At 64.3% G+C, this 55,247-nt stretch carries 55 protein-coding genes (1 of these 55 only partly in view); 35 read left to right on the top strand and 20 right to left on the bottom strand.

Going from position 1 to position 55,247, the window contains the following annotated elements:
* The 3 genes in view from IVA78_RS16970 to IVA78_RS16960 are tightly spaced (at most 12 nt apart) and all read left to right on the top strand, a layout consistent with a single transcriptional unit that may run on beyond the window.
* Nucleotides 1–847, top strand: partial view of an AtzE family amidohydrolase gene (locus IVA78_RS16970; protein WP_247418701.1) — the 3' portion only. Its footprint begins 548 nt before the window's first position; 847 of the gene's 1,395 nt are visible here — the last part of the coding sequence; its start codon lies beyond the left edge, outside the window; its stop codon occupies nt 845–847.
* Between the two features lie 12 nt (nt 848–859).
* On the top strand, nt 860–1,255 hold the full coding sequence (gene hpxZ, locus IVA78_RS16965; RefSeq protein WP_247281880.1) for an oxalurate catabolism protein HpxZ: 396 nt from the start codon (nt 860–862) through the stop codon (nt 1,253–1,255).
* Nucleotides 1,252–1,974, top strand: coding sequence for a GntR family transcriptional regulator (locus IVA78_RS16960; protein WP_247281879.1), 723 nt, complete (start codon nt 1,252–1,254; stop codon nt 1,972–1,974). The genes hpxZ and IVA78_RS16960 overlap by 4 nt, the downstream gene beginning before the upstream one ends.
* A gap of 113 nt (nt 1,975–2,087) precedes the next feature.
* Here the strand turns inward: IVA78_RS16960 and atzF are convergent, their stop codons facing one another.
* Both atzF and IVA78_RS16950 read right to left on the bottom strand, forming a co-directional pair.
* Complete coding sequence (gene atzF / locus IVA78_RS16955; RefSeq protein ID WP_247466612.1) at nt 2,088–3,893, bottom strand: allophanate hydrolase; 1,806 nt, start codon at nt 3,891–3,893, stop codon at nt 2,088–2,090.
* Between the two features lie 181 nt (nt 3,894–4,074).
* Nucleotides 4,075–4,569 (bottom strand): MarR family winged helix-turn-helix transcriptional regulator, encoded by a 495-nt coding sequence (locus tag IVA78_RS16950; RefSeq protein WP_247281877.1) that lies wholly within the window; start codon nt 4,567–4,569, stop codon nt 4,075–4,077.
* Between the two features lie 150 nt (nt 4,570–4,719).
* Here IVA78_RS16950 and IVA78_RS16945 point away from each other — a divergent pair, with 150 nt between their 5' ends.
* Nucleotides 4,720–6,570 carry a feruloyl-CoA synthase gene (locus tag IVA78_RS16945; protein ID WP_247281876.1) on the top strand — a complete coding sequence of 617 codons (1,851 nt, stop codon included), beginning with the start codon at nt 4,720–4,722 and terminating at the stop codon, nt 6,568–6,570.
* Nucleotides 6,571–6,914: 344 nt separating this feature from the next.
* Here IVA78_RS16945 and IVA78_RS16940 read toward each other — a convergent pair whose 3' ends face one another.
* Complete coding sequence (locus IVA78_RS16940; protein WP_247281875.1) at nt 6,915–7,421, bottom strand: MarR family transcriptional regulator; 507 nt, start codon at nt 7,419–7,421, stop codon at nt 6,915–6,917.
* An 83-nt stretch (nt 7,422–7,504) separates the two neighbouring features.
* Here IVA78_RS16940 and IVA78_RS16935 point away from each other — a divergent pair, with 83 nt between their 5' ends.
* From IVA78_RS16935 to IVA78_RS16925, 3 genes are read left to right on the top strand one after another with little or no spacing between them, the layout of a single operon-like run.
* The gene (locus IVA78_RS16935; protein WP_247466610.1) at nt 7,505–8,725 is read left to right on the top strand and encodes a cytochrome P450; all 1,221 of its coding nucleotides are present in this window, start codon (nt 7,505–7,507) and stop codon (nt 8,723–8,725) included.
* Nucleotides 8,726–8,736: 11 nt separating this feature from the next.
* Nucleotides 8,737–9,060 carry a 2Fe-2S iron-sulfur cluster-binding protein gene (locus IVA78_RS16930; RefSeq protein ID WP_247466607.1) on the top strand — a complete coding sequence of 108 codons (324 nt, stop codon included), beginning with the start codon at nt 8,737–8,739 and terminating at the stop codon, nt 9,058–9,060.
* 58 nt (nt 9,061–9,118) lie between these two features.
* Nucleotides 9,119–10,330, top strand: coding sequence for an ABC transporter substrate-binding protein (locus tag IVA78_RS16925; RefSeq protein ID WP_247281872.1), 1,212 nt, complete (start codon nt 9,119–9,121; stop codon nt 10,328–10,330).
* Nucleotides 10,331–10,493: 163 nt separating this feature from the next.
* On the opposite strand, the gene IVA78_RS16920 is transcribed toward IVA78_RS16925, so the two are convergent.
* Nucleotides 10,494–11,756 (bottom strand): NAD(P)/FAD-dependent oxidoreductase, encoded by a 1,263-nt coding sequence (locus tag IVA78_RS16920; RefSeq protein WP_247281871.1) that lies wholly within the window; start codon nt 11,754–11,756, stop codon nt 10,494–10,496.
* Nucleotides 11,757–12,068: 312 nt separating this feature from the next.
* On the opposite strand from IVA78_RS16920, the gene IVA78_RS16915 reads away from it, so the two are divergent.
* The gene (locus IVA78_RS16915) at nt 12,069–13,241 is read left to right on the top strand and encodes an ABC transporter substrate-binding protein (protein ID WP_247281870.1); all 1,173 of its coding nucleotides are present in this window, start codon (nt 12,069–12,071) and stop codon (nt 13,239–13,241) included.
* 273 nt (nt 13,242–13,514) lie between these two features.
* Here the strand turns inward: IVA78_RS16915 and IVA78_RS16910 are convergent, their stop codons facing one another.
* The 9 genes from IVA78_RS16910 to IVA78_RS16870 form a co-directional block, all read right to left on the bottom strand.
* Nucleotides 13,515–15,386, bottom strand: a complete 1,872-nt coding sequence (locus IVA78_RS16910) for a sugar phosphate isomerase/epimerase and 4-hydroxyphenylpyruvate domain-containing protein (RefSeq protein ID WP_247281869.1) — start codon at nt 15,384–15,386, stop codon at nt 13,515–13,517.
* A complete protein-coding gene (locus tag IVA78_RS16905; RefSeq protein WP_247281868.1) occupies nt 15,383–16,120 on the bottom strand; it encodes an ABC transporter ATP-binding protein in 738 nt (245 codons plus the stop codon). The genes IVA78_RS16910 and IVA78_RS16905 overlap by 4 nt, the downstream gene beginning before the upstream one ends.
* 12 nt (nt 16,121–16,132) lie before the next feature.
* The gene (locus IVA78_RS16900; RefSeq protein WP_247281867.1) at nt 16,133–16,876 is read right to left on the bottom strand and encodes an ABC transporter ATP-binding protein; all 744 of its coding nucleotides are present in this window, start codon (nt 16,874–16,876) and stop codon (nt 16,133–16,135) included.
* Nucleotides 16,873–17,871: a branched-chain amino acid ABC transporter permease gene (locus IVA78_RS16895; RefSeq protein ID WP_247281866.1), complete on the bottom strand. Its 999-nt coding sequence runs from the start codon at nt 17,869–17,871 to the stop codon at nt 16,873–16,875. Before IVA78_RS16895 ends, IVA78_RS16900 begins: the two co-directional genes overlap by 4 nt.
* Nucleotides 17,868–18,743, bottom strand: coding sequence for a branched-chain amino acid ABC transporter permease (locus tag IVA78_RS16890; protein WP_247450611.1), 876 nt, complete (start codon nt 18,741–18,743; stop codon nt 17,868–17,870). The genes IVA78_RS16895 and IVA78_RS16890 overlap by 4 nt, the downstream gene beginning before the upstream one ends.
* A gap of 220 nt (nt 18,744–18,963) precedes the next feature.
* Nucleotides 18,964–20,094 (bottom strand): ABC transporter substrate-binding protein, encoded by a 1,131-nt coding sequence (locus IVA78_RS16885; protein ID WP_247466604.1) that lies wholly within the window; start codon nt 20,092–20,094, stop codon nt 18,964–18,966.
* A 56-nt stretch (nt 20,095–20,150) separates the two neighbouring features.
* Entirely contained in the window at nt 20,151–21,029 is an 879-nt protein-coding gene (locus tag IVA78_RS16880; protein ID WP_247281863.1) for a shikimate dehydrogenase, read from the bottom strand.
* 132 nt (nt 21,030–21,161) lie between these two features.
* Nucleotides 21,162–22,100 carry a LysR family transcriptional regulator gene (locus tag IVA78_RS16875; RefSeq protein ID WP_247307702.1) on the bottom strand — a complete coding sequence of 313 codons (939 nt, stop codon included), beginning with the start codon at nt 22,098–22,100 and terminating at the stop codon, nt 21,162–21,164.
* 217 nt (nt 22,101–22,317) lie between these two features.
* Nucleotides 22,318–22,494, bottom strand: coding sequence for a hypothetical protein (locus IVA78_RS16870; RefSeq protein ID WP_247281861.1), 177 nt, complete (start codon nt 22,492–22,494; stop codon nt 22,318–22,320).
* Nucleotides 22,495–22,660: 166 nt separating this feature from the next.
* On the opposite strand from IVA78_RS16870, the gene IVA78_RS16865 reads away from it, so the two are divergent.
* The 7 genes from IVA78_RS16865 (at nt 22,661) to IVA78_RS16835 (ending at nt 27,983) form a co-directional block, all read left to right on the top strand.
* On the top strand, nt 22,661–23,389 hold the full coding sequence (locus IVA78_RS16865) for a LuxR family transcriptional regulator (RefSeq protein WP_247281860.1): 729 nt from the start codon (nt 22,661–22,663) through the stop codon (nt 23,387–23,389).
* An 85-nt stretch (nt 23,390–23,474) separates the two neighbouring features.
* Entirely contained in the window at nt 23,475–24,134 is a 660-nt protein-coding gene (locus tag IVA78_RS16860) for an acyl-homoserine-lactone synthase (RefSeq protein WP_247418679.1), read from the top strand.
* A gap of 1 nt (nt 24,135) precedes the next feature.
* The gene (locus tag IVA78_RS16855) at nt 24,136–24,354 is read left to right on the top strand and encodes a hypothetical protein (RefSeq protein WP_247281858.1); all 219 of its coding nucleotides are present in this window, start codon (nt 24,136–24,138) and stop codon (nt 24,352–24,354) included.
* A 304-nt stretch (nt 24,355–24,658) separates the two neighbouring features.
* Nucleotides 24,659–25,576: a branched-chain amino acid ABC transporter permease gene (locus IVA78_RS16850; protein ID WP_247281857.1), complete on the top strand. Its 918-nt coding sequence runs from the start codon at nt 24,659–24,661 to the stop codon at nt 25,574–25,576.
* The gene (locus IVA78_RS16845; RefSeq protein ID WP_247466601.1) at nt 25,573–26,517 is read left to right on the top strand and encodes a branched-chain amino acid ABC transporter permease; all 945 of its coding nucleotides are present in this window, start codon (nt 25,573–25,575) and stop codon (nt 26,515–26,517) included. The genes IVA78_RS16850 and IVA78_RS16845 overlap by 4 nt, the downstream gene beginning before the upstream one ends.
* The gene (locus IVA78_RS16840) at nt 26,510–27,277 is read left to right on the top strand and encodes an ABC transporter ATP-binding protein (RefSeq protein ID WP_247281855.1); all 768 of its coding nucleotides are present in this window, start codon (nt 26,510–26,512) and stop codon (nt 27,275–27,277) included. Before IVA78_RS16845 ends, IVA78_RS16840 begins: the two co-directional genes overlap by 8 nt.
* A complete protein-coding gene (locus IVA78_RS16835; RefSeq protein ID WP_247281854.1) occupies nt 27,270–27,983 on the top strand; it encodes an ABC transporter ATP-binding protein in 714 nt (237 codons plus the stop codon). Before IVA78_RS16840 ends, IVA78_RS16835 begins: the two co-directional genes overlap by 8 nt.
* A gap of 127 nt (nt 27,984–28,110) precedes the next feature.
* Here IVA78_RS16835 and IVA78_RS16830 read toward each other — a convergent pair whose 3' ends face one another.
* From IVA78_RS16830 to IVA78_RS16820, 3 genes are all read right to left on the bottom strand, one after another.
* Complete coding sequence (locus IVA78_RS16830; RefSeq protein ID WP_247466598.1) at nt 28,111–28,452, bottom strand: hypothetical protein; 342 nt, start codon at nt 28,450–28,452, stop codon at nt 28,111–28,113.
* A 289-nt stretch (nt 28,453–28,741) separates the two neighbouring features.
* On the bottom strand, nt 28,742–30,187 hold the full coding sequence (locus IVA78_RS16825; RefSeq protein ID WP_247466595.1) for a glutamine synthetase family protein: 1,446 nt from the start codon (nt 30,185–30,187) through the stop codon (nt 28,742–28,744).
* Between the two features lie 149 nt (nt 30,188–30,336).
* Entirely contained in the window at nt 30,337–31,695 is a 1,359-nt protein-coding gene (locus IVA78_RS16820) for an aromatic ring-hydroxylating dioxygenase subunit alpha (protein WP_247466592.1), read from the bottom strand.
* Nucleotides 31,696–31,804: 109 nt separating this feature from the next.
* Between IVA78_RS16820 and IVA78_RS16815 the strand changes: the two genes are divergently transcribed.
* Together IVA78_RS16815 and IVA78_RS16810 are read left to right on the top strand one after the other, a co-directional pair.
* Nucleotides 31,805–32,590 carry an IclR family transcriptional regulator C-terminal domain-containing protein gene (locus IVA78_RS16815; protein ID WP_247466588.1) on the top strand — a complete coding sequence of 262 codons (786 nt, stop codon included), beginning with the start codon at nt 31,805–31,807 and terminating at the stop codon, nt 32,588–32,590.
* Between the two features lie 65 nt (nt 32,591–32,655).
* Nucleotides 32,656–32,988: a PRC-barrel domain-containing protein gene (locus tag IVA78_RS16810; protein ID WP_247307715.1), complete on the top strand. Its 333-nt coding sequence runs from the start codon at nt 32,656–32,658 to the stop codon at nt 32,986–32,988.
* Between the two features lie 51 nt (nt 32,989–33,039).
* Here the strand turns inward: IVA78_RS16810 and IVA78_RS16805 are convergent, their stop codons facing one another.
* A complete protein-coding gene (locus IVA78_RS16805) occupies nt 33,040–33,435 on the bottom strand; it encodes a group II truncated hemoglobin (protein WP_247466585.1) in 396 nt (131 codons plus the stop codon).
* Between the two features lie 69 nt (nt 33,436–33,504).
* On the bottom strand, nt 33,505–34,413 hold the full coding sequence (locus IVA78_RS16800; RefSeq protein WP_247418663.1) for a helix-turn-helix transcriptional regulator: 909 nt from the start codon (nt 34,411–34,413) through the stop codon (nt 33,505–33,507).
* A 120-nt stretch (nt 34,414–34,533) separates the two neighbouring features.
* On the opposite strand from IVA78_RS16800, the gene IVA78_RS16795 reads away from it, so the two are divergent.
* The 4 genes from IVA78_RS16795 (at nt 34,534) to boxB (ending at nt 40,633) form a co-directional block, all read left to right on the top strand.
* Nucleotides 34,534–36,075, top strand: coding sequence for a benzoate-CoA ligase family protein (locus IVA78_RS16795; RefSeq protein WP_247281846.1), 1,542 nt, complete (start codon nt 34,534–34,536; stop codon nt 36,073–36,075).
* A gap of 257 nt (nt 36,076–36,332) precedes the next feature.
* Complete coding sequence (locus tag IVA78_RS16790; RefSeq protein WP_247281845.1) at nt 36,333–37,151, top strand: alpha/beta hydrolase; 819 nt, start codon at nt 36,333–36,335, stop codon at nt 37,149–37,151.
* Between the two features lie 192 nt (nt 37,152–37,343).
* Nucleotides 37,344–39,032 carry a 2,3-epoxybenzoyl-CoA dihydrolase gene (boxC, locus tag IVA78_RS16785; protein WP_247466581.1) on the top strand — a complete coding sequence of 563 codons (1,689 nt, stop codon included), beginning with the start codon at nt 37,344–37,346 and terminating at the stop codon, nt 39,030–39,032.
* 149 nt (nt 39,033–39,181) lie between these two features.
* Nucleotides 39,182–40,633: a benzoyl-CoA 2,3-epoxidase subunit BoxB gene (gene boxB / locus IVA78_RS16780; protein ID WP_247281843.1), complete on the top strand. Its 1,452-nt coding sequence runs from the start codon at nt 39,182–39,184 to the stop codon at nt 40,631–40,633.
* Between the two features lie 174 nt (nt 40,634–40,807).
* On the opposite strand, the gene IVA78_RS16775 is transcribed toward boxB, so the two are convergent.
* Together IVA78_RS16775 and IVA78_RS16770 are read right to left on the bottom strand one after the other, a co-directional pair.
* Nucleotides 40,808–41,617 (bottom strand): SDR family oxidoreductase, encoded by an 810-nt coding sequence (locus IVA78_RS16775; RefSeq protein ID WP_247466578.1) that lies wholly within the window; start codon nt 41,615–41,617, stop codon nt 40,808–40,810.
* A 149-nt stretch (nt 41,618–41,766) separates the two neighbouring features.
* Nucleotides 41,767–42,825 (bottom strand): polysaccharide deacetylase family protein, encoded by a 1,059-nt coding sequence (locus tag IVA78_RS16770; RefSeq protein ID WP_247466575.1) that lies wholly within the window; start codon nt 42,823–42,825, stop codon nt 41,767–41,769.
* A gap of 164 nt (nt 42,826–42,989) precedes the next feature.
* Here IVA78_RS16770 and IVA78_RS16765 point away from each other — a divergent pair, with 164 nt between their 5' ends.
* The 14 genes from IVA78_RS16765 to phoB all read left to right on the top strand — a co-directional run bounded on the left by IVA78_RS16765 (nt 42,990) and on the right by phoB (nt 55,214).
* Nucleotides 42,990–44,384 carry an OmpA family protein gene (locus IVA78_RS16765; protein WP_247281840.1) on the top strand — a complete coding sequence of 465 codons (1,395 nt, stop codon included), beginning with the start codon at nt 42,990–42,992 and terminating at the stop codon, nt 44,382–44,384.
* A gap of 2 nt (nt 44,385–44,386) precedes the next feature.
* A complete protein-coding gene (locus tag IVA78_RS16760) occupies nt 44,387–44,686 on the top strand; it encodes a hypothetical protein (RefSeq protein WP_247282049.1) in 300 nt (99 codons plus the stop codon).
* Nucleotides 44,687–44,812: 126 nt separating this feature from the next.
* Nucleotides 44,813–45,403: a TetR/AcrR family transcriptional regulator gene (locus IVA78_RS16755; RefSeq protein WP_247281839.1), complete on the top strand. Its 591-nt coding sequence runs from the start codon at nt 44,813–44,815 to the stop codon at nt 45,401–45,403.
* Nucleotides 45,400–46,305 (top strand): haloalkane dehalogenase, encoded by a 906-nt coding sequence (locus IVA78_RS16750; RefSeq protein WP_247281838.1) that lies wholly within the window; start codon nt 45,400–45,402, stop codon nt 46,303–46,305. Before IVA78_RS16755 ends, IVA78_RS16750 begins: the two co-directional genes overlap by 4 nt.
* Nucleotides 46,306–46,316: 11 nt before the next feature.
* Nucleotides 46,317–46,535, top strand: coding sequence for an Rdx family protein (locus IVA78_RS16745; RefSeq protein ID WP_247281837.1), 219 nt, complete (start codon nt 46,317–46,319; stop codon nt 46,533–46,535).
* A 19-nt stretch (nt 46,536–46,554) separates the two neighbouring features.
* A complete protein-coding gene (locus tag IVA78_RS16740; RefSeq protein ID WP_247466572.1) occupies nt 46,555–46,986 on the top strand; it encodes a GNAT family N-acetyltransferase in 432 nt (143 codons plus the stop codon).
* A 414-nt stretch (nt 46,987–47,400) separates the two neighbouring features.
* Entirely contained in the window at nt 47,401–48,456 is a 1,056-nt protein-coding gene (locus tag IVA78_RS16735; protein WP_247281835.1) for a lysylphosphatidylglycerol synthase domain-containing protein, read from the top strand.
* Between the two features lie 33 nt (nt 48,457–48,489).
* Nucleotides 48,490–49,788, top strand: coding sequence for an ATP-binding protein (locus IVA78_RS16730; protein ID WP_247281834.1), 1,299 nt, complete (start codon nt 48,490–48,492; stop codon nt 49,786–49,788).
* Between the two features lie 145 nt (nt 49,789–49,933).
* Nucleotides 49,934–50,947 (top strand): phosphate ABC transporter substrate-binding protein PstS, encoded by a 1,014-nt coding sequence (pstS, locus tag IVA78_RS16725; RefSeq protein WP_247281833.1) that lies wholly within the window; start codon nt 49,934–49,936, stop codon nt 50,945–50,947.
* Nucleotides 50,948–51,106: 159 nt separating this feature from the next.
* The gene (pstC, locus tag IVA78_RS16720) at nt 51,107–52,096 is read left to right on the top strand and encodes a phosphate ABC transporter permease subunit PstC (protein ID WP_247282048.1); all 990 of its coding nucleotides are present in this window, start codon (nt 51,107–51,109) and stop codon (nt 52,094–52,096) included.
* Nucleotides 52,097–52,100: 4 nt separating this feature from the next.
* A complete protein-coding gene (gene pstA / locus IVA78_RS16715) occupies nt 52,101–52,946 on the top strand; it encodes a phosphate ABC transporter permease PstA (RefSeq protein ID WP_247281832.1) in 846 nt (281 codons plus the stop codon).
* Complete coding sequence (pstB, locus tag IVA78_RS16710; protein WP_247466570.1) at nt 52,943–53,764, top strand: phosphate ABC transporter ATP-binding protein PstB; 822 nt, start codon at nt 52,943–52,945, stop codon at nt 53,762–53,764. The genes pstA and pstB overlap by 4 nt, the downstream gene beginning before the upstream one ends.
* A gap of 11 nt (nt 53,765–53,775) precedes the next feature.
* Nucleotides 53,776–54,492, top strand: coding sequence for a phosphate signaling complex protein PhoU (gene phoU / locus IVA78_RS16705; RefSeq protein ID WP_091884957.1), 717 nt, complete (start codon nt 53,776–53,778; stop codon nt 54,490–54,492).
* A 14-nt stretch (nt 54,493–54,506) separates the two neighbouring features.
* Nucleotides 54,507–55,214 carry a phosphate regulon transcriptional regulator PhoB gene (gene phoB / locus IVA78_RS16700; RefSeq protein ID WP_008143479.1) on the top strand — a complete coding sequence of 236 codons (708 nt, stop codon included), beginning with the start codon at nt 54,507–54,509 and terminating at the stop codon, nt 55,212–55,214.
* The last annotated feature ends 33 nt before the right edge of the window (nt 55,215–55,247 follow it).

The following is a 55,247-nucleotide window of genomic DNA, read 5'->3' as shown; positions in this document are numbered from 1 at the left end:
GCCGTCCTCGTTCTGCGGCATCTTTGGTTTGAAGCCGACCTACGGCCGGCTGTCGCGGGCGCGCTCGTTCCCGTTTGTCGCGAGCCTCGATCATCTCGGCCCGCTGGCACGCTCCGTCGCCGACCTCGCGCTCGCCTATGACGTCATGCAGGGACCGGATGCCGACGATGGCGCCTGCACCACGCGTGGCGTCGAACAGGTGGCGCCGCTGCTCGGCCAGTCCATCTCGGGCTTGCGCATCGCGATCGCCGGCGGTCACTTTCAGAAGAACGTGTTTCCGGAAGCCGTCGAAGCCGTCAGCCGCGTTGCCAAGGCGCTTGGCGCGACTGAGATCGTCGACATTCCCGAAGCCTCGCGCGCCCGCGCGGCGGCTTACGTCATCACCACTACCGAAGGCGCTTCGCTGCATCTCGATCGCCTGCGCAAGCGCCCGAACGATTTTGATCCTGCCGTGCGCGACCGGCTGATTGCGGGCGCCATGGTACCGGCGCCGCTGGTCGACCGCGCACAAAAATTCCGACGCTGGTATCGCGGCCAGCTCGCCGAGATTTTTAAGTCTGTCGACGTGTTGCTTGCGCCGGCGACGCCGTGCACCGCGCCGAAGCTTGGCCAGATCAATTTCACGCTCGACGGCGTCGAGCTGCCGGTGCGCGCCAATATCGGCATCCACACCCAGCCGATCTCCTTTATCGGCCTGCCGGTCGTCGCCGTGCCGGTGCCGCTCGAGCCGCTGCCGATCGGCGTGCAGATCATCGCCGCGCCCTGGCGCGAGGACCTCGCCTTGCGCGTCGCGTACGCACTGGAGAAAATGGGCGTGGTATCGGCGCCGTCGCCAAGGGGACTTTAAGAGGATTTTGAGATGGAGATCGATCTTCCCGACGTGATCGCCGAAGTCAGAGCCGCGTTCGAGCGCTATGAGCAGGCCCTCGTCAGCAACGACGTCGCCGTGCTCGGTGAGCTCTTCCGCAACGACCCCCGCACGCTGCGCTACGGTATCGGCGAGAACCTCTACGGCTATGAGGCGATCTCCGGCTTTCGCGCCGGCCGCTCGCCGGTCGGCCTGAACCGGCGCACCGCGAAGACCGTGATTACGAGCTATGGCCGCGACACGGCCGTGGCCTCCACCTTGTTCTATCGCGACACCGCGCCCGGCAAGGTCGGCCGGCAGATGCAGACCTGGATTCGCTTTCCGGAGGGCTGGCGCGTCGTCGCCGCCCATGTCAGCATCATCGACGAGCCGAAAGAGACCGTATGAGGCTTGACGACTTTCCGCCGGGAGCGCTGCCAGCCGAGCCGGTGGTGCCGCGCGTCGACCGTCCCTCACCGTCGCTGCACAAGGTCACGCGCGCGGAAGAGCTGCGTCTTCAGCTCGCCGACGAGATCGTGCGTGGAACTTTGGCTCCCGGTGCGCCGCTCGACGAGACCGACATCGCGCGGCGCTTCAGCGTCTCGCGCACGCCGGTGCGCGAGGCGTTGCGCCAGCTCGTCGCGAGCGGTCTTGTCGAGGCGCGCGCCCATCGTGGGGCAGTGGTGGCGCAGCCCTCGATCGAGCGGCTGAAGAGCATGTTCGAGGCGATGGCGGAGCTCGAGGCATTGTGCGCCGGCCTTGCCGCCGAGCGCATGTCGGCCGCCGAGCGGCACGGCCTGGAGGCCGTCCACGAGGAGCTACGGGTGCTGAGCTATGCCGGCAATCCCGAGCGTTTCCACGAGGTCAACGAGCGCTTCCACAACGCGATCTATGCGGGATCGCAGAACGGCTACATCGCCGAGATCACGCTCGCCACCCGCGTCCGCGTGCAGCCGTTCCGCCGCGCCCAGTTCCGCAATCTCGGACGGCTCGCCAAGTCGCAAGCTGAGCACGACCGCGTCGTCGTCGCCATCATGCGCGGTGACAAGCAGGGCGCCGCGGCAGCCATGCGCGCGCATATCGAATTGGTCCGCGGGGAGTATGAGATCTATTCGGTGTCGGTGTAGGGCGACTCGCTCGGTGCGGTAGGGTGGGCAAAAGGTGCGAAGCACCGTGCCCACCATCCATCCGCAATGATGTTGGATGGTGGGCACGCTTCGCTTTACCCACCCTACCGCACCTACGTCGTCGCGGCTTCCGCCATATACTTCCGCCAGCCGCCATACGCCGTGATGTCGCGTGCATCGGGCAACGCCTCCGGCTCGACGAGAAACCCTTTCACACTGCGGCCGTCAGTAAGCCTTATCGTGCCGATCGCCATCGGCGAAGGAATCGCATTGACGAACTTGCCGAAGGCAGACGACGACAGGGACCAGATCTCCAGCTCGATTGCGGCGCCCTTGCCGGCTTCGACGCGCAGCATGCCCGGCTTGGGCGGCGTCGTCTTGAGTGCATAGAGCTTGTAGTCCGGCGCGGTCTTGGTCGCTTCGATCAGGCGTCCGTTCAGCGCCTTGAGCTCGCCATTCAGCGCCATGCCGGAGAGATGGGCGCCGACGACTGCGATCGGAATCTCCTCGCCGCTGCTTGCGGGCAGCGGCGCGAGCGGTGCTTGCGCCACGTTCTTTGCGCCGAGACCCAGCTGCGTATCCGCATGGAACACACGGCCGATGCTGGCGAGCAACGCATCGCACCCTGCGGGGGCGAGCAGCGTAATGCCGAACGGAATGCCGTCGGCGCGCATCGACGCCGGCACGGCAAGGCCGCAGAGGTCGAGCAGATTGACAAAGTTGGTGTAGGTACCGAGCCGGCTGTTGAGCTCGATTGGATTGGCTAGCACCTCCGCGGTCGTATAGGCGCTCGGCGCGGTCGGCAGCACCAGCGCGCCGATGTTCGCAAATGTGCGCTCGGCGATCTTGCGCAGGCCCTGCAGGCGATAGAGCGCGCAGAAGGTCTCGGCGGCCGTCAACCGCGCGCCGCCCGCCGTGATCTCGCGCGTCACGGGGTGGATCGCATCGGGTGCGGACGCGAGCAGATCCTTGATCACGAGGTAGCGCTCGGCGACCCACGGGCCCTCATAGAGCAGCCGCGCCGTCTCGTAGAATGGCTCGAGGTCGAACTCGACGAGATCCGCGCCAAGCGCGCTCCAGCGTTTCAGCGCATCGCCGTAGGCGGCTTCCGCCGTCTTGTCGCCGAAGAAGATCAACTGCCCGTTGCGTGGCACGCCGAGGCGCAAATTCGCCGGGAACGGCGTGAGCTGCTGAAGCGGCCGGTCGCGCGAGAACGGGTCGGCCTGATCCGGGCCGGCCATCATGGAGAGCGCCAGCGCGGCGTCATCGACTGTCAGTGCGAACACCGAGATGCAGTCCAACGTGCGGCAGGCGGGCACGAGACCTGCGGTCGAGATCATGCCGAGGCTCGGCTTCAGCCCGACGATGTTGTTGAGCATCGCCGGCACGCGGCCGCTGCCGGCAGTGTCGGTACCGAGTGAGAGCGGCACGAGCCCGGCGCCGACGGCGACTGCCGAGCCCGAACTCGATCCGCCGGGAATGAGATCCTCATGGATCGAATTTTTGGGAATGCCGTAGGGCGAGCGCACGCCGACCAGGCCGGTCGCGAACTGATCGAGATTGGTCTTGCCGATGATAATGGCGCCCGCAGCGCGCAGGCGCTCCACGGCGCTGGAGTCGCGCGTTGGCGTATAGGCGAAGGCCGGACAGGCCGCGGTGGTCGGAAATCCCAGCGCGTCGATATTGTCCTTCACCGCAACCGGCACGCCATAGAGCGGCAGGCTCGCGGCATCCTTCGTGGCAAGTCTCTCGGCCTCCGCGATCGCGTCCTTCTCGTCGCGCAGGCTGATGAAGACCTCAGGATCGTTGTGGTCGCGAATGCGCTGGTAGGTCCGTGCGACCGTCTGCGCCGGCGTCAGCGTGCCCGCGCGATGCGCGGCCACAATCGCGGCGATCGTTTCAGGCTGCTCAGCCCCCATGACGACAAAACTCCGGCAACTGGTTCACCCGGCTCGAAGCAAGCGATGTGCCATTGTGTACAGCATCGAGGTTGGGCAAATACCCAGGATAATATCGTGATATCAGGGCTTTGCAGCGAGCTGGGGGTCGAGCGCACGCGCTTGGTTAGGGGGCATCTGCTTAAATTATGAGCAGCCGGGGTCACGTGAAGTCGGCGAGAATCCGAAGCAGGTGTTGCCGGTTCTCCCTTCCGATCTTCGCCTCGACATGCCGCTCATGCTCCGCGGCAAGTCGTTTGAACTTGGCCAGTGCCGTCGCGCCCTGCGCCGTGAGGTGCAACGCGTGCGAGCGCCGGTCCGTCTTCGACTTGACCCGCTTCACATATCTGCGCCGTTCGAGGCTGTCGAGCAGATGCACCAGCCGCGCGCGCTCGATGCCGAGGCGCTTGGCTACCGCCATCTGCGACAGGCCCGGATTGGCACCGATCACCGTCAGCACCGAATATTGCGTCGGCCTGATGTCGACCTCACCGAGCGTCCTGATGAAGTCCTGAAAGATCCATATCTGGAGGCGCCGCACCGCGTAGCCGGCATGCCCGACTAACGCATCGAGGCCGACCTCGTCGGAGTCACTCCGCTGCACTGCGCCGTTGCCGGCGCGTTTGCGTGGGGACGTCTGGGCTGCGCTGCTTGTCACATCGTGTCTCCCTCGGCGCGACCTTAGCGCCTCGACGGGCGGCGCGAAAGATTGTTGTTGACGACAACAATTGTCCCGCCCAACATTGTGGCCAAGCAGCCCGGAACGAGGCGGCAGCCGATCCCGAATCCGGGCGGAGGAGGAAACCCCATGACGACCGCCCCACGCGGTGACGCTGCAAGCCTGTTCGCAACGCCAAGGACGGTCGCAGAGCATCGCGCCGACGGCAGCATCGTGCTGCGCTCGCCCGAGCCACTTGGCGCGAGCGCGCGCTGCACCGGCGACTGGCTGGAGCAATGGGCGCGGCAAACATCCGATACGATCTTCCTCGCCGAGCGCGGCAGTGCCGATGCGCCTTGGACTACCGTCACCTATGCGCAGGCGCTGCGGCAGGTGCGGGCGGCCGCGTCCTGGATCCTGGCGCAGGGCCTCAGTGCCGAGCGACCGCTCGCTATTCTCTCCGACAACAGCATCGATCACGCGCTGCTCGCGCTCGCCGCGCAGCATGTCGGCGTGCCCTCAGCGGCCGTTTCATCCGCCTATTCGCTGGTGTCGAAAGATTTCGACAAGCTCAGGAGCATGATCGCGCTGCTCGCGCCGGGCGCGATCTATGTCTCCGCAACCAAGCCATTTGCGGCGGCGCTGGCCGCGATCAGGCCGTTGCACACGGCGCAGATCATCAGCGGCCATGCCGACGACGCCGATGCGCTGTCGTTCCGCTCCATTGCGGAGACCGTAGAGACGCTCGACGTCGCCAGAGCCTTCGCCGCGGTGACGCCGGATACGATCGCGAAATTCCTGTTCACCTCGGGCTCGACCGGTACGCCCAAGGCGGTCATCAACACCCAGCGAATGCTGACCTCGAGCCAACAGGCCAAGGCGCAGACCTGGACGTTTCTCGAACCGGGCCGCGGCGATCTCGTGATCCTCGATTGGCTGCCCTGGAGCCACACCTTCGGCGCCAACCACAATTTCAACCTCGTGCTGCGCAACGGCGGCTCGCTCTATATCGACGGCGGCAAGCCCGCGCCGGGTCTGTTTGCGACGTCCCTCGCCAATCTACGAAGCGTGATGCCGACGGTCTATTTCAACGTGCCGCGCGGCTTCGACATGCTGACCGCGGCACTGCGCGGCGACGAGGAGCTGCGCCGCCGCTTCTTCGGCGAGGTGAAATTCGCTTTCTATGCCGGCGCGGCGCTGCCGCAGAATATCTGGGATGCACTCGAAGATCTCTCGATCAAGACCGTCGGCCATGCGTTGCCGATGGTCTCGGCCTGGGGCTCGACCGAGACGTCCCCGCTCGCGACCGATTGCCATTTCCTCGCAGAACGCTCGGGCAATATCGGCGTGCCGATTCCCGGCACCGAGCTCAAGCTCGTCGCCGCCGGCGACAAGCTGGAAGTTCGCGTGCGCGGCCCCAACGTCACGCCGGGCTATTGGAAGGCGCCGGAGCTGACGAAGCAGGCGTTCGACGACGAAGGCTTCTATCTCATCGGCGATGCCGTAAAGTTTGCCGATGCGAAGCGGCCTGAGCGCGGCTTGTTCTTCGATGGGCGCGTCGCGGAAGATTTCAAGCTCAATTCCGGAACTTGGGTCAGTGTCGGCACCTTGCGTGTCGCCGGCATCGCCGCATTGGCGCCGCTCGCGCAGGATATCGTCGTTACCGGCCATGGCGGCGACGAGGTGCGCTTCCTGGTGTTTCCGAATATTGCTGCCTGCCGCGCCCATGCCGGGCTGGGCGACACGGCGGCTGTGAACGACGTGCTGGCGCATGATAAGGTCAGGACCGCGATCGCGCAGGCTCTGACGCGGCTGAAACAGCAGAGCAGCAACTCCTCCGGCCATGCCACGCGCGCGCTGCTGCTCGCCGAGCCGGCCTCGGTCGACGGCGGCGAGATCACCGACAAGGGCTACATCAACCAGCGCGCCGTGCTGACGCGTCGTGCCGATGCGGTGGCGCGGCTGAATGATGATGCGTCGAGCGAGTGGGTTGGCTTGTAGCTATCTGCTGGTCGAGACGAAGTCAGGCACGCTCTTTCCACGTCGTCGTTGCTGTGCAGAGGGACCCTTGCGACGAAGCAAATCAGACTGTCCCCGTGGAAGGACTTCCGGCGAAATCCAACTAAACGGCTTGGCCAATAGGCCAGTCATTCTGTCGCAATATCTTGCCAATTCTTTTTGTTGCCCAAGCAACTAATTTATGCGAACCGTTTCCGGCAGGGAGGACGGCGGGGCAACCGCCGCATCCGCTTCGGAGGAACACCATGCGCGGCAGGAATGGCACCGTCGGCAGGTGCCGGCGTATGCCTGGGCAGGAGAGGAGCAGACAGCTCGCGCGCGATCTGTCAGGGCTCAGTGCTGCCGGTCACCGCGCCGAGATTTTCGTGCAGCCGACGGAGCAGGTCGATCAGCACCTCGCGCTCGTCCTTGCTGAGGCAGGACAGGAGGCGCCGCTCGCGTTCGAGCGCCGCGACGATCACCTTGTCGTGGGTGGCGCGGCCCTTCGCCGTGAGCGAGATCGAATGGGTGCGGCCATCGTTCGGGTCGGTGCGGATCGACACCAGCCCGCGCTTTTCGAGCCCCGCGAGCGTCCGGCTCACCGGGCCCTTGTCGAAGCCGATGACGTGGCAGATGCGCGACGCCGGAATTCCGGGCTCGATCGCCAGCAGCGACATGATCCGCCATTCCGTGACGTTGACGCCGAACTGCCGCTGATAGAACGAGGTCGCGCTGTTCGAGAGCTTGTTGGCGATGAAGGTGATGAAGGCCGGGACGTAACGGTCGAGATCCAGCGTCGGCCCGAATTCGGCGGGCGCAGGCTTTTGGCGGGCTCTGGTCAAGGACGGCGGCATATCGGGGTTCTGAGTCGCGGCTTGTCCCATGACCTAAGGGTAAGCGCCGCCCTTTCACAAGATCAAAATGAGAGAGGTCTTCCATGACCGCATCCGGCTCCCCTGTAGCAACTGACGTCGCGGCCGTGCCGCATCTCGACGTCGATCCCTTCGCGATGAGCTTTTTTGCCGATCCCTACCCCACACATGAGCTGCTGCGCGAGGCAGGCCCGGTCGTCTATCTCGACAAATGGAGCGTGTACGGCGTGGCCCGCTACGCCGAGGTCCATGCCGTGCTGAACGATCCCGCGACCTTCTGCTCCAGCCGCGGTGTCGGCCTCAGTGATTTCAAGAAGGAGACGCCGTGGCGGCCGCCGAGCCTGATCCTGGAGGCCGATCCGCCAGCGCACACCCGCACCCGCGCCGTGCTGTCAAAGGTGCTTTCCCCCACCGTGATGAAGCAGGTGCGCGACCGCTTTGCCGCAGCGGCCGAGGCGCGGGTCGATGCGCTGCTGGAGAAGCGCAGCTTCGATGCGATCGCGGATCTTGCCGAGGCCTATCCGCTCTCGATCTTTCCGGATGCGCTCGGGCTGAAGCCGGAAGGCCGCGAGCATCTGATTCGCTATGCGAGCGTCGTGTTCAACGCCTTCGGCCCCCCCAACCAGTTGCGCCAGGAGGCGATCGAACGTTCGGCGCCGCACCAGGCTTATGTCGCCGAGCAGTGCCAGCGCGAGAATCTGGCACCCGGCGGATTCGGCGCCTGCATTCATGACCGCGTCGATGACGGCGAGATCACCGCGACCGAAGCGCCGCTGCTGGTGCGCTCGCTGCTGTCGGCCGGCCTCGACACCACTGTCAACGGCATCGGCGCCGCGGTCTATTGCCTCGCGCGCTTCCCGGATCAATGGCAGCGCCTGCGCGAGGATCTCTCGCTCGCGCGTGGCGCTTTCGAGGAGGCCGTGCGGTTCGAAAGCCCGGTGCAGACCTTCTTCCGCACCACCACACGGGAGGTCGAGCTGTCCGGCGCGAAGATCGGCGAAGGTGAGAAGGTGCTGATGTTCCTCGCCGCCGCCAACCGCGATCCGCGGCGCTGGGACAAGCCCGACAGCTACGACATCACCCGCCGCACCTCGGGCCATGTCGGCTTCGGCTCCGGCATCCATATGTGCGTCGGTCAACTCGTCGCCCGCCTCGAAGGCGAGGTGATGCTGACCGCGCTGGCGCGCCGTATCGCGAGAATCGAGATCGCGGGTGAGCCGAAGCGACGCTTCAACAACACGCTGCGCGGGCTCGACAGCCTGCCTGTCACCATCACCCCGGCCTGACGAGGAGTTTCATGCCCGCCATCACCTACATCCATCCCAACGGCAGGTCTGATCGTGTCGAGACCAGTGATGGCGAAAGCGCCATGCAGGCCGCGACCCGCCACGGCGTCGACGGCATTCTGGCCGAATGCGGCGGCAACGCCATGTGTGCGACCTGTCACGTCTATGTCGACGAGAGCTGGCTCGCGCGCCTGCCAGCAATGGCCGACGAGGAGGATGCGCTGCTCGAGGGCACCGCAAGCGAGCGGCTCCCGAACAGTCGGCTGTCCTGCCAGATCCACATCACGCCCGCGCTCGACGGGCTCATCGTGAGGCTGCCGGAGCGGCAGGTCTGAAATCTGTGCCGCGCCGGCAACGGTCGGCGTGGCAACACATTCAACAGGAGAGGGAACGATGAAGCATCTGAAGTGGACGCTCGCACTGGCTGCGAGCCTGATGGTCGGCGCGGCAAGCGCCGAGATATCCGACAATGTCGTGCGCGTCGGCGTGCTCAACGACATCTCCGGCATCTTCCAGGACACCAACGGCATGGGCTCAGTCGAGGCCGCGCGCATGGCGGCCGAGGATTTCAACGGTGGCGGCAAGGGCATCAAGGTCGAGATCGTCTATGCCGACCATCAGAACAAGGCCGATGTCGGCCGCGCCATCGCGCGCAAATGGCTCGACGTCGAAGGCGTTGATGCCATCGTCGACGTGCCGAACTCGGCGGTCGGCCTCTCCATCAACTCGCTCTTGCGCGATAGCCGCATGACGTTCCTGGCGTCCTCGACGGCAAGCTCCGATCTCACCGGCAAGGCCTGCTCGCCCAACACCATTCAATGGGTCAACGACGCCTGGGCGACCGGTAACACCACGGCGGCCGCGATGATGTCGCGTGGCGGCAAGGAGTGGTATTTCCTCACGGTCGACTACGCGCTCGGCAAGGGAATCGAGGCTGAGGCACAGAAATACATCGAGGCGCATGGCGGCAAGGTGGTGGGTTCGTCCAAGCATCCGCTCGGGACCTCCGATTTCGCGTCCTTCCTGTTGCAGGCGCAAAGCTCAAAAGCGCAGGTTATCGGCCTTGCCAATGCCGGCGGCGATACCATCAACGCAGTGAAGCAGGCCGCCGAATTCGGCATCCAGCAGAGCGGCCAGAAGCTGGTTGCCTTCCTGCTCTTCATCAACGACGTCCACGGCATGGGCATCAAGGTCGCGCAAGGGCTCCAGCTCATGGAAGCCTTCTACTGGGACATGAACGACGACACCCGCGCTTTCGCCAAGCGCTTCGCCGCGCGGCCCGGCATGAACGGCAAGATGCCAAGCGGCAATCAGGCCGGCGTCTACGCCTCCACGCTCGCCTATCTCAACGCCGTCGCCGCCACGGGCAGCGATAATGCCAAGAACGTCGTGCCCGAGATGAAGAAGTTCAGGGACAAGGACAAGCTGTTCGGCGACACCACGATTCGTCAGGATGGCCGGGTCGTGCACCCAATGTACCTGTTCGAGGTGAAGAAGCCCGAGGAGTCGAAATACCCCTACGACTATTACAAGCTGGTCTCGACGATTCCCGCGGACCAGGCGTTCCGCCCGCTGGCGGAGGGCGGGTGTGAGTTGGTGAAGTAGGTGGAGCTGCGCGCGCTGCTGCACCCTCTCCCCTTGTGGGAGAGGGTGGCTTCGCAAAGCGGAGCCGGGTGAGGGGTTGTCTCCTCACGAACTCCCTTTCGAGTTGAGAGAACCCCTCATCCGGCGCTTCGCGCCACCTTCTCCCACAAGGGGAGAAGGAGAACTACACCACCTTGCTACTCCCTTGCGTGATCAGTCGCGCCGCCCGCTGGTCGCGGGCGTAGATCCAGAGCCAGCTCAGCGCGACGCTGAGGCGGTGGCGGAGGCCGATCAGGAAGTAGATGTGGGCGATGCCCCAGATCCACCACGCGATGGTGCCGCGCAGCTTGATGCGGCCGAAATCGATTACCGCGAGCCGCTTGCCGATCTGCGCGAGGCTGCCGGCGTGCTTGTAGCGGAAGGCGCCCTTCGCCTGCCCGCGTAGCCGAGCCTTGATGGTCTCGGCGACATGGCGGCCCTGCTGCTTCGCCGCCGGCGCGATGCCGGGCACCGGCTTGCCCTCCCAGGCATTGATGCTGACGGTATCGCCGATCGCGAAGATCTCGGGATGCCCCGGAATGGTCAGGTCCGCCTCGACCTGCACCCGCCCGGCGCGATCGCTTGGTGCGCCCAGCCATTCGGCAGCGGGCGAAGCGCGCACGCCGGCGGCCCAGATCCTGGTCTTGGCGTTGAGCCGCGTGCCGCCGAACACCACGCCATCGCGGTCGATCTCGGTCACGGGTTGCCCCAGCACGACCTCAACGCCGATCTTTTCCAGCGACGCCTGCGCGTAAGCCGAGAGGTCGTCGGCAAAGCCGGCGAGCACGCGCGGGCCGGCCTCGATCAGCACGACACGCGCCTTGGTCGTGTCGATGTTGCGGAAATCGCCGGGCAGAGTGTGGTGCGCCATCTCGGCGATGGTGCCGGCGAGCTCGACGCCAGTCGGGCCGGCGCCGACGATGACGAAGGTCAGCCGCGCCGCGCGCCTCTCCTGATCCGTTTCGCGCTCGGCGCGCTCGAATGCCACCAGGATGTGCCGGCGCAGCGTTGTCGCGTCCTCCAGCGTCTTCAGGCCCGGCGCGAATTGCTCCCATTCGTCGTGGCCGAAATAGGCGTGTCGCGCACCGGTGGCTAGCACCAGCGTGTCGTAGGGCACCTCGCTGCCGTCGTCGATCAGAACGCAGCGACGTGCCGTGTCGACGCCGCTCACTGTGGCAAACAGCGTCGTCACCTCACGGCGATCGCGCATGAGATGGCGAATTGGCCAGGCGATCTCGCTGGTCGCCAGCGAGGCGGTCGCGACCTGGTAGAGCAGCGGCTGGAACAGATGATGGTTGCGGCGGTCGATCAGCGTGATCTCGACCGGCGCGCCCGCGAGCCGATAGGTCGTCTCCAGCCCGCCAAAGCCGGCTCCGACGATGACGACGCGGTGCGGTGTCGTGGTCATGATGCGCCCCTCGAATCGCGCTGCTCTATTTGTTCATTTAAGTGCGGTTCTGGGGCCGCGGTCCAATAGGCGTCATCAATCGTCGAATAGGCCAAGTGTATCGATGTGGCGCGAAAAAGCGCCGCAGCGTTGATCATGGCTTGGCCGAAGTGAGTAGAACTATATTTCTTGCCATCTCCAATTGGGGCGAAATATGGTGCAGGGACGGGCCCTGAGCCATTGGCGGCTCGACAGATTTTGCGTTCAATAGAGACTGGCCCGGGGGCGGCGATCACCCCGCCTCGGGACCGATAATCAAGGAGGGGAGTGGTTATGAGGACGGCATTCTGGCTGGCGGGCGCAGCGGCGCTGGTGCTGGCAAATCCGGCATGCGCCGGCGACACCATCAAGATCGGCTTCGTGTCGACCTTCAGCGGCCCGACCGCCGTGATCGGCAATGACATGCGCAATTCCTTCGAGCTCGCGCTCGATCATCTCGGCCGCAAGATGGACGGCAAGCCGGTCGAGGTGATCTACGAGGACGACGGGCAGAAGCCGGATGTCGGCAAGCAGAAGACCGAGAAGCTGGTGCAGTCCGACAAGGTCGATTTCATCGTCGGCTACATCTGGTCGAACGTGCTCCTGGCCTCGCTCAAGACCGCGGTGGACTCGCAGACCTTCCTGATCTCGGCCAATGCCGGTCCCTCGCAGCTCGCGGGCGAGCTGTGCTCGCCTTATGTGTTCTCGACCTCCTGGCAGAACGACCAGACGCCGCAGGCGATGGGCCTCTACATGAACCAGAAGGGCGTCAAGAGCGTGTTCCTGATCGGGCCGAACTACGCCGCCGGCAAGGACATGCTCGCCGGTTTGAAGAGCACGTTCAAGGGCGAGATCAAGGGCGAGGAGTACACGGTCTGGCCGAGCCAGCTCGACTTCTCCGCCGAGCTCTCCAAGGCGCGCGCCTCCGGCGCCGAGTCGATCTTCGTGTTCTACCCCGGTGCCGCCGGCGTGCAGTTCCTCAATCAATATGCCCAAGCCGGCCTCAAGAGCACCATGCCGCTCTACACCGTCTTCACCATCGACGAGCTGTCGCTGCCGCTCCAGAAGGAGAATGCGCTCGGAGTGCCCGGCGCGCAGGAATGGGTCAATGACCTCCCCAACGAGCAGAACAAGCGCTTCGTCGCCGATTATCGCAAGAAGTATCCCGGCCTGCGGCCGACCTACTACGGCGCACAATCGTATGATGCCGCCCAGCTCATCAACAGCGCCGTGGTCGCGGTGAAGGGCGACACCAGCAAGAAGGATGCGATGAAGGCCGAGATGGAAAAGGCCAACTTCAAGTCGCTGCGCGGCTCCTTCAAGTACGGCAACAATCACATCCCGATCCAGAGCTTCTATCTCCAGGACGTGGTCAAGGACGCCGAAGGCCAGCTCGCGCTGAAGACCGTCGCCACCATCGTCGAGAACGACCAGGATCGTTTCCACGACAAGTGCAAGATGAAGTGAGGTCTTGATCTTCCCCTCTTCCCGCGCTTGCCCGCCGAAGCTTTAGCGTACGCGGATGCGGGGAGAGGGGCTGGGTGAGGAGAAGTCTCCGTTGGGACGGAGAGAGACGTTTATTCGATAGTCGCCGCACCGTCATTGCGAGCGTAGCGAAGCAATCTAGAGTCTTTCCGCAGAGGGATTCTGGATTGCTTCGCTACGCTCGCAATGACGTGTTGAGGGAGCCTTGCTCGTCGCTGCGATGTGACTCGCGGAGACCCCCTCACCCGGAGGAGCCTACATCCTTGGCATGCTCGCAGGCCGCACCTCGCGGGCCTGCGCTGCGAGCCTGATGCCGGCATTGGCCGCGCCAAAGCCCTGATAGCGCCGCCGTTCGACGATCTCGAAGAAGAAGCGCTCGTCGAAGATGTGGGTGTAGACCTGGAAGAATTCGCCGTCACCCTCGCGGTCGTAGAGGATGTGATTGGCGCGCAGTTGCGCCATCAGCTCGGGCGAAAGGTCGTATTTGGCTTCGATGTCGTCGTAGTAATTATCAGGGATGTCGAGGAAATCCGCGCCGCGCTTGCGCATCTCCGCGACCGTCGCAAAGATGTTGCGGCACGAGAACGCGACGTGCTGCACGCCGGAGCCGAAGAACTCGGAGATGAAGCGCGACGGCAGCGTGCGGTTGGCAGAGGAGCCGTTGAGCACGAAGCACAGGCTCTGGTCGGCGTTGATGATGGCCTGGCTCTGCACCAAGCCTCTCGGGTCGACGATCTCCATCTGCGGCAGTCGCGTCAGGTCGAGGATGCCGGTGTAGAACAACAGCCAGGACAGCATCTCGTCATAGGGCATCGACTGCGCGATGTGATCGACCGCCAGCAGCGCGTCCTCGCTCGCCTCGCTCGGTACCGGCTCGAAATCGGTGTCCCAGTTCTTGCCGGCCTGATCCAGAAAATAGAGCAGGCTGCCGCCGACGCCGTGGATCGCCGGGATCTCGAGTTCGCCCGGCCCGACCGGCTGGTAGAAGGTGCGCGCCTTCAGCGCTTCGGCGCGCTGCATGGAAAGGCCCGCATTGTCGACGTCGAGTGCGATCGCACAGACGCCGGGGCCATGGGTGACGTAATGCGAATGCGCAAAGCCGTCCGTCTCGGAATTGATGACGAGCTCGACCTTGCCTTGCGACCAACGCTCCACCGCCTTGCTGCGGTGCTTGCCGGTCCTGCGAAAACCGAGCTGCGCGAACAGTCGGGCAAGCTCGCCGGCCTTGGTCTCGTTGACGGCGAACTCGACGAAGCCGGTACCGTGGCTTCTGGATTTCGGCGCCAGCGGCTCGCGGACAAGCTTTGGCCAGTCCGGTGCGAGCTGGTCCTCCAGCAGGATCAGCGAGCGCAGGCCGTCGACCGCCGTCTGGGCCGCCGAGCCGGCGCGGAACTGGTCGTTGAAGATCTCCAGCGACAGCGGCCCGGCATAGCCGGTCGCCGCCACCGCCGCCATGAACTCGCGGACCGGGAGGTCACCCTGGCCCGGGAAGGAGCGGAAGTGCCGGCTCCAGGAGAGGATGTCGAGCTCGAGCTTCGGCGCGTCAGCAAGCTGCACCAGAAAGATCTTGTCGCCGGGAATCGAAGCCATCGCGCGGGTCGGAAAGCCGGGCGCCAGCGCATGAAAGCTGTCGAGGATGATGCCGATTGCCGGATGATCGGCGCGGCGCACGATCTCCCAGGCGTCGCGGTAGTCGTTGACGTGTCGTCCCCAAGCCAGCGCCTCGTATCCGACGCGCAAACCACGTTTCACCGCACGTTCGCCGAGCTCGCGAAAATCGTCCGCGGCACGGTCGATGCCGCCAAGCGAGGTGGGCGAAACGTTGGAGCAGATCAGCAAGAGATCGGTGCCGAGCTCTTGCATCAAATCGAACTTGCGCATCGCACGGGCAAAGTTGCGCGAACGCTGCGGCTCCGGCATGCCTTCGAAATCGCGGAACGGCTGGAACGCGCAGATCTCGAGATTGAGGTCCTTGCAGAGCTGTGCCACCTCGCGCGGGCCCGCGCCGAACGACAACAGATCGTTCTCGAAGATCTCGACCGCGTCGAAGCCGGCTGAGGCGATGGCGCGCAGCTTTTCGTCGAGGGTGCCGGAGAGGGACACGGTTGCGATCGAACGCTTGTTCATGCGGCGCTCTCCTCCATGGCGCCGCCCAGGAACAATTGCCCGATGCGGGGATCGTTCAGAATGCGCTTGGCGTCGTCGATCATCCGGGTCTGGCCGAGCTCGAGCACGATGCCGATGTCCGAGATCTCCAGCGCCGAACGTGCGTTCTGCTCGATCATCAGGATCGTGACGCCGCGGTCGCGCAAGCTTTTGAGGATATCGAAGGTCTGCTGCACCATCAGCGGCGACAGGCCGATCGAGGGCTCGTCGATCAGCACCAGCCTGGGTTCGAGCAGCAGCGAGCGGGCGATCTCGAGTTGCTTCTGCTCGCCGCCGGACAGCGTGGAAGCCTGCTGCGTCGATTTTTGCCGCAGCGCCGGAAACAGGTCGAGTGCCGCCTCGATCCGCTTGGGAAGATCGAGGCTCTTGTCCGCAGCGACGCCGCCGAGTTCGATGTTGTGGCGTACCGAAAGCTCGGGAAAGATGTTGCGGCCCTGCGGCACGTAGCAGATGCCGGCATTGAGCAGCGCGCGCTGGCTCAGGTTCGTGACGTCGCGGCCGGCAAAGCTGATCTTGCCCTCGCGCAGCTTGAGCAGGCCGAAGATTGCCTTGAAGACGGTGGACTTGCCGGCGCCGTTCGGGCCGATGATCGTCGTGATCGTGGCTTGCGGCACGGCGAAGGTCGTGCCGTTCAAAATCGTCATCTTGCCGTAGCCGCCGACGAGATTGTGAACAGAGAGGATCGGGTCGCTCATGGCTCGCGCTCCCTAATGTCCGAGATAGGCTTCGATGACGGCGAGGTTTTTCCGCACCTCATCCGGCCGTCCCATCGCCAGCACCTTGCCTTCCGCCATCACCATCACCCGCGAGCACAGCGACATCACGAATTCCATGTTGTGCTCGATCACGACGAAGGTGGCGTTCTTCTCGCGGTTGATCGCAACCAGGCGGTCCTTGAGGTCCGCCAGCATCGACGGGTTGACGCCGCCGGCTGGCTCGTCGAGCAGCACCAGGCGCGGTCCGCCCATGAAGGCCATGGCGGCATCGAGCAGTTTTTGCTGGCCATAGGAGAGGCCGCCGGCCGGCTCGTCCGCGAGATGGTCGAGCTTGAAGAAGCCGATCATCTGGTTGGCGGCGTCGCTCAGCCCGGCATCGGAGCGGCCGACGAGGCGCGAGGCCATGTTGCCCTGGTGCTCCTGTCCGGCCAGAATCAGGTTCTCCCGCACCGAGAGCTTTGGAAAAACCTGCAGGAGCTGGAAGGTGCGGCTGACCCCCAACTTGTTGAGTTCGGAGGGCCGCAGGCCCGTCACCACCTTGCCGTCCAGCCTGACCTCGCCGCCTGACGGCGTGAGCTGGCCGAGGATGCAGTTGAACAGCGTCGACTTGCCGCAGCCGTTCGGTCCGATCAGGCCGAGGATCTCGCCCTCGCGCACGTCGAAGCTGACGCCATCGACGGCGCTGATGCCGCCAAAGTTTTTCTTGATATTGGTAACCTCGAGGACTGCGCTCATTGCACCGTCTCCAGGCGTGACTTTGCGACGGCGCGCAGCGCGGACGCCGCCTTGGTCCGTCGCGCCGCCATCGCGCGATCGAGGATTCCCAGGATGCCGGTCGGCGACCAGATCAAGAGCAGCATCACCGCAACCGCATAGAGCATGAGATAATAGCCTTCGGTGAAGCGCAGCCATTCCGGCAGCAGCACGGCAATCATCGCGCCCAGGAACGGACCGAAATAGAAGCCGGCCCCGCCGACGATCACCATCATCAGCAGGTCGAGCGAGAGCGACAGGTTGAACGGCACGGGATCGATATATTGCGTCAGCGGCGCATAGAGTGCGCCGGCGACGCCGCCGAGCGCCGAGCCGATCGCAAAGGCCATCAGCGTGTAGCGCCGGGTGTCGACGCCGAGCGATTGCGCACGCAGCGGATTCTCGCGCAGCGCCATGAAGGCGCGGCCCCAGGGCGAGCGGATCAGCCACCACACGGCAAGCGACACGATCGCGAGCGAGCCGAGGCAGACATAATAGAAGGGCAGCGGCTTGTTGGTCGCTAGCCCGAAGACGTGCGGGCGCGGGATGTTGGAGATGCCGTAGATGCCGCCGGTGAGCCAGCTCTCGTTGCGGAACACCAGGAAGGCGAGAGTGGAGAAGGCGAGGGTAACGAAGGCGAGGTAGTGGTGCTGCACGCGCAGCGCGGGATAACCCAGCACCCAGCCGACCGCAAAGCTCAAGGCGATCGCGACCAGAATCGCGGCCGGCAGCGGCCAGCCATGGGTGGTCATGATCGCCGCCGCATAAGCGCCGATGCCGACGAAGGCGCCCTGCGCCAGCGAGACCTGGCCGGCATAGCCGAGCGTAAGGTTGAGCCCCATCGCGGCGATGCTCATCACCGCCCATTGGCTCAGGATGAACAGACCGTAACGGTTGAAGTTCATGGGGACAATGATCAGCGCGGCGATGGCGATGAGGCCGAGCGCAATCTTCAGGGGTTTGCCAAAGCTGATCATACCGTGCGCTCCTCGGCGCGGCCGAGCAAGCCCTGCGGCCGGAACAGGATGACGGCGATCAGGAAGATCATCGGAACGGCGGCGCGATACTGCGTCGAGACATAGGCGGCCGCGAGATTGTCGAGCACGCCAATCAAAAGACCGCCGGCGATTGCGCCGCGCACCTGGTTGAAGCCGCCGACGATCGCGGCGATGAATGCCGCCTGGCCCAGCACCTCGCCGGAGGAGAATTTGGCGAGATAGATCGGCGTGATCAGCAGTGAGGCTAGCGCCACCAGGAAGGCGTTGATCAGGAAGGTCAGCAGGATCATGCGCTCGACCGGCACGCCGATGATCCGCGCCACCGTCGGGTTCTGCGCCGCCGCCTGCATCTGGTGGCCGAGCGAGGTGCGGTTGAGCAGTGCGGTCAAGCCGAAGACGGCAAGGATGGCGACGACGAGGACGCCGATGCTTTGCAGCGACACCGCATGGCCAAGGATGGAGATATCGCCGGTCGGCGCGATCGACGGGAAGGGCGAGGCCTCGGCGCTGAAGAACTGCTTGACGGATTCCTTGATGCCGATGGCCAGCGCCATGGTCGCGATCGCCAGCGGCAGCACGCCGTGGCGCATCATCGGATCGACCAGCAGCAGCTTGAAGGCGAGACCGAGCAAGATCATCGAGAGCAGGATGCCGAGGATGATCGCGAGCCAGAACGGGGCGCCGGCATGCATCGCCGCCAGCATCAGGAACGCCGGCAGCATCACGAACTCGCCCTGGGCGAAATTGATGGTCTGCGAAGTCTGCCACAGCAGCGTGAAGCCGACCGCGACCAGCGCATAGATCGCGCCGGTGGCAAGTCCCGCGACCAGAAGATCGAACAGACTGGACATTTTCCCCTCTCGCCGTTCTGCCTTCCCGTTCGTCACGTTTGCGGGCAGAGGCGTAGGCGGCCTACGGCCGCCGTTCTTAAGAACGCCGATGCGAAGCATCGGCTACGGTGAGGGCGAGCCTTCGCGAGGGCGGTAATAGTTGGACCCGCGGAAGCTCCCCCTCACCCGGAATTTGCTGCGCAAATTCCGGTCTCTCCCCGCAAGCGGAGAGAGACGAACCTCACTTCACTTTCGGCAGCACCTGCTTCACGACCTGCTTGCCTTCGACCACCTCGACCAGGAAGCTCTGACGGTCGATGTCTCCGGTGTCGCTGAAGGTGACGTCCATCAAAATGCCCGGCTCGTCGGCGGCCTTGATGGTCAGGCCATGCAGCGTGTCGGCAAACTTCTTCGAGTCGACCTTGCCCATCTTCTCGGTGGTGGCCTTGACCATGTAGACGGCGAGATAGCCCTTCAGGCCGTTATGATCAGGCACGTAATTGTACTTCTTGGAAAATTTCTCGCGGAACGCCTTGATCAGATCGACCGGGGCATCGGTGGTGAGGCCGACATGGCCGCGCGCGCCGTTGGCGGCATCGCCAGCGAGCTCGATCACCTTCTGGCCGATCAGCGTGGTCTCGCCCATCAGCGGTGCGGTGACGCCCTGCCGCTTCAGTTCTTTCAGGATGCGCGCGCTCTCTTCCTCATTGAGATAAACGAACACGGCATCGGGATTGGCAGCCTTGATCTTGCCGACGTCGGCGGCGAAATCGGCCTGGCCCGCTTCGGTGGAGAGATCGGCAACCACCTTGGAGCCGAGCCGGTCGAGCTCCTTGACGACGACGTCGCGGCCGCCGCGGCCGAAGTCGTTGTTGACCCAGACCACCGCAACCGTCTTCGCCTTCATCTCGTCGTGGATGTATTTGGCGACCTTCGGCATCGAGGATTGCTGGCCGAACGAGGTGCGGAACAGGAACTTGTTGCCCGCCTGCGTCAGCTCTGCGGCTTCGCCGCCCATGATCTGCGCGATACCGGCTTCGGCCGCGAGCGGCGCGGTGACCTTCACCGAGCCGGAATAGCCGGGACCGAGCAGCACATAGGGCTCGGCGTCGAGCGCCTTCTGCACCTGGGCGCGGGCGACGCCGGGGTTGGACTGCGAGTCGGCGTGGGTGACCTCCAGCTTGCGGCCGAGCACGCCGCCCTTGGCGTTGATCTCCTCGATCGCGAGGTCGATGCCGTTCTTCCAGTTGGTGCCGACGGTGGCGCCGCCGCCGGAGAGCTCGGCGACGTCGGCGAGCTTGATCGCCTGGCCAAGGGCGCTCGTTGCCGTCATGGCGGTGAGCAGCGCGCCCACCAATAGCGTTGATTTCATCGTCCTCTCCTCCCGTTTCAAATCTTGCAAGCGGCCTTGTGCCCGGCCGCTTCGTCTCAAGCTGCCTGATAGGCGGCGGTGCGCGCAGCCATCACGGCATCAAAAGCCTCTCCCATGATCTCGGTCGATGGAGCAAGGCCGGTGAACAGTTCAAAGGCGTCGGCGGCCTGATAGATCGCAAGCTCCCGCCCGGTCATGATCAGAGCGCCTTTCTGTCGCGCTGCGGCAAGCAGCGGCGTGATCAGCGGCGAATAGACGGCATCGGCGACCCACAGGTCTGCCCTGAGCAGCGCCGCCGGCACCGGGGTGTCTCGGTTCGGCAGCATGCCGACCGGCGTGCCATTGACGAGACCGGTTGCACCATCGAGTGCGTCCTCGACGTTTCCGGCCACCCTCGCGCGGCCCTGCCTGGCAAGCAGCGAGGCGAGTTTCTCGGCGCGCGCCGGCTCGCTGTCGAAGATGCGGATATCGGTCACCTCCAGGCCCGCCAGCGCAAACGCGATCGCCTTGCCGACGCCGCCTGCGCCGATCACGGCAACGGAGTTGGCTGATGGCGCCAGCAGCGGGGCCACCGCACGCGCAAAGCCTGTAGTGTCGGTGTTGTGGCCGGTCAGCTGGCCGTCCCTGACGACGACGGTGTTGACCGCGCCCATGGCGGCAGCGTCCGGCGCCAGCGCATCGAGCAGTGGGACCACCGCTTCCTTATAAGGATAGGTCACATTGACGCCGGCAAAGCCGAGCCGGCGCACGCCTTCGAGCATCATGCGGAGCCCGGCCGCATCGGCACCGGCCACTTCGATGAGCTGGTAGTGGCCGCGCAGGCCGAGCGCCTCGGCGGCGCGCTCATGCATGGCGGGGGACGCGGAATGCGCGATCGGCGCGCCGATCAGGCCGGTGAGAAGCTTCCTGCTGGCGGCGTGTTCGCGCTTCGACATGGTTCGCTATCGTCTCGTTGGGAGCGTCCGGGCCCGGCCATTAGCGGGGAAATCCGCGCAATTCCAGCCGCGACGATAGCCTTTCCCCTGCCTAACACAATTACCCTTTTATCCGGTAAACCTAACATAATGTTATTTCTTCCGCCCGCGTGCCGAAACGGCCTTGCCGTTGCCGCGGGACGGCTCGACCGCGCGCATCTCGGCGCGCAGGGCATCGATGAAATACTCGGCATGGAGCGACAGCGGCGCGCCGCGCTTCACCGCGATATAGGTGTCGAACCGTGTCGGCTCGGTGATCTTCAAGAGCTCGATTCCGGGATAGCCGCCATGGGCCACCGTGAACTGGTCGATGATGGCGATGCCGAGCCCCGCCTTGACCAGGGCGCAGACCGTGGTGCCGAAGCGCGCGCGGATGGTGATGTTGTAGTCGAGCCGGTTGCGCGCAAAGATCTCGGCCATGATCCGTCCGTAAGGGTCGTTCGGATCGATCCCGATCAGCGGATAGCGGGTGATCTCGGCGGCAGAGACCTGCTTGCGGCCGGCGAGCTCATGTCCCGGCGGCACGATGCAATAGAGCTCGCCCGAGGCGAGCGGCATGAAGTCGAGCCCTGAATGTTCCAGTCGGTAGCTCATCGCCACGCACTCGCCGCGGCCGAGCATCAGATAATCGATGGCTTCCTCGAGCTTGAGGATGTTGATGTCGATGCCGAGGTCCGGATAGCGGCGGCGGACGCGCTCGATCGCGCGCGGCACCATCACCTGCGAGATGCTCGGCACCGAGCCGATGCGCAGCTCCGACAATCCGCCGCGGCCGATCTTGGAGATGATCTCGGAGAGGTCGTCGACCTTCTTGTAGACGCCGTTGATCTGCTCGAAGATGTTCTCGGCTTCCGGCGTCGGGAAATAGCGCCCGTTCTGGCGCTGGAAGAAGCGGATGCCGAGCGAGCGCTCGGTGTATTTGACGAGGCGGCTGATCCCCGGTGCCGAGACGTTGAGCAGCTTCGCCGCGCCGCCGATGGTGCCCGTCACCATCACGGCACGTATCACTTCAACCTGGCGCAGCGTCATCATGTCCGGGCGTCCGAAGGATGATCGTGATCTCGATCATCTCACGAGAGCCGAGATGTCATCCAGCGGCAAGTGTCTGTCAACATGGGCGGAGGAGGCAAGTTGCTCTCGGGTCCTTAGGCTTCCCGCTCGGGAGGGGAGACGGCAACAGTCGGATCGTTTCGACGGAAATCAGCGCGTTCAAATGGAAGCGGGGCGCGTGAAGCTGCAACTGCGTTGGCTAACCCGCCGGGCCCTCGGGCAAGAGGCTGTTCGCCAGCTCGGCGCGCTCGCTTTGCAGCACCTCGCGCGCGAACTCGATGATCTTTTGCTTGTTTGCCGTTTGGCGGACGGCGAAAAACACGCGGTTCAATTCCAGGCCGAGCACGCTGTTGAGAGCGATGTCCTCGTCTTCCATCGTGGTTTTCCCGCTTCGTACGCTTCAGGTGTATCGTGACGTCATTTCTGCCACAAGTAGATTAAGTCTTCGGAGCGGATGAGCACCGGTAAACTACGGCCACGGCGACCTGAGGCAGCTCCCCAATGCGTGCTATACGGCGGGGCGAGAGTCAGGAAACGCACTGATGTCCGCCGTAGACTATGGTCGGGAGGCGCTCGACTTCATCGAAGGCTTGGAAGCCTATACCAAAGTTCCGGACGCCATGGACGCGCTTGCGACCGCGTTCAGCCGATACGGTTTCGAACATATCATCGTAACGGGCTTGCCGAATCCCGATCAGCGCTTTTCCCAGATGGTGCTCGCCAAGAAATGGCCGGCGGAGTGGTTCAACCTCTATGTCCAAAAGAGTTACGACCGTGTCGACCCCGTGATCCGCAAATGCCGGCAGACGGTGAATCCTTTCGAGTGGTCTGAGGCGCCGTATGATCCGGAGCTGGAGCCGGGTGCGGTGGAGGTGATGCGGCGCGCCGCCGATTTCCGCATGTCGCGCGGCTTCGTCGTGCCGATCCACGGCTTGACCGGCTATGAGGCCGGCGTCTCGCTCGGTGGCGTCCACCTCGATCTCAATGCGCGCAGCAAGCCGGCGCTGCACCTGATCGGGATGTACGGCTTCGATCACATTCGCCGTCTGCTCGATCCGGCGCCGCATCCCTCGATGCGCCTGACCCCGCGCGAGCGCGAGGTGATTGCCTGGGCGTCGCAAGGCAAGTCCGCCTGGGAGATCGGCGAGATCCTGCACATCACGCAACGCACTGCGGAAGAGCATCTTGCAACTGCCGCGCGCAAGCTCGGCGCCGTCAACCGGACGCATGCGGTCGCGATCGCGATCCGCCACAGAATCATCAATCCCTGAAATCCTCGCCTACTGGGAAATTTCCCAATAGTCGACTTTGCCTTTTTCGCTGAGGCTCCCTTCATTTCGAGCCAGGGGGGAGTGCATGATTCATGTGATTTCTGCCGCCAATCGGCACCTCAACGAGGACGTTCTCGAACAGTATTTTCGGGTCCGTCACGAGATTTTTGTCGAGGAGCGGAAATGGGAGTCGCTACGCAAGCCCGACGGCCGCGAGATCGATAGCTACGACAATGAGGATGCGGTCTACCTGCTGGCTCTCGAAAACCGCCGGGTGCTCGGCAGCTTCCGCCTGTATCCCACCGCCAGACCGACAATGATGAGCGAAGTCTTCCCGCATCTCGCGGCCGTGCGCGGATGCCCGTCGGACCCGCTGGTCTGGGAGTGGTCGCGCTTCTTCGTGTCACGGGAGCGCCGCGACGGCGCCTTCAATCTGCAATTGATGGCGGCTGCGCAGGAGTTCTGTCTCGATCAGGGCATCGAGCGTCTCTGTCTCGTCATGGAGACGTGGTGGTTGCCGCGCTTCAACGACATCGGATTCATCGTGACACCGCTGGGATTGCCGGCGCTGATGGAAAATTCCTGGACCATGGCTGCAACGATCGAGGTCAGTCAGGGGTCGCTCGATATCGTGCGCGACCGTATCGGAATGACGAGCATCGTCCAGCAGGACGGTCCGCGGATCGACTGTATTGCCCGTGCTAACCTCCGCGGCGTCGCTGCCGCGCAACGAAAGAGCGCTTGAGATGTCGAACATGATGCGGGACAGCCAGATCATGGCGCAGATCGAGGACGAGAATCTCGGTTACATGTCCGACATGGCGCTCGAGCTCGCGCAGATGGCGGACGATGCCGGACTGACGACGCTGGCCTATCTGTTCAGGATGGCAGCGCTGGAGGCCTCGACGGTGAATAGCGTGCTCGCTGAACCGGACGACCTTCCCCACCAGATGACGTCGCACTAGACGCATCTCTCGCTAAAGCTTCAACGACATTCCACCCTCCCTCGGCTTGCCTGGGGGAGGGTGACCGTTTGGGTGCGGCAGGTTGCCCCATACCGCGCGGCAATCTTCTTGCATTGCAAAGCAGGTGTCGGCCGCGTGGCGCCGGGATGCAACAAAGTGCATGTTTGGTGTCAAATCGCACTTGCCTCGGAACGATACTGCCATTACCCATTTTTCGGCCTTGAACAGGCAGGGGGAGCTCTTTCACTGATGGCGACCGTGTTCGAACATCGGCGTGACACTGCGTGCGCCTGAAAGAGTCTTGATGCTGCTCGTCGTCGAACAGTTCTTGAACGGATTGCAGTTCGGCCTGCTGCTGTTCCTGCTCGCCGCCGGCCTGACGCTGGTGTTCGGGATCATGGATCTCGTCAACCTCGCGCACGGCTCGCTCTACATGATGGGCGCCTATTTCGCCGCGACCTTCGCCGCGTGGACCGGCAGCTTCCTGCTCGGTGCGCTGATGGCGCTTGGCGCAACCCTCGTGCTCGGCATCGTGCTCGAGATGACTGCGCTGCGGCATCTCTACGGGCGAGACCATCTCGACCACGTGCTCGCGACCTTCGGCCTGATTCTGTTCTTCAACGAAGCCGTGCGGCTGATCTGGGGCCCGGCCGGCCTGGCGTTGCCGCTGCCGGCCTGGCTCACCGTGCCGGTCCCGATCCTGCCCGGCATTCATTATCCCGCCTATCGCCTCGCCATCATCGCGGTCGCGCTGCTGGTCGCGCTGTTGCTCTATCTCGGCGTGATGCGCACCCGCATCGGCATGCTGATCCGGGCCGGGGCCTCCAACCGCGAGATGATCGGCGCGCTCGGCATCAATATCAAGCTGCTCTACACGCTGGTTTTTGGCTTAGGTGCCGCGCTCGCAGGCCTTGCCGGTCTGATGCAGGCGCCGATCCTCACCGTGCAGATCGGCATGGGCGAGAACATCCTGATCCTCGCCTTCGTCATCATCGTGATCGGCGGCATCGGCTCGATCCGCGGCGCGTTCCTGGCCGCAATCTTCGTCGGCATGATCGACACGCTCGGCCGCGCTTTCCTGCCGAACCTGCTCCGGCAGGTGCTGAGCGGCGCCGCGGCCTCCACTGCCGCGCCCGCGCTGTCGTCCATGCTGATCTATCTCCTGATGGCGATCGTGCTGGTGGTGCGGCCGGAGGGGCTGTTTCCGGCCAATCGTCGATGAAGGCTTTCAGTGTGAGCAAAGCCGTGACGGCCCTGATGCTGGCGGGCCTCGTGCTGCTGCCGCTCTATTCGCACCTGACCGGCAACATCTTCATCCTGACGCTGTTCACCCGCATCATCATCCTGGCGCTGGCGGCGGCGAGCCTCAATCTCATCATGGGCTTCGGCGGCATGATGAGTTTTGGTCACGCTGCCTATCTCGGCATCGGCGGCTACGCAGTCGGGATGCTCGCGCAGGAGGGCGTCGGAAGCGGCTTCATCCAGTTTCCCGTCGCGCTTGCGGCCTCCGCGACTTACGCGCTGGTGATCGGCGCGCTCTCTTTGCGCACGCGCGGCGTCTATTTCATCATGATCACGCTGGCCTTCGCGCAGATGGCCTATTACGTCGCCTCGGGCCTGGCGCGCTACGGCGGCGACGACGGTCTCACCGTTTACAAGCGCAGCGACTTCTCCGGACTGATCAATCTCGGCGACCGCATGCAGTTCTATTATCTTTGCCTCGCCTGCCTGCTCGGTGTCATTTTCCTGATCTGGCGCATCGTCAATTCGCGCTTCGGCCTCGTCGTGCAGGGCCTGCGCTCCAACGAGCAGCGCATGCAGGCGATCGGCTTCCCCGCCAAGCGCTACCAACTCGTCTGCTTCGTCATATCAGGCACCATGTGCGGCCTTGCCGGCGCGCTGCTCGCCAATAACACCGATTTCGTCAGTCCCGCCGTGATGTACTGGACCCGCTCCGGCGATCTCATGGTGATGGTGATCCTGGGGGGCATGGGCACGCTGTTCGGTCCGATCATGGGCGCGGTGGTGTTCCTGCTGCTGGAAGAGTTCTTGTCGCAGATCACCGAATATTGGGCGCTGATCATGGGCCCGCTCTTGCTGCTCATCGTCCTGTTCGGCCGCGGCGGCATCATGGGCGCGCTCGGGAGGGCTGGCCGTGGCTGAACCGCTGCTCCGCGTCGAAAAGCTGGTGCGCCGCTTCGGCGGCATCATCGCGACCGACAACGTCTCGCTCGAGGTCGCTAGCGGCGAGTTGCACGCCATTATCGGCCCGAACGGTGCCGGCAAGACCACGCTGATCAGCCAGCTCACGGGGCACCTCGAACCGCATTCCGGCAGCGTGTCGCTGGCGGGGCGGGACATCACCTATCTGCCGGCCTATCGCCGCTGCGCGCTGGGCCTCGCCCGTTCGTTCCAGATCACCTCGCTGCTGCTCGACTTCACCGCCGCCGATAATGTCGCCCTGGCAGCCCAAGCGCATGCCGGTACGTCGTTCCGCTTCTTCGCCAATGCGCGCAAGGAGAAGGGCCTGCGCGATGCCGCCCATGCAGCGCTCGATCGCGTCGGCCTGTTGCACCGCGCCGATGTCGTGGTGTCCAGGCTCAGCCATGGCGAGCGGCGCGAGCTCGAGCTCGCGGTTGCGCTCGCGAGCAAGCCGAAGCTCCTGCTGCTCGACGAGCCGATGGCAGGTCTCGGCGTCACCGAATCGCAGCGCATGGTGAAGTTGCTCCAGGAGCTGCGCAAAGAGGTCTCGATCGTGCTCGTCGAGCACGACATGCCGGCGGTGTTCGCGCTCGCCGACCGGATTTCGGTGCTGGTTTATGGCCGCGTCATCGCCTCCGGCGATCCGGCCGCGATCCGCCAGAACGAGGACGTCAAGCGCGCCTATCTCGGCGATCAGCATGTGGTGACGCATCATGGCTGACACGCTGCTGGACGTCGAGGGCATCGAGACCTGCTACGGCCTGTCCCAGGTGCTGTTCGGCCTGTCGCTGTCGATCAAACCGGGCGAGATGGTCTCGCTGATGGGCCGCAACGGCATGGGCAAGACCACCACCATCCGCTCCATCATGGGCCTGACGCCGGCGCGCGCAGGCAGCATCCGTTTCGCGGGCGTCGAGGTGCGGCAGCTTCCGTCATACCGGATCGCCCAGCTCGGCGTCGGCATCGTGCCGGAGGGACGTCAGATCTTCCCGAACCTCACCGTGCGCGAAAATCTCGTAGCCGCCGCCGCCGATCGTTTCGCTAGCCCCAATCCCTGGACGCTGGCCGCGATCTACGTGCTGTTTCCGCGCCTCGCCGAGCGTGCCTCCAACATGGGCAACCAGCTCTCCGGCGGCGAGCAGCAGATGCTTGCCATCGGGCGCGCACTGATGACCAACCCGAAGCTTCTGATTCTGGATGAAGCGACCGAAGGCCTCGCGCCGCTGATTCGCGAAGAGATCTGGAACTGCCTGTCGCTGCTCAAGAGCCGCGGACAGTCGATCCTGGTGGTCGACAAGAATGTCGATCACCTCGCCCGCATCTGCGACCGCCACTCCATCATCGAGCGCGGCAAGACGGTCTGGAGCGGCACCTCCGACGAGCTGATGGCCGCGCCGGACCTTCAGCATAAATATTTAGGAATCTGAGGCCCTTGAGGCGCGCGAAGTCCGCCCCCATCTTCGCCGTTGCGAGCGCAGCGAGCAATCCAGGATCCTCCGCGGCAGTCTGGATTGCTTCGCTTCGCTCGCAGTGGCGGTCGTGAGAGCTGCGCCCTCACCAATAAATCCCGTGGCGATGCAGTTCGCGGATCACGCGCGCTTCGACGGAGGGCTGGCGTCGCTTCGCCTTGCTGCTGCCGGTCGTGCTGCTCGCGGGCGTGGCAGTCGACTGCGCGGCTGTTGCGGCGGTTGCAGCAGGTGTGGCTGGTGGCTGCGTGGGCGTCGTTATGGCCTGAACGGCCGCGGGCCCTGCCGGAGCCTGGGTCGACTGCGGCGCGACCGCCGCGGCGGGCTGCTCGGCCTGGCTCGCATCGGTTGCGGCGAGGCTCAGCGGGCCAGCAGCAAAGGCTTCTGTTGCAACCAGCGACAGGGCCGCGATCAGAATCAGCTTGCGCATGGAAGTGCCCATTTGGCCAATGCGTCTTACCTATTCGGTCCGGCAGGAAGCTAACGCGCTAGCCGATGCGTCCCGATCTCAATCAGGGTGGTCCGGCAGGAGAGATGATAGATCAGGCTGAATATTTGGTCCCACATGATCGAACTCCGTTGTTCATCACGGGCCAATCTAGACCCGGCGTCTTTCCGCCGGTTTTCGAGGGATGGGGAAAATGGCTTCGTCGGACGGCAGCCGGATGTCGTCGGAACAGGTGGGACGAAGTCGCCTCACGGAGGCGTGAGCGCCTCGATTAAAACATCTCGAAATATTCGCGGTGCTCCCAGTCGGTTACCTCAGACAGGAAGCGATCGATCTCGGCGTTCTTGATGTGGGTATAATAGTCGACGAACTCCGGCCCGAGCTTTTCGCGGAAGAACGGATCGTCCTTCAGCGCAGCGACGGCGTCGCGCAGCGATTTCGGCAAGAGCGGCGCCTTGGTCTCGTAGGGAGTGTCCGCCGATGGGCCGGGATCGAGCTTGCGGTCGACACCGTCGAGGCCGGAGAGAATCTGTGAGGCCATGTAGAGATAGGGATTGGCGGCGGGCTCGCCGATGCGATTCTCCAGGCGCGTCGCAGCATCGCCGGGCGCGCCGAGCACGCGGATCATCACGCCGCGATTGTCGCGGCCCCAGATCGCGCGGTCCGGTGCCAGCGAATAGGAGCGGTAGCGCTTGTAACCGTTGATGGTCGGCGTGGTGAACAATGTGGAGGCGCGCGCGTGGTCGAGCAGGCCGGCGAGGTACGCTCGGCCGAACGCGCTGAGCGGCTCGCTGTCCTTTGCCGTTTCCTTGGCCATGAACAGGTTCTCGCCATTTCCGCGCGAGACGATCGATTGGTGCAAGTGCCAGCCGCTCGCGAACACGTTCGGCAGTTTCGGCCGGCACATGAAGGTGGCGTGATAGCCATGCCGGCGCGCGATCTGCTTTATGGCGGAGCGGAACAGCACCATGTTGTCGGCGGGCTCCAGCCCCTTCTTCGGCGCGAAGGTGAACTCACACTGGCTGGGGCCGAACTCGACCTCGACCGAGCGCAAGGGCAAGCCGAGCGCGACGATGTCACGCCGCAAAATCTCCAGCACCGGCTCCATCTGATCGAAGCGCTGCTCCGTGAGATATTGATAGCCGTGGCTGAGCAGGCTCACCGAGGGCGGCGTGCCGGGCTGGCCGGCGTCCTCGGGCCGCATATGCGCGTCGTCGAGCTTGAAGACGTGGAATTCGACCTCGAGCCCGGCGACGAAATCATGGCCGCGGCTTGCGAGGTCATCGAGAACCTTGCGATACAGCGCCCGCGTTGCGAACGGCACGGCGCGGCCATCGTTGAAATAAAGGTCGCACAGCACCCAGCCTGTGGCGGGCGCCCATGGCAGCACGCGAAAAGTGCTGGGATCGGCGACCATCAGCACGTCGGCTGCGCCCTCCATCTCCTTCATGCCGAAGCCGCCGCCGGAGGTGAACACCGGAAACACCGTGCGATGCGAGCTGTCCTTGGCAAGCATGGTCGTGGTGATGGAGCAGCCGCTCTCCAGCGACGCGAGAGCTTCAGCGGCGATGATGGTCTTGCCGCGCAAGATGCCGTGCTGGTCGGGGAAGGCGAGGCGGATGACCTCGAGGTTCTTTTCCTCGACGATGCGGCGCATGCGCGCCGCCGCGTCCCTCTGCTCATCCGACCACAGCGCATGGCGCGCGACGAAAGTCACTTTGCTACTCCTAAAGCCGTAAGGCGCGAGGCCGCTGCAACATACCCCGTCATTGCGAGCGCAGCGAAGCAATCCAGGGTCTTTCCGGAGAGGCAGTCTGGATTGCTTCGCTGCGCTCGCAATGACGAAGGAGGGCCCTGCATTCCGCGCTACTCCGCCGCCGTCAGCCGGTGCACGTTGTCGGCGATGTCCTTCGGCACCGGCGCGGTCCATGGCGCGCCGCGGCGGCGCTTGACGTCGACCTCCATCCAGTAGGTCTCCCAGCCCCGCGTCGGGCCAATGCCGTCCATGGTCGCCGGTCCCTGGATGCTGCGCGCGTTGGCCTCGTCCAGGAACAGCATCGGCTTCTCGCCGCCCGACACCTTCTCGATCTCCTGCCGCAGCAGGCGGCGATATTGCACGATCGCCTTGTCGCTCTGGCCGAGATGCTCCTTGGTGCGGTCCTGGATCGCGCCCATCGATTCCACCGCCCACTGGTCGTGGACGTTGATGTCGGTGCCCATGCCGGTGTAGGTCGCGGTCTGCTGTTCGTGCGGATCGAAGCCGTAATCGTTGCTGCGGTTCTTGCGCGATTTGTAGTCGGGCAGCTCATAGAGCTCGAGCCGCTGCTCGCGCATCTTCGTCTTGTCCACCGGGTTCGTGTAGCTGGTGAAGATCGCGTACCAATAACAGTTCTCGTCGTCGACCGGCACGTGCCACTGCGTGATCGTCATCTCCGTGCTCATGGGGATGACGAAGCCATGTGGAAAGAGCTGATTGGTGACGCGCACATGGGTGCGCTCCTCGTCGATCTCGCGCAGCGCGATCAGCCTCAGACCGTATTCGGTATGCTCGACGTTGATAATTGGACGGTCGTATTCGCGCAGGATCTTCGTCATCGGCAAGTCAGAGCCGGCGGAGGCACCGCGGAATTGCTTGCCGTAGGCGGTGGACGTGTCCTCGTCCTCGAAGAAGCGGTGCAGATAGGAGGCGTGCGCGGGGTCGATGCCGACCTCCAGCGCCTGGAGCCAGTTGCAGGCCATGTGGCCCTTGAAGGCGAACGTGTGCGTGCCGGGCGCAACAAAGCAGTCGAGCTCCGGGAATGCCGGCGGCGCACCTTCGCCGAGATAAGCCCAGAGGATGCCGCTCTTCTCGACGACGGGATAAGAGCGCTGGCGAATGTTCTGACAGAGCTTGGAATCCTTCGGCTCGGCCGGCGTCTCGATGCACTGGCCGGTGGCGTCGAACAGCCAGCCATGGAAGGCGCAGCGCAGGCCGCCATGTTCGAGCCGACCAAAGGCGAGGTCGGCGCCGCGATGCGCGCAATGGCGGTCGATCAGGCCGTACCGTCCGGTCTCGTCGCGGAACAGCACCAGGCTCTCGCCGAGCAGTTTTACGGGACGGATCGGCCGCGCACCCTCTAGCTCGTCCACCAGCGCCGCCGGCTGCCAGTAACTCCGCATCAGTCTGCCGCAGGGGTCCTTGGGCCCGGTGCGGGTGATCAGGTCGTTCTGCTCCTGGCTCATCATGGCGCGTAAATCCTTGTGCGGGGAGTTTGTTCGCCTATTGAACTAATGGGCGAATTATGACATGCTTGGGCGCGGCAGCAAGCACTATTTTGCAGGAACATCCAAAGCCATGCCCAAGCTGAAGCGGAGCGAGAGTGAGGAGCGCGCGACGGATTTCGTCGAGAGTCTCGATCGCGGTTTGCGGCTGCTCCAGTGCTTCGGCACCAACCCCGGCCCGATGACGCTAAGCGATCTCGCCCGCGCCGCCGATCTGCCGCGCGCCACCGCGCGGCGCATGCTGTTCACGCTTCAGCGCGGCGGCTTCGCTTCCGGTGACGGAAAGCTGTTCTCGCTGACGCCCCATGTGCTGACGCTGGCAGCGTCCTATCTGCGCTCGAACCAGCTCGTCGTGGTCCTTCAGCCGGTCCTTGATCGCATCGCAATCGGCGCGCAGGAGATCGCGTCGCTCGCGGTGCTCGATGGCGATGACGTCGTATTCATCGCGCGCGGAAGCCCTGCGCGCGTATTCTCCGGCGGTCTCGAGATCGGCTACCGCCTTCCGGCCTTCTGCACCTCTGTCGGTCGCGCAATGCTCGGCCAGTTCGATGACGCCGATCTTGCTGCGCGACTGAAGACCATGAAGCGCGAGGCGCTGACGCCGCAGACGGAGGTTGATCCAAAAGCGCTGCTCGCGCGCATCACTGCCGACCGCGCGCAGGGCTATTCGCTGGTCGACCGCGAGGCGGAGCCGCATTTCCGCTCGATCTCGGTTCCCGTCCGGCGCTATGACGGCGTGATCGTCGCCGCCATCAACATGGGGGCTCACGTCGACCGCGTGCCGGCACAGGAGCTGCTCGACCGTTTCCTGCCGCTGTTGCGCGAGGGCGCGGAATTGGTGCGCTCGCAGCTTCTGTAGCTGCATTCCCGTCGTCTCGAAAGCGGTGTTATAATGAGCAAGCACAAGAGAACAGGGAGGACGCCATGCACCATACCATGGTTCCCAGTGATCGCGTGGAGCACGTCGCCGTGTACGGACGCGACGGGACGAAGCTCGGCACGATCGAGCGACTGATGCTGGACAAGATGAGCGGAATGGTCGCCTATGCCGTGATCAAGACTGGCGGGCTGCTCGGCACCCGTCACCATTACCCTCTCCAGTGGAGCGCGCTGAAATACGATCCAAGCCGGCAGGCGTTCCAGACCGAGTTGACGCTGGACGAGCTCAGCAGCGGCCCATGCGAGTTCGACGGCGATGCGTTCGACTGGGGCGACCGCTCGCGGTCCTACCCGCATCCGCATTACTGGTCGGTCTAGCCGCGTCGCAGCTCGTGTGGGCGGGCTAAAGGTCGGCAGCACCACGCCCGATCAATTCCGGTTGCGCATCCAGTCGGCGAGACCGGACAGCGCCTTGGCGAGGTCCTGCCGCGCGTTCGTGTCACTGACCGTCTCCTCCAGCGCGCCGCGCATGCAGGCCATCCATGCGTCGCGCTCGGCATCACCGATCGCAAAGCCGATGTGGCGCTGGCGCAGCCGCGGATGGCCTTTCTCGACGGAGTAGAGCCGCGGGCCGCCGGTCCATTCGGTCAGATAGCGCTTCAGCACGTCCCTGATCAGACCGAGGTCGGCCGCATGCATCGCGCGGATGACTTTCGCTTCCGGCAGCGTGTCCATGCGCTCGTAGAAGCGATCGACCAGCCGGTCGATCGTGGCACTGCCGCCGATCCGCTCGAACATGGAGATTGCGACGTCGCTATCGGTCATCGGTCTTCGCTTGCTGTTGGGCTGGGATATAGTGAAATTGGAGGGTGTAGATGCAGCGAGGAAGGGATCCTACAGCGCGAGGCTGCGCAGGCCGAAGCTGCGCGCTTCGTTCTGCAGCACCGGGCGGACCGCGTCGATCAGCCGTGCGGCCGCGGCATCGACGGACAGGCCCGCGGTGTCCACCACCGCGGTGGCGCGCGAATACAGCGGTTCGCGGCTGAGCAGGATGTTGCGCAGCTCGGCCATCGCCGAGCGATCGTCCGCCATCGGACGCAGATCGCCCTGGCGGCGGACGCGGGCCATGTGCTCCTCCGGCTCGGCCTTCAGCCAGATCGTATAGAACGACGACAGGATCTGGTCGAAGGTCAGGGGCTCGGAGACGATGCCGCCGCCGGTCGCCAGCACCATCAGCTCGTTGCGCGCGAGCAGCTGCTGCAGCGCCGCCTGCTCCATGCGGCGAAAGCCTTCCTGGCCGTACAGCGCAATGATCTCGGCGACCGAGAGCCCGTTCTGCTGCTCGACCTCCTTGTTGAGCTCGACAAAACTCCAGCCGATCTTCTTCGCCAGCATCCGGCCGAGAGTGGATTTGCCGGCGCCGCGTAGGCCGATCAGCGCAATGCCGCAGAACGGCGCGCGCCGCGGTGCAGACGCGCTGCCGCCGGCGAGCAGATCCTTGGCTTGTGCAATCTGCGCCGGTGTCGCCTTGCGCAGGAGATCGCGGAACATCTGCCAGTCTGGCGTTGGATCGGCGCTAGGAAGCAGGTCTTCGAGATGTGCACCCATCGCATCGGAGACGCGGCGGAGCAGCACGATCGAGACATTGCCCTTGCCGCTCTCGAGTTGCGCGATGTAGCGCTCCGAAATCCCTGATACTTTGGCGAGCACTTTGCGCGACATGCCGCGCAGCGCGCGCATGGTGCGCACGCGCTGGCCGAGCTGTTCGAGAAATCGGGATTCGGCGTCGGGACTTTCGATCATGAGTCTTCTTTAGCGGATGTCCTGCGGCGCGTTTTAATGAAACATAATGCCTGCTGGCATTGACAGCAAGCCGCCACGGTGTCTTTCTATGAATTATAATTCTAAATTGGGGAGACGTCCGTGAGCGAGGGATCCTACAACGCGGTGACCTGGCTGCTCGACCGTAACGTCGAGGAGGGCAGGGGAGGCAAGCCTGTCTTCGACGACACCGTCTCGCGGCTCACCTATGGCGAACTGCAGCACCAGACGCGCCGCGCCGCCAACATGCTGCGCCGGCTCGGCATCCGTCGCGAGGAGCGCGTGGCGATGATCATGTTGGATACGGTCGACTTCCCGATCGTGTTCCTGGGCGCGATCCGCGCCGGCATCGTGCCGGTGCCGCTCAACACGCTGCTGACCGCCGATCAGTACGCCTACATTCTCGCCGATTGCCGCGCCCGCGTGCTGTTCGTGTCTGAGGCGCTCTATCCCGTCATCAAGGACGTCGTCGGCCGCATGCCCAATCTCGAGCACGTTGTGGTCTCCGGCGACAAGCAGAATGGCCACAGGCAGCTCGCCGAGGAGCTCGCGGGCGAGAGCGACCAGTTCACCACCGCGGCGACGCATCCGGACGAGCCGGCGTTCTGGCTCTATTCGTCGGGCTCCACCGGCATGCCCAAGGGCGTGCGCCATCTGCATTCGAACTTGCAGGCGACCGCGGATACCTACGCCAAGCAGGTGCTCGGCATCCGCGAGAGCGACGTCTGCCTGTCCGCCGCAAAGCTGTTCTTCGCCTATGGCCTCGGCAATGCGCTGACCTTCCCGATGTCGGTCGGCGCCAGCGTGATCCTGAACAGCGAGCGGCCGACGCCGGCACGCATGTTCGACCTGATGAACCGCTACAATCCTTCGATCTTCTACGGCGTGCCGACGCTGTTCGCGGCCATGCTCAACGATGAGTCGATGAAGAACGAGCGCGGCGGCAAGGCGTTGCGCATCTGCACCTCGGCCGGCGAGGCGCTGCCGGAATCCGTTGGTCGTAGCTGGAAGGCGCGCTTCGGCGTCGACATTATTGACGGTGTCGGCTCGACCGAGTTGCTCCACATCTTCCTGTCGAACGCGCCCGGCGACATCAAGTACGGCTCCTCCGGCAAGCCGGTGCCGGGCTATGCAGTGCGGCTCGTCAACGAGGCCGGCGAGGACGTCGCCGATGGCGAGATCGGCGAGCTCCTGGTCGATGCGCCCTCCGCTGGCGAGGGTTACTGGAATCAACGCCACAAGAGCCGCCGTACTTTTGAAGGCCCGTGGACCCGAACCGGCGACAAATATGTCAGGGATGCCGACGGCCGCTATACCTTCTGCGGCCGTGCCGACGACATGTTCAAGGTCTCCGGCATCTGGGTCTCGCCCTTCGAGGTCGAGAGCGCACTGATCACACACCCGGCCGTGCTGGAAGCCGCTGTCGTGCCTGAGGCCGATCCGGAAGGGCTATTGAAGCCAAAAGCCTTCGTCGTGCTGCGTCCGGGTGCGAAGACGACGGACTTGCAGGAGATGCTGAAGGAGCACGTCAAGCAGAAGATCGGCCCGTGGAAATATCCGCGCTGGATCGACGTGGTGGATTCGCTGCCGAAGACGGCGACCGGGAAGATTCAGCGGTTCAAGTTGCGGGAGGGGGCGAATTGAGCGGGCCTATGCGACGTGCGACTCGCGCGCGCGGCAAACTCCGCTGCGCTCCCTCCCCCCTTGTGGGGGGAGGGCGGGGGAGAGGGGTAGCCAAGCAATCGGTCATTGTCGTCGCGCAACGATGTTCTTCGTCACACCGGGAGTTCCCGTGTGGCACCCCTCTCCCTAGCCCTCCCCCACAAGGGGGAGGGAACGACCGAGCGAGCCGCGCGTGATTGCGTCCCACGCTGGATACGACGAGAGAGAAGAGTAACACCATGACCAACCTCACCCCCACCGGTTTCCTCAGCATCGATGGCGCCTGCCTCGAATACAAATGGCTCGCGCCGCAAGCTGCAGACGCGCCCAGCATCGTCATGCTGCATGAAGGCCTCGGCTCGCTCGCGCAGTGGGGCGACTTCCCGGACAAGCTTCAGCAAGCCACAGGCGCCGGCATCTTCGTCTATTCGCGCGCAGGCTACGGCCAGTCGAGCAAGGTCGCGCTGCCGCGGCCGCTCGATTACATGCAGCGCGAGGCGCTCGACGTGCTGCCGAAGCTGCTCGACATGATCGGCTTCAAGCGCGGCCTCCTACTCGGCCATTCCGACGGCGCCTCGATCGCGACGATCTATGCCGGCGCGCATCAGGATCATCGCCTGAGCGGCCTCGTTCTGATCGCGCCGCATTTCATCGTCGAGGACGTCTCGGTGAAATCCATCGCCGCGATCAAGACGGCCTTCGAGACCACGGACCTTAGGGCCAAGCTCGCGCGCTGGCATCAGGACGTCGACAACGCGTTCTACGGCTGGAACGGCGCCTGGCTCGATCCAAAATTCCGCGACTGGGACATCTCGGAATACCTCGCCTATATCCGCGTTCCCGTCATGGTCCTGCAGGGCGTGGACGACCAATACGGCACTCTGCGTCAGGTCGAGATCGCGCAGGAGGAGTGCTACTGCCCGGTCGATCTGAAAATCATTTCAGGTGCGGGGCATTCCCCGCATCGAGAGGCGCCGGCGGCGACGCTCGAGGCGATCGCGCAATTCGCGAAAGCGGCCCTGCGCGACGATCGGGGCCTGCAAGGACGCGCCGCATGATGGCGGCGGCGTGACAGGTCCGAGACCGCGTAGGACCGCAGCGGGCTCGTAATATCAAGGCAGTCTTGGCCGGCATCGGCATGAAACAAAGTGCATGACGTGGCAGTTAATGGCTAGACGCATCCAAAAAGATGCATTATTGTGCATCTAACGCTACGGCGAAAATGCATAATCAAGCTTAGGGTGTGACCCATGGCCGGGGAAGATCGGCGCCTCGCAGGCGGCGCGACGTTCATCGATTTCCAGACAGACCCGTCCCGCTACCGGCATTGGAAGCTCGCGGTCGATGGCGACGTCGCGACGCTGATCATGGACGTCGACGAGAATGGCGGTCTGTTCGAAGGCTATCTTCTCAAGCTCAACTCCTACGATCTCGGTGTCGACATCGAGCTCGCGGATGCGATCCAGCGGCTGCGCTTCGAGCATCCCGAGGTGAAGGTCGTCGTGATGCGCTCGGCCAAAAACCGCGTGTTCTGCGCCGGCGCCAACATCCGCATGCTCGCCGGCTCCACCCACGCTCACAAGGTCAATTTCTGCAAGTTCACCAACGAGACCCGCAATGGCATGGAGGACTCCTCGGAGAATTCCGGCCAGCGCTTCATCACCGTGGTGAACGGCTCGGCGGCCGGCGGCGGCTATGAGCTCGCGCTTGCGACCGACTACATCATCCTCGCCGATGACGGTTCGTCTGCCGTTGCCTTGCCCGAAGTGCCTTTGCTCGCCGTGCTGCCCGGCACCGGCGGACTGACCCGCGTCGTCGACAAGCGAAAAGTGCGCCGCGACCACGCTGATTTCTTCTGCACCATCGAGGAGGGCGTGAAGGGCAAGCGCGCCGTGCAATGGCGCCTCGTCGATGAGATCGCGCCGAACTCAAAGCTGGAGGCGAAGATCGCCGAGCGTGCCAAGGAATTCGCGGCCGCCTCGAAGCGCAAGGGGAGCGGCAAGGGCGTCGCGCTGACGCCGCTCAAGCGCCTGATCGACGAGACCAGCATCCGCTACGGCTTCGTCACGGTCGACATCGATCGCACCGCGCGCATCGCTACCATCTCCATCAAGGCGCCGGAAGCGGCGCCGCCGGCCGACATTGACGGCATGATGGCGCAAGGGGCTTCGTTCTGGCCGCTCCAGGTCGCGCGCGAGCTCGACGACGCCATCCTGCATCTGCGCATCAACGAGCTCGAGATCGCCATGCTGGTGTTCAAGAGCCATGGTGACCGCGCTCATGTGCTTGCCAGCGACGCCTTCCTCGAAGCCAACAAGGCGCACTGGCTGGTCAATGAACTCAGGCACTACTGGAAGCGAGTCCTCAAGCGCATCGACGTCACCTCGCGCACGCTGGTGACGCTGGTCGAGCCCGGCTCCTGCTTCGCCGGCACGCTCGCCGAGCTCGTGTTCGCTGCCGACCGCTCCTACATGCTGATCGGCACGCGCCAGGGCGACAACCGCCCGCCGCCGTCGATCGAATTGTCCGCGATGAATTTCGGCCCGTATCCGATGAGCCATGGGCTGACGCGGCTTCAATCGCGCTTCCAGGCTGATCCGTCCGATGTCGAGCGCGCGGAGGCGACGCTTGGCACCGCGCTCGACGCCGAGCAGGCGGAAGAACTCGGCCTCGTCACCTTCGCGCTCGACGACATCGATTGGGACGACGAGGTCCGCGTGTTCCTCGAGGAGCGCGCCAGTTTCTCGCCCGACAGCCTCACCGGCATGGAAGCGAGCCTGCGCTTTGTCGGTCCCGAGACGATGGAATCAAAAATTTTCGCGCGCCTCACCGCGTGGCAGAACTGGATCTTCCAGCGCCCCAACGCTGTCGGCGAGGAAGGCGCGCTGCGCCGCTACGGCAGCGGTCAGAAGCCGAAATTCGATATGACGCGGGTGTGACAACTTTCGTGTCCCGGGCGCGCTGCGGCACGAAGTGACGCTGCGCAGAACCGGGACCCCGCTGGACCAGACAATGGGTCCCGGCTCTGCAGCGCACCGCTTCGCGTTGCGCAGCGTCCGGGAAACGAGACAGACCAAGGAGCACGGCCATGAACATGAATATCATGAACGTCGACTACTCGACCAAGATCCCGAACAACGTCAATCTCGCCGAAGACCGCCAGGTGCTCAAAGCGCTGGAAGGCTGGCATCCCGGCTACATGGACTGGTGGAACGACATGGGGCCAGAAGGCTTCCAGGAATCGCTGGTGTACTTGCGCACCGCTTATTCGGTCGATCCGCGAGGCTGGGCCAAGTTCGACTATGTCCGCATGCCCGAATATCGCTGGGGCATTTTGCTTGCGCCGCAAGAAGAGAACCGCGTCGTGCCCTTCGGCGAGCATTACGGCGAGCCGGCCTGGCAGGAAGTCCCGGGCGAGCATCGCGCCATGCTGCGCCGCCTGATCGTGATCCAGGGCGACACCGAGCCCGCCTCGGTCGAGCAGCAGCGCCATCTCGGCAAGACCGCGCCGTCGCTCTATGACATGCGCAATCTGTTCCAGGTCAATGTCGAGGAAGGCCGTCACCTCTGGGCGATGGTGTATCTGCTCCAGAAATATTTTGGCCGCGACGGCCGCGAAGAAGCCGATGATTTGCTGCGCCGCCGCTCGGGCGATGCCGATGCGCCGCGCATGCTGGGCGCCTTCAACGAGGCGACACCGGACTGGCTGTCCTTCTTCATGTTCACCTATTTCACCGACCGTGATGGCAAGATGCAGCTGCATTCGCTGGCGCAGTCGGGCTTCGATCCGCTGTCGCGCACCTGCCGCTTCATGCTCACGGAAGAGGCGCATCACATGTTCGTCGGCGAGACCGGCATCACCCGCGTCGTGCAGCGCACCTGCGATGCCATGCGCGAAGCCGCTATCACCGACCCCACCGACATCGCAAGAGTCCGCGCACTAGGGGTGATCGACCTGCCGACCATCCAGAAGAAGCTGAATCTGCACTACACGCTGTCGCTCGACCTGTTCGGCTCGGAAGTGTCGACCAATGCGGCCAATGCCTTCAACGCCGGCATCAAGGGCCGCTACCACGAGACCCAGATCGAGGACGATCACCAACTCAAGAACGCCACCTATCCGGTGCTCAAGTTCATCAACGGCGAGATCAAGCTGGTCGATGAGCCGGCGCTGACCGCGCTCAACATGCGCCTGCGCGACGATTACAGCCAAGACTGCGTCAAGGGCATGCTACGCTGGAACAAGGTGATCTCGACCGCAGGCTACGACTACAAGCTGACGCTGCCAAATGTCGCCTTTCATCGCCACATCGGCGAGTTCAAGGATATCCATGCTACGCCCGACGGCATCCTGATCGACGAGGCGACCTGGGCCAAGCGCAAGGACGAATGGCTGCCGTCGGCAAGCGACGGCGACTTCATCACCTCCTTGATGCAGCCCGTCACCGAAACCGGCAAGTTCGCCTCCTGGATTGCGCCGCCAAAGGTCGGCATCGACAACAAGCCCGGCGATTTCGAGTATGTGAAGATCGAGTCGTAAGCGTCGGGCCTGAGGCTCGCGCAACACAAACGGTGTCATCACCCGCGAAAGCGGGTGATCCAGCATTCCAGAGGTAGTCCTGGCTTTGCCGAGAAGCCGCGGCGTACTGGATGCCCCGCCTTCGCTGGGCATGACGGCGCGCGTGAGGCGAAAGCATCGAACCCCCGCAACCCCTCAGCTATCCCATCCGCTCCCCTTGATCCCCGGATTCGCATAGACGATGCCGCCGTCGACGGCGATGGTCGCGCCCACGACGTAATCCCCCGCGCGCGAGGCGAGATAGATCGCGGCGCCCGCCATGTCCTCGTCAGTGCCGATGCGCCCCGCGGGCACCCGCGTTGCGACCTCGTCGCCATGGTCGCGCGCGGCGCGGTTCATGTCGGACTGGAACGGCCCCGGCGCGATCGCCGTGACCACGACGTGGTCGGAGATCAGCTTCACCGCCATGCGCCGGGTCAGATGTATCAGTCCGGCCTTGCTCGCGGCATAGGAATAGGTCTCCATCGGATTGACGAAGATGCCGTCGATCGAGGCGATGTTGATCACCTTCGCCGGCCGTTCGGCGGAGGCTGCCGCGCGCAAGGGGCCGGCCAGCGCCTTGGTCAGGAAGAACGGCGCCTTGACGTTGAGGTCCATCACTTTGTCCCAGCCGCTCTCCGGAAACTCGTCGAAATCCGCACCCCAGGCCGCGCCCGCATTGTTGACGAGGATGTCGAGCTTCGGCTCGCGCTTGATGATCTCGGAGGCCAGCCTGTCGCAGCCTTCGACCGTCGAGATGTCAATCGGCAGCGCGATGCATTCGCCGTCATATCGCGCGCAGAGCTCCTTGGCGGTCTGCTCGCACGGCCCTGCCTTGCGCGCGGTGATGTAGACCTTCGCAGCACCTGCACTGAGAAAGCCCGCCGCGATCATCTTGCCGATGCCGCGCGAGCCACCGGTCACGAGCGCAACGCGGCTTTTGAGTGAATACAGATCGTTGAACATGGTGCCTCCCTTCGGTTGTCACGCGTTGTGGGCGCGGCCGGGAGGGGAGTCAATCTTGTCATCTCGGAGCGCCTGGGCGCATTGATCCACTCGGCGTCGTCCCGGCTAGGGCCCATGGGCCGCCGTCCGGACGACGGATGCGGTTGATGCTAAGCCGCCGCAATCCTGCGAAAGCCGTTCCACATCGCGGTCGCGGCGCCCGAGGTCAGCACCGGCAGAATTCGTGTGTCCTGGTAGTTGCCGTTGAGCGAAACGCGCGGCAGCGCGGTCATGTGGCCGGCGTTTTCGGCGAACAGCATGCCGGGCCGCGTGGTCACTGCCGTCTTGAACCCGGCTGCCGCAGCGAGCGCGAATTCACGCGCGCCCGCCGCTTCACGGTCGCCATAGGGATAGGCGAAGTGCTGCACGGGACGGCCGAGGGCTTGCTCGATCCGCGCGCGGCTCACCGCCATCTCGTGCGCGGCGATCCCCTCCGCCTGTTTGGCGAGATTGCAATGGCTGATGCTGTGTGCGCCGATCGTGACCAGGGGATCGGCGGCCAATGTCTTCACCTCGTCCCACGACAGGCAGAGGCTGCGGCACAGCGCTTCCATGTCGATGCCGTAATTCGTGCAGAGGCCTTCGATCTCGCGCTTGAGATCGTGTTCGCCCGGTAGCGCGCGCAGCCAGTCGTGCAAACGGTCGAATGCCGCCTGCTTGGCGGCGGGCGTCGTCGCATCGAGCCGCAGCGTGGAATGGCCGATTTTCACGTCGATCTGCTCGGCCTTGGCGATCGCCGCTTCCAGCGCCGTCCACCACAGACGTCCGGTGCCCTCGGCGAAATCGCTCGCGACATAGACCGCGAGAGGCGCGTCAAATTCGCGCAGCACCGGCAGCGCATGATCGAGATTGTCGCGATAGCCGTCGTCGAGGGTGAAGGCGGCGAAGCGGCGATCGAACCGGCCATGCACCAGCCGCTCATGCAACTCGTCCATGCCGATGATGTCGATGTCGCGCGCGCGCAGATGGCACAGCGTGGCGCGCAGGAATTCGGGCGTGACCTCGAGATGACGGTTCGGCTGGAATGCGGCCTCGCGGGCCGGCCGCACATGGTGCAGCATGAAAATGGCACCGACGCCCGACAAAAGCGGGCGCAACAGATGGTGCGCCCCGCTGAAATAGAGTGCTTCCAGCCCGGCGCGGATGACGTTGTTACGCAGTTGCTTCATGGCCGGCTGGCGGACTCTGGCATTCCGCCTTCAACTTACGGGAGAACCCTTGAACAAAAAGTTATTCCAATTGTCGACGCCGGGCCTCCAGAAGGGCACCATTTCCGGTTTGACAGCCTGCCAAGGGTTTGTTTTGTCTCCGGTTCCAGAGTTCGGGTCGTCGAATGCAGAAGCTTTTCAGGTGGGCCAGCAAATGGTGGCCAGGGCTGATCCCCCTTGTCGTCATGTGGGGATTTGCGGCCTGGAATAACACGTTGCCGGTCGAGGCGGACCTGTCGGCCCGCAGCGCGGCGGCGCTCAAGGATACCGTTCTGGACAAGACCCGGATCGCGGTCGACGGCCGCGACGTCAGCCTGGCGGCGGATGCGTTCTCCGAGGAAGGACGCCGCGATGCCGTGACGGCGGTCGAAGCCGTCCCCGGTGTGCGGCTGGTCGACGACCGGACCCGCCTTGTTCCCGAGGCCAAACCCTTCGTCTGGAATGCCGAACGTGACGTGGTGCGGGTGACCCTGTCGGGCTCCGCGCCGCTGCCCTCGATGCGGGCGCGTCTGACCGAGGCGGCGCGCAAGGAAGTCGCCGGCGTCGAGGTGACCGATCAGATGGGCTTGGCGCGCGGTGCGCCGCCACGGTTCGAGGCCGCCGCGACATTGCTGCTCGATCAGATTGGCAAGCTCAAGGACGGCAAGATCACGATAACCGACACCAAGGTCAATCTGTCGGGCATGGCGCGCGAACTCGGTGGTCGCGAGGCGATTGCGGCCGCACTGAAAAACCTGCCGGAGGGTTTTTCGATCGCCGCCAACGACGTCAAGGCGCCGCCCTACATCTTCCAGGCCTACAAGGATCCGGTGGCCGCGACGCTGACGCTGACAGGCTATGTCCCGGACAGCAATGTGCACGCGGCGATCGCAACCAGCGCCTCGCGAAAGTTCTTCAACGAGAAGGTCGTGGACAATCTCAAGGCCAGCATCGGGGCGCCCGGCTCGTTCAACACCGCCATTGTCGCAGCGCTCGGCGCGCTGTCGCGGCTGTCCACCGGCACGCTCGTGGTCACGGATCGCGAGGTGAAGCTGTCGGGCGATGCACTCTATGAAGGTGCCGCCAGTGACATCCGCGCAGGGCCGGGCAAGGACTTCCCGAAGAACTGGCAATACAAGCCGGAGATTACGGTGAAGCCTGCGGCAGGCCCCGTCGACGGCACCGTGTGCCAGCAATTGTTCTCGGATCTCCTGGCCAAGGGCAAGATCCGCTTCACGGCGAAGCGCGCCGATATCGATCCGGATTCCGCCGGCATTCTCGACCATCTGATCGAGACGGCGTTGCGCTGTCCCACCGCCAATATCGAGGTCGCCGGGCATACCGACGCCGACGGCGAGGATTCCTTCAACCTGGCTCTCTCGGAGAAGCGCGCGCAGGCGGTGATCGATTATCTGGTCAAGGCCGGCCTGCCCGCCAGCCGCTTCACTGCGGTCGGCCACGGCAGCACGCAGCCCCTCGCCGGCAACGACACCGACGACGGCAAGGCGCAGAACCGCCGCATCGAATTTCTGGTGAGGTGATGATGCCCTATCTGGCTTCGTTCCATATGGGTTGGCTGGTCGGCTCGCTGCTGCTGGGCTTTTGCATGGGCTGGATCTCCGTGGTCCAGCGTGGCAACGGCACCTCGAAGGTGACCGCGCGGTGGCTCGCCGCGCTTGCCGCCGCCATGGTCGCGGCGTCGTTTGCGCACGTGGTCCCCGGCCGCTTCGGCTATTGGCTCGACCTTGGCCTGATCATGTTCGCGTGTTATCTCGTTGGTTGCACCATCGGTGCCTGGCTGCGCGACCGGGTAGTCTCGCGAAGCACGCCGCCAGCAGTGTGAAGCCTGAAGCTCTGACTGATCGGCGGAGCTTGCCTCTTTCATTACGGTAACACATTGATCAAACAAGTATATTGCCGAAACGGGAGGTCTGGTTGACAATAATACGTACGTGCGTATTATCGCTTAATGCCAAAGCCCTCGCTCAAAGACGCCATCCTCGACGCCGGCCTCAAAGTCATGTTCCGGACCGGCTATCACGGTACCAGCGTACGTGACGTCACCGCTGCGGCGGGCGCCCCGCAGGGGTCCTTCACCAATCATTTTCGTTCCAAGGAGGCGTTCGCCTCCGAGGTGCTCGACCGCTACTTCGCCATCACCAGGGGATTGGTCGCGGAAGCCCTCGACGACACCTCGCTGACGCCGCGGGCTCGGCTCAGGCGCTATCTCGACATCATCACCGGTCGGCTCGAGGCCGACGGCTATGGTCGCGGCTGCCTGATCGGGGACCTCAGTCTCGAAGCGGCCGGCAGCAGCGAGATGCTGCGCACCCGTCTTGCCGAAATTTTTGCCGAGTGGCGCATGCCCTTCGCGGCCTGCATAGCCGGGGCACAGACGCGCGGCGAAATCGCGTCCGATTTCGAGGCCGAGGAGCTTGCCGACTTCCTGCTTGCGTCCTGGCAGGGGGCGATCCTGCGCATGAAAGTCGACCGCAATCCGGACGCGCTCGAACGTTTCAAGACTATCGCATTTCAAACTGTGTTCAGGGAGCCAACATGAGCAAGCCAGTCAACATGGAAATGCGCACCGCGTCCGTGCTTGGGAGCACGATGGCTTACCGCGCGACAGGAGGGCGCGATCAGCCGGTCGCGTTGTTCTTGCACGGCAATCCCACCTCCTCGCACATCTGGCGCAACATCCTGCCGCTGGTGGCGCCGGTCGCGCATTGCATCGCGCCCGACCTCATCGGCTTCGGCGAGTCCGGCAAGCCCGACATCGCCTACCGCTTCGTTGATCACGCCGGCTACCTTGATGCGTTGATTGAACAGCTCGGCTTGTCCTCGGCTTATCTCGTTGCCCAGGATTGGGGCACTGCGCTCGCATTTCATCTCGCCGCGCGCCGTCCGACCTTCGTGCGCGGCCTCGCCTTCATGGAGTTCATCCGACCGATGCCGAGCTGGCAGGATTTTCACCAGACCGACGCGGCGCGCCAGACCTTCCGCAAGTTCAGGACGCAGGGCGAGGGCGAGGCGATGGTTCTGGAGGCGAATGCCTTCGTTGAGCGCGTGCTGCCCGGCGGCATCATGCGCACGCTGAGCGAGGAGGAGATGGCGCCCTATCGCGCGCCGTTTCCGACGCGGGAGAGCCGCCGTCCCGTCCTCGCCTTCCCCCGTGAGCTGCCGATCGCAGGCGAGCCAGCCGATGTCTACGCAGCGCTGCAATCGGCGCATGCATCGCTCGCCGAAGCGTCATATCCAAAGCTGCTGTTTGCAGGCGAGCCGGGTGCGCTCGTCGCTCCGGAATTTGCCGAGACGTTCGCTGCCTCGCTCAAGCACTGCGCGCTTGTCCGTCTCGGGCCGGGCCTGCACTATCTTCAGGAGGATCACGCGGAAGCGATTGGCCGCTCCGTCGCCGGCTGGATCGCCGGCATCGAAGCGGTGCGTCCGCAACTCGCGGCCTGAAGGAGGACGAGATGTCTGCCGTGACCATCATTTGTTGCCGCCCGTGCGGATACGAGAAGCGCGCCAGAGACGTGGCTGCGGCGCTCCGCCGGCAACTGGCGCTGGAGTCGGACCTCGTCCCCGGCAAGGGCAAGATCTTCCAGATCAGGCTCGGCGACCGGATCGTCGCCAGCCGCAGCAAGGGGCACTTTCCCGGCGCCGATGATATCGTCGCGGCCGCGCGGCACTGACGCGGGGAGGGCTTTGCCAATGTCGATTGCCTGGACCGACGATCTCGCCGCCGTGGATTGGCACGAGCTTTCCGAGCTCTATCGCATCGCGCCGCTCGGCCACAAGACGCCGACCGATCTTGCGCTCGTGTTCGGCAACAGCATGTTTCGCACCTTTGCTTGTGACGAGGGGCGGCTGATCGGTGCCGGGCGCGTGCTGGCCGACGGTCGCGACTGCGCCTATCTCTGCGATGTTGCCGTGCACCCTGATCGTCAGGGACAGGGCCTTGGCCGCGAGATCATCGAGCGCTTGCTTGTGCGATGCCGGACCCACCGGAAAATCATCTTCTACGCGGTCCCCGGCAAAGAGGGTTTTTACGAACGTCTGGGTTTCCGGCGGATGACCACGGCCATGGCGATTTTCGAGGATCAGGCCGGTGCCCATCGCCGCGGCTATGTAACCGCGCCTTGAGTCCATTCTGCGCCCAGCACCCTTCCGGCGCATTCGAATCCGTGAACAATGTCCGGGTCGGCCCCTCTTTCAACAGGCCGGCGTGCCCCATAGATTGACGTCGGCTTAAGCCGTGACGGAACATTGTGCGGTTGAAATCATCAAAACTTCATGGCGTCTGCGCAGGATTGCCAAGGAGATTCGCATTAAGCCTTGCCGCCGAAGGCGCCAAACCTTGCATCAGGAGCCCCCAACCTGCCTAAAACATTGAAGGCACGTGTTTTTGTTCGAATTGGCGAATTCCACTTCGTCCGAAAACGCGCTAGTGGAGGGGCAGGGGGCATGCGCGATGCCGGAGCCGGTTCGTCGAGTGCCCGTGCGTCGTCCGCCTGTCCGCCGGCCACCCTGGCCGCTGAAGCGTTGTTCGAGGTCTAGATGCTGGAAGCCATCCGCAGAGCGACGACGTTTCTGCGCCAGAAGCAAGTCCTGCATAAGCTTGGAGTTGTGATCAGCGTCGCGGTCATCGGCATCGCTTGCTATGTGCTTTACCACATGCTGCGAGGCATCGATCGCAACGAGGTCATCGAGGCAATCAAAAGTACCGAGCCGAGCCAGATTGCGATGGCTGCGCTGTTCGTGGCTGCGGGCTATTTCACCCTGACCTTCTACGACCTGTTCGCCACGCGTGCGATCGGGCACGCCCATGTGCCCTACCGGATCAACGCGCTTGCCGCCTTCACCAGCTATTCGATCGGCCACAATGTCGGCGCCAGCGTCTTCACTGGCGGTGCGGTGCGCTACCGCATCTATTCGGCCTATGGGCTGAACGCGATCGACGTCGCCAAGATCTGCTTCCTCGCCGGCCTGACCTTCTGGCTCGGCAATGCCGCCGTGCTCGGCCTCGGCATCTCCTACCATCCGGAGGCCGCCGCCGCGATCGACCAACTGCCGGCCTGGCTGAACCGGACGCTGGCGCTGATGATCATCGTGGGGCTGGTCGCTTATGTGGTATGGGTCTGGACCCAGCCGCGGGTGGTCGGCCGGGGGCCTTGGACCGTAGTGCTGCCGGGCGGCCCGCTGACGCTGCTCCAGATCGCGATCGGCATTGTCGATCTCGGTTTCTGCGCGCTCGCGATGTACGTGCTGGTCCCGGACGAGCCCAATCTCGGCTTCGTCGTGGTCGCAGTGATCTTCGTCTCGGCGACACTGCTCGGCTTTGCCAGCCATTCACCCGGAGGTCTTGGCGTGTTCGACGCCGCCATGCTGGTCGGCCTCTGGCAGATGGACCGGGAGGAGCTTCTGGGTGGAATGCTCCTGTTCCGCGTCCTCTATTATCTGTCCCCCTTCGTCATATCTGTAATCTTGCTGACGTTTCGGGAAGTTATAATCGGCGCACGTTCGAAGCGCTTGCAGCAGGCGGCGCTCAAGCTCGATCCCGGTCCGGCGCGTGAGGCCGCCTATGTGAGAGAGCGCAGCGACAGCGGCGCCTGACCGACGCAGGCCTTTTAGGAGAAGCCCTCCCCGATGGCGATCGACGCCCCATCTTCTCCCTCCAGCCAGCCCTGGTCCGACCGGCTGCGACACTCGACCATCGTGCTGATCGCCGCGGCGCTGGCGCTGTCCGTCGTGGTTTCGCTCGGCGAATTGTCGGTGCTGCACGCTGCCACCGTATTCCTCTGCATTGCAGCCGCGGCGCTGATTCCCTGGCGCCTGCACGATCCCGCCGCCTCGCGCGACGACGTCAGGCGCATCAATCCGGTCGAGAGCGCGGCGGTGGCCGCGGTCGTTGCCGGCATGCCGGATCCTGCGGTGCTGCTCGACCGCGCCGGCCGCGTCATCCACCTCAATGCCGCCGCCGCCCAGCTCGCGCCGGCGCTGCGCAGGAACGAGCTTGCCCAGTTCGCGTTGCGCTCGCCGGAGATTATCACGGCCTTGCGCGAGGCGATCGCGACCACCGAGCCGCGGCGCGCGACCTATCTCGATCATGTTCCGGTCGATCGCTGGATGGAGCTCATGATCACGCCGGTGCCGGTGCCGACCACCTTCGGCGGCGCCGACAAGTGCATGCTGATGACCTTCCACGACCAGACGCCGCTGCGGCGGGTCGAGGAGATGCGGGCCGATTTCGTCGCCAATGCCAGCCACGAGCTGCGCACTCCGCTCGCCGCACTGTCGGGCTTCATCGACACACTCCAGGGCCAGGCCAAGGACGATCCAAAAGCGCGCGAGCGCTTCCTCGGCATCATGCACAACCAGGCCACCCGCATGGCGCGCCTGATCGACGATTTGCTGTCGCTGTCGCGGGTCGAATTGTCGGCCCATGTCCGCCCCGACACCCTGGTCGATCTCTTGCCGATCATCCGCCAGGTCGCGGACGGGCTCGAACCGCTGGCGCGGGAGCGCCAGGTCGATGTCGAGACCCATCTGCCGGAAGCCGCCGTGATGATCGCGGGCGACCGCGAGGAGCTGCTCCGCCTGTTCGAGAACCTGATCGAGAACGCGCTCAAATACGGCGCATCGGGCGGACGCGTCATTGTGTCGCTGACCTCAAGCGCGGTCACTGATGGGGCTCAGGAAATCCGCGTCATGGTCCGGGATTTCGGCCCCGGCATCGCACCGGAGCACCTGCCCCGGCTGACGGAGCGCTTCTACCGGGTCGACGTCGGCGACAGCCGCGCGCAGGGCGGAACCGGGCTCGGATTATCGCTGGTGAAACATATTCTTAACCGTCATCGCGGCCGGCTTCTGATCGAAAGCGTCCCCCGGCAGGGCGCCACTTTTACCGCCTGTTTTCCCCAGACGAGGACTTCGGCTGCGACCTGAAAATCAAGCGATTCCAATTGCTTGAGGGTGTCATCCAGCTGTCACGAAACCTTCGTAAAAGCACAGCCGACCGCTCCTAAAGGGGCGGCGCGGGGAGCGCGATCGGGCGCGGACGGCGCTTCGCTCCCCCTGTATGGAGACCAGCATGAATTTCCTCAAAACGATCGTCGCTGCCGGCTTGGTCGCCGCCTCGGCGACGGCGGCCTTTGCTGCCGATATCACGGGTGCCGGTGCGACGTTCCCGTTCCCGATCTATTCAAAGTGGGCTGATGCCTACAAGAAGGAGACCGGCAACGGTCTGAATTACCAGTCGATCGGCTCGGGCGGCGGTATCAAGCAGATCCTGGCTAAGACCGTGACCTTCGGCGCCAGCGACGCGCCGCTCAAGGCCGAGCAGCTCGAGAAGGACGGTCTCGTGCAGTGGCCGATGGTGATGGGCGCCATCGTCCCCGTCGTCAACCTCGAGGGCGTGAAGCCCGGCGAGCTGGTGTTCGACGGCGAGACGCTGGCCAACATCTATCTCGGCAAGATCACCAAATGGGACGACGCCGCGATCAAGAAGCTCAATCCGAACGTGAAGCTGCCGGCGGAGGCGATCACCGTGGTCCGCCGTTCCGACGGTTCGGGCACCACCTTCAACTTCACCAACTATCTCTCCAAGGCCAGCGCGGACTGGAAGAGCAAGGTCGGCGAAGGCACCGCGGTGGAGTGGCCGGTCGGCGTCGGCGCCAAGGGCAACGAAGGCGTGTCGGGCAACATCAGCCAGACTAAGAACTCGATCGGCTATGTCGAGTACGCCTATGCCAAGCAGAACAAGCTGACCTACACCGGTCTCGTCAACAAGGCCGGCAAGCCGGTGCAGCCGACCGTCGAGGCCTTCCAGGCCGCCGCCTCCAACGCCGACTGGGCCAAGGCTCCCGGCTATTACGTCATCCTGACCGACCAGCCGGGCGAGAAGTCCTGGCCGATCACGGCGGCGACCTTCATCCTGATGCACAAGTCTGCGACCGACAAGGCCGCCTCCCAGGAAGCCATCAAGTTCTTCCGCTGGGCGTTCAAGAACGGTGGCAAGGCGGCTGAAGAACTCGACTACATCCCGATGCCGGACAGCGTCGTCCAGCTGATCGAGAAGACCTGGGCCGCCGAGATCAAGAGCTGAGGCGAACGGCTCTCATGTCCCGGACGCGCAGCAGCGTGAAATGCTGCTGCGCTGCGCCGGGACAACAACCGGGCCCCGATCAGCGTCGTGCTGTGTCGGGGGCGCGGGACCGGCAACAAGCGTCTATAAATCTGGGTACAGGGGATCGGCGTGGCAGAGATGGCCGTTCAGAGCGACGTAATCGACGACGCCGGACCGTATGACCGCGCCAAGGCCTTGAGCGCGTTCAAGCTCGGCGACGTCACCTTCTACTGGATCACGCGACTTTCCGCGATCTCGGTGCTGCTGATCCTCGGTGGCATCATCATTTCGCTGATCGTTGGCGCCTTCCCCGCGATGAAGGAATACGGCCTCTCGTTCCTATGGACGCAGCGCTGGGCGCCGTCGGCCGATCCGCCCGTGCTCGGCGCGCTCGGGCCGATGTACGGCACGCTCGTCACCTCCTTCATCGCGATGCTGATCGCCATTCCGGTCGGTCTCGGTATTGCGATCTTCCTCACCGAGCTCTGCCCGCAATGGCTGCGCCGCCCGATCGGCATGGCGATCGAGCTGCTCGCCGGCATTCCCTCGATCATCTACGGCATGTGGGGCTTCTTCGTGCTGGGCCCGTTCCTGGCCAACACCTTCCAGCCGTTCATGATCAGGGTCTTCGACGGCGTCCCCGTGCTGGGGGCGATCTTCGCAGGTCCGCCGTCCTATCTCAGCCTGTTCAATGCCGCGCTGATCCTCGCCATCATGGTGCTGCCCTTCATCACCTCGATCTCGGTCGACGTGTTCAAGACGGTGCCGCCGGTGCTGAAGGAAGCCGCCTACGGCGTCGGCTGCACCACCTGGGAAGTCGTCCGCAGCGTGGTGATCCCCTACACCCGCGTCGGCATCATCGGCGGCGTCATGCTGGCGCTCGGTCGCGCGCTCGGCGAGACGATGGCGGTGACCTTCATCATCGGCAACTCGTTCCGCATCTCCTCGTCGATCTTCGCTCCGGGCACCACGATCTCGGCGGCGATCGCCTCCGAATTCGCCGAGAGTGACGGCCTGCACCAGTCCGGCCTGATCCTGCTCGGCCTGCTCCTGTTCGTGCTGACGTTCTTCGTGCTCGCGGCCGCGCGGCTGATGCTGATGCGGCTGGAAACCAAGGCCGGAAAGTGACGCCATGAACCCGATCTATTCGCGCCGTCGCCGCTGGGACATCGTCATCCGCGGTCTCTGCATCGCAGCCGCCGCCTTCGGCGTCACTTGGCTCGCGCTGATTCTGATCACGCTGCTTTACAATGGCCTGGCCGGGCTCAACTACCAGGTCTTCACCGAGAACACGCCCCCGCCCGGATCGAACGAGGGCGGCCTGCTCAACGCCATCGTCGGCTCGCTGATCATGACCGTGATCGGCGTCGGCATCGGCGCGCCGCTCGGCCTGTTCGCCGGCACCTATCTCGCCGAGTACGGCCGCAACGACAAGCTGACCTCGGTGATCCGCTTCATCAACGACATCCTGCTCTCGGCGCCTTCGATCATCATCGGCCTGTTCATCTACGGCGCGGTGGTGGTGCCGATGCGCGGCTTCTCGGCGATCGCCGGCGCGCTGGCGCTCGCCGTGATCGTGATCCCGGTCGTGGTGCGCACCACCGAAGACATGTTGCTGCTGGTGCCGAACCCGCTGCGTGAGGCTGCCAGCGCGCTCGGCCTGCCGCGCTCGCTGGTGATCAAACGGATCGCCTATCGTGCCGCGCGCTCCGGCCTGATCACCGGCGTGCTGCTGGCGACTGCGCGCGTCGCCGGCGAGACCGCGCCGCTGCTGTTCACGGCGCTGTCGAACCAGTTCTTCAGCCTCGGCCTCGACAAGACGATGGCCAACCTGCCTGTCACCATCAACAACTTCGTGCAGAGCCCCTACGCCTATTGGAAGCAGCTCGCCTGGAGTGGGGCGCTGCTCATCACCCTGACCGTGCTTGCCCTGAACATTGGCGCGCGCATCCTTGGCGCCGAGAGGACTGCAAAATGAGTGAAATGTCTGTTTCCGTAAGTGCGCCGACCGTTCATCCCGGCTCACAGCCGCTACCCGAGGCGCCTGCCAAGGTCACCGCGCGCAACCTCAATTTCTACTACGGTGAGCACCACGCGCTGAAGAACATCAATCTGGCCCTCGGCACCAACCGCGTCACGGCCTTCATCGGCCCGTCGGGCTGCGGCAAGTCGACCCTGCTGCGCATCTTCAACCGGATGTACGATCTCTATTCGGGCCAGCGCGCCACCGGCCAGCTGTTGCTCGACCAGACCAATATCCTCGATCCCAAGCTGGACCTCAACCTGCTGCGCGCCCGGGTCGGCATGGTGTTCCAGAAACCGACGCCGTTCCCGATGACGATCTACGAGAACATCGCCTTCGGCATCCGCCTCTACGAGAAGATCTCGAAGTCCGAGATGGACGACCGCGTCGAGAAGGCGCTGCGCGGCGGCGCGCTGTGGAACGAGGTCAAGGATAAGCTCAACGCGTCCGGCTTGTCGCTCTCCGGCGGCCAGCAGCAGCGCCTCTGCATCGCCCGCACGGTCGCGGTGCGGCCCGAAGTGATCTTGTTCGATGAGCCCTGCTCGGCGCTCGACCCGATCTCGACCGCCAAGGTCGAGGAGCTGATCCAGGAATTGTCCGAGAACTACACGATCGCGATCGTCACCCACAGCATGCAGCAGGCGGCGCGCGTCTCTGATAAAACCGCCTTCATGTATCTCGGCGAGCTGATCGAGTTCGACGACACCAGCAAGATCTTCACGTCGCCGAGCGACCGGCGTACGCAGGATTACATCACCGGCCGGTTCGGCTGAGGAGACGGGACATGGGTACTGAACATACCGCAAAGGCCTTCGATACCGACCTCCAGGAGCTCACTCGCCTCGTCGCCGAGATGGGCGGCATCGCCGAGCGCATGATCGTCGATTCCGTCGACGCGCTGATCCGCCGCGACGTCGCGCTCGGCCAGCGCGTCGTCACCACCGATGCCGAGCTCGACGCGCTTCAGAAGCGCATCGAGGAGCGCGCCGTGCTCACCATCGCCCGCCGCCAGCCGATGGCGGTGGATTTACGCGAGATCGTCGGCGCCATGCGCGTTGCCACCGATCTCGAGCGCATCGGCGACCTCGCCAAGAACATGGGCAAGCGCGTTGCGGCGCTGGAGACGGACTTCCATCCGCTGAAACTGTTCCGCGGCCTGGAGCACATGACCGACCTCGTGCAGCAGCAGGTCAAGTCGGTGCTGGATGCCTATGCCGCGCACGATTTGCCGGCGGCGATGGCGGTGTGGAAGGGCGACGAGGAAGTGGACGCCATCTGCACCTCTCTGTTCCGCGAGCTCCTCACCTATATGATGGAGGATCCGCGCAACATCTCGTTCTGCATCCATCTGATGTTTTGCGCCAAGAACATCGAGCGCATCGGTGATCACGCCACCAACATCGCCGAGACCGTGTTCTACATGATCGAGGGGCAGGCGATCACCGACAAGCGGCCGAAGGGCGACATGACGACCTTCGCCACGACGGTACCGAATACCTAGGGAGCGACGACAACATGGGCGCACGCATTATGGTGGTTGAGGACGAGGAAGCTCTCACCGAGCTTCTCCGTTACAACCTCGAAGGCGACGGCTATGACGTGGAGACGGTAATGCGCGGCGACGACGCCGACACCCGCCTCAAGGAACACATCCCCGATCTGATCGTGCTCGACTGGATGCTGCCGGGACTGTCCGGCATCGAGTTGTGTCGGCGGCTGCGCACCCGTCCCGAGACCAAGCAGCTCCCGATCATCATGCTGACCGCGCGCGGCGAGGAAAGCGAGCGGGTGCGGGGTCTTGCGACCGGCGCCGATGACTACATCGTCAAGCCGTTCTCGGTGCCGGAGCTGCTCGCGCGCGTGAAGGGCCTTCTGCGGCGCGCAAGCCCCGAGCGGCTCGCCACCGTGCTCGCCTATGGCGACATCGAGCTCGATCGCGACAAGCGCCGCGTCGCGCGCTCGGGCCGGCCGATCGATCTCGGCCCGACCGAATATCGCCTGCTGGAGTTCTTCCTGGAGCATCCCGGCCGCGTGTTCTCGCGCGAGCAGCTGCTCGACAGCGTCTGGGGCCGCGACATCTACATCGACGAGCGCACCGTCGACGTCCATATCGGCCGCCTGCGCAAGCTGCTCAATCTCGGCCGCGAGCAGGACCCGATCCGCACCGTCCGCGGCGCGGGTTATGCGCTGGATGATCGGTTTGCAAAGGCGGAGCAGACGTAGGCCCAACTGCGTCACCAAGCTCGGTCGTCGTCC

This window comes from Bradyrhizobium sp. 137, assembly GCF_023074095.1.
Lineage (GTDB): Bacteria > Pseudomonadota > Alphaproteobacteria > Rhizobiales > Xanthobacteraceae > Bradyrhizobium.
This window is presented reverse-complemented; position numbering and strand designations above follow the sequence as displayed.

Excerpts from the sequence above, each read along its gene's own strand:
- boxB (WP_247281843.1), top strand. The coding sequence starts at position 39,182 with ATGAACATGAATATCATGAACGTCGACTACTCGACCAAGATCCCGAAC.
- pstA (WP_247281832.1), top strand. The coding sequence starts at position 52,101 with ATGAACCCGATCTATTCGCGCCGTCGCCGCTGGGACATCGTCATCCGC.
- IVA78_RS16860 (WP_247418679.1), top strand. The coding sequence starts at position 23,475 with ATGATTCATGTGATTTCTGCCGCCAATCGGCACCTCAACGAGGACGTT.
- IVA78_RS16935 (WP_247466610.1), top strand. The coding sequence starts at position 7,505 with ATGACCGCATCCGGCTCCCCTGTAGCAACTGACGTCGCGGCCGTGCCG.
- IVA78_RS16775 (WP_247466578.1), bottom strand. The coding sequence starts at position 41,617 with ATGTTCAACGATCTGTATTCACTCAAAAGCCGCGTTGCGCTCGTGACC.
- IVA78_RS16805 (WP_247466585.1), bottom strand. The coding sequence starts at position 33,435 with ATGACCGATAGCGACGTCGCAATCTCCATGTTCGAGCGGATCGGCGGC.
- IVA78_RS16740 (WP_247466572.1), top strand. The coding sequence starts at position 46,555 with ATGTCGATTGCCTGGACCGACGATCTCGCCGCCGTGGATTGGCACGAG.
- pstS (WP_247281833.1), top strand. The coding sequence starts at position 49,934 with ATGAATTTCCTCAAAACGATCGTCGCTGCCGGCTTGGTCGCCGCCTCG.
- IVA78_RS16910 (WP_247281869.1), bottom strand. The coding sequence starts at position 15,386 with ATGAACAAGCGTTCGATCGCAACCGTGTCCCTCTCCGGCACCCTCGAC.
- IVA78_RS16930 (WP_247466607.1), top strand. The coding sequence starts at position 8,737 with ATGCCCGCCATCACCTACATCCATCCCAACGGCAGGTCTGATCGTGTC.
- atzF (WP_247466612.1), bottom strand. The coding sequence starts at position 3,893 with ATGGGGGCTGAGCAGCCTGAAACGATCGCCGCGATTGTGGCCGCGCAT.
- IVA78_RS16880 (WP_247281863.1), bottom strand. The coding sequence starts at position 21,029 with ATGTCGAAGCGCGAACACGCCGCCAGCAGGAAGCTTCTCACCGGCCTG.
- IVA78_RS16875 (WP_247307702.1), bottom strand. The coding sequence starts at position 22,100 with ATGATGACGCTGCGCCAGGTTGAAGTGATACGTGCCGTGATGGTGACG.
- IVA78_RS16800 (WP_247418663.1), bottom strand. The coding sequence starts at position 34,413 with ATGATCGAAAGTCCCGACGCCGAATCCCGATTTCTCGAACAGCTCGGC.
- IVA78_RS16730 (WP_247281834.1), top strand. The coding sequence starts at position 48,490 with ATGGCGATCGACGCCCCATCTTCTCCCTCCAGCCAGCCCTGGTCCGAC.
- IVA78_RS16940 (WP_247281875.1), bottom strand. The coding sequence starts at position 7,421 with ATGCCGCCGTCCTTGACCAGAGCCCGCCAAAAGCCTGCGCCCGCCGAA.
- IVA78_RS16920 (WP_247281871.1), bottom strand. The coding sequence starts at position 11,756 with ATGACCACGACACCGCACCGCGTCGTCATCGTCGGAGCCGGCTTTGGC.
- phoB (WP_008143479.1), top strand. The coding sequence starts at position 54,507 with ATGGGCGCACGCATTATGGTGGTTGAGGACGAGGAAGCTCTCACCGAG.
- IVA78_RS16835 (WP_247281854.1), top strand. The coding sequence starts at position 27,270 with ATGGCTGACACGCTGCTGGACGTCGAGGGCATCGAGACCTGCTACGGC.
- IVA78_RS16765 (WP_247281840.1), top strand. The coding sequence starts at position 42,990 with ATGCAGAAGCTTTTCAGGTGGGCCAGCAAATGGTGGCCAGGGCTGATC.
- IVA78_RS16830 (WP_247466598.1), bottom strand. The coding sequence starts at position 28,452 with ATGCGCAAGCTGATTCTGATCGCGGCCCTGTCGCTGGTTGCAACAGAA.
- IVA78_RS16895 (WP_247281866.1), bottom strand. The coding sequence starts at position 17,871 with ATGATCAGCTTTGGCAAACCCCTGAAGATTGCGCTCGGCCTCATCGCC.
- pstC (WP_247282048.1), top strand. The coding sequence starts at position 51,107 with ATGGCCGTTCAGAGCGACGTAATCGACGACGCCGGACCGTATGACCGC.
- IVA78_RS16865 (WP_247281860.1), top strand. The coding sequence starts at position 22,661 with ATGTCCGCCGTAGACTATGGTCGGGAGGCGCTCGACTTCATCGAAGGC.
- IVA78_RS16750 (WP_247281838.1), top strand. The coding sequence starts at position 45,400 with ATGAGCAAGCCAGTCAACATGGAAATGCGCACCGCGTCCGTGCTTGGG.
- pstB (WP_247466570.1), top strand. The coding sequence starts at position 52,943 with ATGAGTGAAATGTCTGTTTCCGTAAGTGCGCCGACCGTTCATCCCGGC.
- IVA78_RS16885 (WP_247466604.1), bottom strand. The coding sequence starts at position 20,094 with ATGAAATCAACGCTATTGGTGGGCGCGCTGCTCACCGCCATGACGGCA.
- IVA78_RS16845 (WP_247466601.1), top strand. The coding sequence starts at position 25,573 with ATGAAGGCTTTCAGTGTGAGCAAAGCCGTGACGGCCCTGATGCTGGCG.
- IVA78_RS16850 (WP_247281857.1), top strand. The coding sequence starts at position 24,659 with ATGCTGCTCGTCGTCGAACAGTTCTTGAACGGATTGCAGTTCGGCCTG.
- IVA78_RS16870 (WP_247281861.1), bottom strand. The coding sequence starts at position 22,494 with ATGGAAGACGAGGACATCGCTCTCAACAGCGTGCTCGGCCTGGAATTG.
- IVA78_RS16890 (WP_247450611.1), bottom strand. The coding sequence starts at position 18,743 with ATGTCCAGTCTGTTCGATCTTCTGGTCGCGGGACTTGCCACCGGCGCG.
- IVA78_RS16925 (WP_247281872.1), top strand. The coding sequence starts at position 9,119 with ATGAAGCATCTGAAGTGGACGCTCGCACTGGCTGCGAGCCTGATGGTC.
- IVA78_RS16770 (WP_247466575.1), bottom strand. The coding sequence starts at position 42,825 with ATGAAGCAACTGCGTAACAACGTCATCCGCGCCGGGCTGGAAGCACTC.
- IVA78_RS16745 (WP_247281837.1), top strand. The coding sequence starts at position 46,317 with ATGTCTGCCGTGACCATCATTTGTTGCCGCCCGTGCGGATACGAGAAG.
- IVA78_RS16905 (WP_247281868.1), bottom strand. The coding sequence starts at position 16,120 with ATGAGCGACCCGATCCTCTCTGTTCACAATCTCGTCGGCGGCTACGGC.
- IVA78_RS16915 (WP_247281870.1), top strand. The coding sequence starts at position 12,069 with ATGAGGACGGCATTCTGGCTGGCGGGCGCAGCGGCGCTGGTGCTGGCA.
- IVA78_RS16960 (WP_247281879.1), top strand. The coding sequence starts at position 1,252 with ATGAGGCTTGACGACTTTCCGCCGGGAGCGCTGCCAGCCGAGCCGGTG.
- boxC (WP_247466581.1), top strand. The coding sequence starts at position 37,344 with ATGGCCGGGGAAGATCGGCGCCTCGCAGGCGGCGCGACGTTCATCGAT.
- IVA78_RS16755 (WP_247281839.1), top strand. The coding sequence starts at position 44,813 with ATGCCAAAGCCCTCGCTCAAAGACGCCATCCTCGACGCCGGCCTCAAA.
- IVA78_RS16855 (WP_247281858.1), top strand. The coding sequence starts at position 24,136 with ATGTCGAACATGATGCGGGACAGCCAGATCATGGCGCAGATCGAGGAC.
- IVA78_RS16790 (WP_247281845.1), top strand. The coding sequence starts at position 36,333 with ATGACCAACCTCACCCCCACCGGTTTCCTCAGCATCGATGGCGCCTGC.
- IVA78_RS16820 (WP_247466592.1), bottom strand. The coding sequence starts at position 31,695 with ATGATGAGCCAGGAGCAGAACGACCTGATCACCCGCACCGGGCCCAAG.
- IVA78_RS16815 (WP_247466588.1), top strand. The coding sequence starts at position 31,805 with ATGCCCAAGCTGAAGCGGAGCGAGAGTGAGGAGCGCGCGACGGATTTC.
- phoU (WP_091884957.1), top strand. The coding sequence starts at position 53,776 with ATGGGTACTGAACATACCGCAAAGGCCTTCGATACCGACCTCCAGGAG.
- IVA78_RS16900 (WP_247281867.1), bottom strand. The coding sequence starts at position 16,876 with ATGAGCGCAGTCCTCGAGGTTACCAATATCAAGAAAAACTTTGGCGGC.
- hpxZ (WP_247281880.1), top strand. The coding sequence starts at position 860 with ATGGAGATCGATCTTCCCGACGTGATCGCCGAAGTCAGAGCCGCGTTC.
- IVA78_RS16735 (WP_247281835.1), top strand. The coding sequence starts at position 47,401 with ATGCTGGAAGCCATCCGCAGAGCGACGACGTTTCTGCGCCAGAAGCAA.
- IVA78_RS16945 (WP_247281876.1), top strand. The coding sequence starts at position 4,720 with ATGACGACCGCCCCACGCGGTGACGCTGCAAGCCTGTTCGCAACGCCA.
- IVA78_RS16810 (WP_247307715.1), top strand. The coding sequence starts at position 32,656 with ATGCACCATACCATGGTTCCCAGTGATCGCGTGGAGCACGTCGCCGTG.
- IVA78_RS16760 (WP_247282049.1), top strand. The coding sequence starts at position 44,387 with ATGCCCTATCTGGCTTCGTTCCATATGGGTTGGCTGGTCGGCTCGCTG.